This window comes from Dactylosporangium aurantiacum (assembly GCF_000716715.1).
Lineage (GTDB): Bacteria > Actinomycetota > Actinomycetes > Mycobacteriales > Micromonosporaceae > Dactylosporangium > Dactylosporangium aurantiacum.
The window spans coordinates 1-57671 of the sequence record NZ_JNYJ01000044.1; the positions used below are offsets into that span (position 1 = coordinate 1).

47 protein-coding genes are annotated in these 57671 nt (G+C 69.7%); 28 read left to right on the plus strand and 19 right to left on the minus strand.

Features of this window, described 5'->3' with window-relative positions; genetic code table 11:
* Window positions 1-130: 130 nt before the first annotated feature.
* Window positions 131-1093 carry a LysR family transcriptional regulator gene (locus tag OP18_RS38795; RefSeq protein ID WP_033364182.1) on the minus strand — a complete coding sequence of 321 codons (963 nt, stop codon included), beginning with the start codon at window positions 1091-1093 and terminating at the stop codon, window positions 131-133.
* 136 nt (window positions 1094-1229) lie between these two features.
* On the opposite strand from OP18_RS38795, the gene OP18_RS38800 reads away from it, so the two are divergent.
* The 4 genes from OP18_RS38800 to OP18_RS38810 are packed head-to-tail and all read left to right on the plus strand — an operon-like array spanning window position 1230 to window position 3355.
* On the plus strand, window positions 1230-1694 hold the full coding sequence (locus OP18_RS38800; RefSeq protein WP_033364183.1) for a DUF4396 domain-containing protein: 465 nt from the start codon (window positions 1230-1232) through the stop codon (window positions 1692-1694).
* A 16-nt stretch (window positions 1695-1710) separates the two neighbouring features.
* Window positions 1711-2367, plus strand: a complete 657-nt coding sequence (locus OP18_RS38805) for a DUF998 domain-containing protein (protein WP_052387977.1) — start codon at window positions 1711-1713, stop codon at window positions 2365-2367.
* Complete coding sequence (locus tag OP18_RS58005) at window positions 2364-2534, plus strand: hypothetical protein (RefSeq protein WP_156090093.1); 171 nt, start codon at window positions 2364-2366, stop codon at window positions 2532-2534. The genes OP18_RS38805 and OP18_RS58005 overlap by 4 nt, the downstream gene beginning before the upstream one ends.
* Window positions 2531-3355 carry an SDR family NAD(P)-dependent oxidoreductase gene (locus OP18_RS38810; RefSeq protein ID WP_033364184.1) on the plus strand — a complete coding sequence of 275 codons (825 nt, stop codon included), beginning with the start codon at window positions 2531-2533 and terminating at the stop codon, window positions 3353-3355. Before OP18_RS58005 ends, OP18_RS38810 begins: the two co-directional genes overlap by 4 nt.
* On the opposite strand, the gene OP18_RS38815 is transcribed toward OP18_RS38810, so the two are convergent.
* Window positions 3345-3833, minus strand: coding sequence for a winged helix-turn-helix transcriptional regulator (locus tag OP18_RS38815; RefSeq protein WP_033364185.1), 489 nt, complete (start codon window positions 3831-3833; stop codon window positions 3345-3347). The genes OP18_RS38810 and OP18_RS38815 overlap by 11 nt on opposite strands.
* A gap of 66 nt (window positions 3834-3899) precedes the next feature.
* Between OP18_RS38815 and OP18_RS38820 the strand changes: the two genes are divergently transcribed.
* The 7 genes from OP18_RS38820 (at window position 3900) to OP18_RS38850 (ending at window position 15604) form a co-directional block, all read left to right on the plus strand.
* Window positions 3900-4412 (plus strand): PaaI family thioesterase, encoded by a 513-nt coding sequence (locus tag OP18_RS38820; protein ID WP_033364186.1) that lies wholly within the window; start codon window positions 3900-3902, stop codon window positions 4410-4412.
* Window positions 4413-4531: 119 nt separating this feature from the next.
* Window positions 4532-6313: a S8 family serine peptidase gene (locus OP18_RS38825; RefSeq protein ID WP_033364187.1), complete on the plus strand. Its 1782-nt coding sequence runs from the start codon at window positions 4532-4534 to the stop codon at window positions 6311-6313.
* A 31-nt stretch (window positions 6314-6344) separates the two neighbouring features.
* The gene (locus tag OP18_RS38830) at window positions 6345-8834 is read left to right on the plus strand and encodes a putative bifunctional diguanylate cyclase/phosphodiesterase (RefSeq protein ID WP_081971481.1); all 2490 of its coding nucleotides are present in this window, start codon (window positions 6345-6347) and stop codon (window positions 8832-8834) included.
* Window positions 8835-8845: 11 nt separating this feature from the next.
* Window positions 8846-9556 carry an NRDE family protein gene (locus tag OP18_RS62095; RefSeq protein WP_033364188.1) on the plus strand — a complete coding sequence of 237 codons (711 nt, stop codon included), beginning with the start codon at window positions 8846-8848 and terminating at the stop codon, window positions 9554-9556.
* 1500 nt (window positions 9557-11056) lie between these two features.
* Window positions 11057-13210: an ArnT family glycosyltransferase gene (locus tag OP18_RS38840; protein WP_033364189.1), complete on the plus strand. Its 2154-nt coding sequence runs from the start codon at window positions 11057-11059 to the stop codon at window positions 13208-13210.
* A 109-nt stretch (window positions 13211-13319) separates the two neighbouring features.
* Window positions 13320-14525: a bifunctional glycosyltransferase family 2/GtrA family protein gene (locus OP18_RS38845; protein WP_033364190.1), complete on the plus strand. Its 1206-nt coding sequence runs from the start codon at window positions 13320-13322 to the stop codon at window positions 14523-14525.
* Window positions 14526-14539: 14 nt separating this feature from the next.
* Window positions 14540-15604: a DUF3533 domain-containing protein gene (locus tag OP18_RS38850; protein WP_211273811.1), complete on the plus strand. Its 1065-nt coding sequence runs from the start codon at window positions 14540-14542 to the stop codon at window positions 15602-15604.
* Between the two features lie 835 nt (window positions 15605-16439).
* On the opposite strand, the gene OP18_RS38855 is transcribed toward OP18_RS38850, so the two are convergent.
* Window positions 16440-17165 carry an enoyl-CoA hydratase/isomerase family protein gene (locus tag OP18_RS38855; protein ID WP_033364221.1) on the minus strand — a complete coding sequence of 242 codons (726 nt, stop codon included), beginning with the start codon at window positions 17163-17165 and terminating at the stop codon, window positions 16440-16442.
* Complete coding sequence (locus OP18_RS38860) at window positions 17162-18631, minus strand: glutamate-cysteine ligase family protein (RefSeq protein WP_033364191.1); 1470 nt, start codon at window positions 18629-18631, stop codon at window positions 17162-17164. The genes OP18_RS38855 and OP18_RS38860 overlap by 4 nt, the downstream gene beginning before the upstream one ends.
* A gap of 518 nt (window positions 18632-19149) precedes the next feature.
* Here OP18_RS38860 and OP18_RS38865 point away from each other — a divergent pair.
* Genes OP18_RS38865 through OP18_RS53670 form a run of 3 tightly spaced genes read left to right on the plus strand, consistent with a single transcriptional unit; the run spans window position 19150 to window position 22440 of the window.
* Window positions 19150-20361, plus strand: coding sequence for a DUF4407 domain-containing protein (locus OP18_RS38865; RefSeq protein ID WP_033364222.1), 1212 nt, complete (start codon window positions 19150-19152; stop codon window positions 20359-20361).
* 43 nt (window positions 20362-20404) lie between these two features.
* The gene (locus tag OP18_RS38870; protein WP_052387979.1) at window positions 20405-21994 is read left to right on the plus strand and encodes a glycoside hydrolase family 10-like protein; all 1590 of its coding nucleotides are present in this window, start codon (window positions 20405-20407) and stop codon (window positions 21992-21994) included.
* 35 nt (window positions 21995-22029) lie between these two features.
* The gene (locus OP18_RS53670; RefSeq protein ID WP_052387980.1) at window positions 22030-22440 is read left to right on the plus strand and encodes an SPW repeat domain-containing protein; all 411 of its coding nucleotides are present in this window, start codon (window positions 22030-22032) and stop codon (window positions 22438-22440) included.
* 63 nt (window positions 22441-22503) lie between these two features.
* Here the strand turns inward: OP18_RS53670 and OP18_RS38880 are convergent, their stop codons facing one another.
* From OP18_RS38880 to OP18_RS38890, 3 genes are all read right to left on the minus strand, one after another.
* On the minus strand, window positions 22504-22719 hold the full coding sequence (locus OP18_RS38880) for a CsbD family protein (RefSeq protein WP_033364192.1): 216 nt from the start codon (window positions 22717-22719) through the stop codon (window positions 22504-22506).
* Window positions 22716-23300 (minus strand): DedA family protein, encoded by a 585-nt coding sequence (locus OP18_RS53675; protein ID WP_052387981.1) that lies wholly within the window; start codon window positions 23298-23300, stop codon window positions 22716-22718. Before OP18_RS53675 ends, OP18_RS38880 begins: the two co-directional genes overlap by 4 nt.
* A gap of 82 nt (window positions 23301-23382) precedes the next feature.
* Entirely contained in the window at window positions 23383-24252 is an 870-nt protein-coding gene (locus tag OP18_RS38890) for an RNA polymerase subunit sigma-70 (RefSeq protein ID WP_245635674.1), read from the minus strand.
* A gap of 17 nt (window positions 24253-24269) precedes the next feature.
* Between OP18_RS38890 and OP18_RS38895 the strand changes: the two genes are divergently transcribed.
* On the plus strand, window positions 24270-24998 hold the full coding sequence (locus OP18_RS38895) for an RluA family pseudouridine synthase (protein ID WP_033364194.1): 729 nt from the start codon (window positions 24270-24272) through the stop codon (window positions 24996-24998).
* Here the strand turns inward: OP18_RS38895 and OP18_RS38900 are convergent.
* Window positions 24982-25341, minus strand: coding sequence for a YciI family protein (locus OP18_RS38900; protein ID WP_033364226.1), 360 nt, complete (start codon window positions 25339-25341; stop codon window positions 24982-24984). The two genes, OP18_RS38895 and OP18_RS38900, sit on opposite strands and share 17 nt — an antisense overlap.
* Window positions 25342-25492: 151 nt before the next feature.
* Between OP18_RS38900 and OP18_RS38905 the strand changes: the two genes are divergently transcribed.
* On the plus strand, window positions 25493-26092 hold the full coding sequence (locus OP18_RS38905; RefSeq protein ID WP_033364195.1) for a CPBP family glutamic-type intramembrane protease: 600 nt from the start codon (window positions 25493-25495) through the stop codon (window positions 26090-26092).
* A 406-nt stretch (window positions 26093-26498) separates the two neighbouring features.
* On the opposite strand, the gene OP18_RS58010 is transcribed toward OP18_RS38905, so the two are convergent.
* Entirely contained in the window at window positions 26499-27323 is an 825-nt protein-coding gene (locus tag OP18_RS58010) for a hypothetical protein (RefSeq protein WP_156090094.1), read from the minus strand.
* 295 nt (window positions 27324-27618) lie between these two features.
* Here OP18_RS58010 and OP18_RS38915 point away from each other — a divergent pair, with 295 nt between their 5' ends.
* The 5 genes from OP18_RS38915 to OP18_RS55985 all read left to right on the plus strand — a co-directional run bounded on the left by OP18_RS38915 (window position 27619) and on the right by OP18_RS55985 (window position 33149).
* Window positions 27619-28704 (plus strand): hypothetical protein, encoded by a 1086-nt coding sequence (locus OP18_RS38915; protein ID WP_033364227.1) that lies wholly within the window; start codon window positions 27619-27621, stop codon window positions 28702-28704.
* A 171-nt stretch (window positions 28705-28875) separates the two neighbouring features.
* On the plus strand, window positions 28876-29535 hold the full coding sequence (locus tag OP18_RS38920) for a DUF6308 family protein (RefSeq protein ID WP_033364197.1): 660 nt from the start codon (window positions 28876-28878) through the stop codon (window positions 29533-29535).
* Window positions 29536-29569: 34 nt separating this feature from the next.
* Window positions 29570-29692 (plus strand): hypothetical protein, encoded by a 123-nt coding sequence (locus tag OP18_RS62100; RefSeq protein ID WP_260709934.1) that lies wholly within the window; start codon window positions 29570-29572, stop codon window positions 29690-29692.
* A gap of 564 nt (window positions 29693-30256) precedes the next feature.
* Window positions 30257-30904, plus strand: a complete 648-nt coding sequence (locus tag OP18_RS38925; protein WP_245635675.1) for a hypothetical protein — start codon at window positions 30257-30259, stop codon at window positions 30902-30904.
* Between the two features lie 16 nt (window positions 30905-30920).
* Entirely contained in the window at window positions 30921-33149 is a 2229-nt protein-coding gene (locus OP18_RS55985) for a type I restriction-modification system subunit M/S (protein ID WP_081971482.1), read from the plus strand.
* Window positions 33150-33266: 117 nt separating this feature from the next.
* Here OP18_RS55985 and OP18_RS38930 read toward each other — a convergent pair whose 3' ends face one another.
* Genes OP18_RS38930 through pglW form a run of 6 tightly spaced genes read right to left on the minus strand, consistent with a single transcriptional unit; the run spans window position 33267 to window position 50694 of the window.
* Window positions 33267-35384: a DEAD/DEAH box helicase gene (locus OP18_RS38930; RefSeq protein ID WP_033364198.1), complete on the minus strand. Its 2118-nt coding sequence runs from the start codon at window positions 35382-35384 to the stop codon at window positions 33267-33269.
* On the minus strand, window positions 35381-36682 hold the full coding sequence (brxD, locus tag OP18_RS38935; RefSeq protein ID WP_033364199.1) for a BREX system ATP-binding protein BrxD: 1302 nt from the start codon (window positions 36680-36682) through the stop codon (window positions 35381-35383). The genes OP18_RS38930 and brxD overlap by 4 nt, the downstream gene beginning before the upstream one ends.
* The gene (gene pglZ, locus OP18_RS38940) at window positions 36679-39378 is read right to left on the minus strand and encodes a BREX-2 system phosphatase PglZ (RefSeq protein ID WP_245635676.1); all 2700 of its coding nucleotides are present in this window, start codon (window positions 39376-39378) and stop codon (window positions 36679-36681) included. Before pglZ ends, brxD begins: the two co-directional genes overlap by 4 nt.
* Window positions 39375-43046: a BREX-2 system ATPase PglY family protein gene (locus tag OP18_RS38945; protein WP_052387983.1), complete on the minus strand. Its 3672-nt coding sequence runs from the start codon at window positions 43044-43046 to the stop codon at window positions 39375-39377. The genes pglZ and OP18_RS38945 overlap by 4 nt, the downstream gene beginning before the upstream one ends.
* A complete protein-coding gene (gene pglX / locus OP18_RS38950; protein WP_033364201.1) occupies window positions 43043-46558 on the minus strand; it encodes a BREX-2 system adenine-specific DNA-methyltransferase PglX in 3516 nt (1171 codons plus the stop codon). Before pglX ends, OP18_RS38945 begins: the two co-directional genes overlap by 4 nt.
* Window positions 46555-50694 (minus strand): BREX system serine/threonine kinase PglW, encoded by a 4140-nt coding sequence (gene pglW / locus OP18_RS38955; protein WP_033364202.1) that lies wholly within the window; start codon window positions 50692-50694, stop codon window positions 46555-46557. Before pglW ends, pglX begins: the two co-directional genes overlap by 4 nt.
* Window positions 50695-51010: 316 nt before the next feature.
* Between pglW and OP18_RS53680 the strand changes: the two genes are divergently transcribed.
* Both OP18_RS53680 and OP18_RS58015 read left to right on the plus strand, forming a co-directional pair.
* Window positions 51011-51238, plus strand: coding sequence for a type II toxin-antitoxin system HicB family antitoxin (locus OP18_RS53680; RefSeq protein ID WP_052387984.1), 228 nt, complete (start codon window positions 51011-51013; stop codon window positions 51236-51238).
* A 48-nt stretch (window positions 51239-51286) separates the two neighbouring features.
* The gene (locus OP18_RS58015) at window positions 51287-51439 is read left to right on the plus strand and encodes a hypothetical protein (RefSeq protein ID WP_156090095.1); all 153 of its coding nucleotides are present in this window, start codon (window positions 51287-51289) and stop codon (window positions 51437-51439) included.
* A gap of 24 nt (window positions 51440-51463) precedes the next feature.
* Here the strand turns inward: OP18_RS58015 and OP18_RS38965 are convergent, their stop codons facing one another.
* Complete coding sequence (locus OP18_RS38965; protein ID WP_245635677.1) at window positions 51464-52546, minus strand: site-specific integrase; 1083 nt, start codon at window positions 52544-52546, stop codon at window positions 51464-51466.
* Window positions 52547-52612: 66 nt separating this feature from the next.
* Between OP18_RS38965 and OP18_RS61220 the strand changes: the two genes are divergently transcribed.
* Window positions 52613-52933 (plus strand): hypothetical protein, encoded by a 321-nt coding sequence (locus tag OP18_RS61220; RefSeq protein ID WP_245635678.1) that lies wholly within the window; start codon window positions 52613-52615, stop codon window positions 52931-52933.
* Between the two features lie 96 nt (window positions 52934-53029).
* Here OP18_RS61220 and OP18_RS38970 read toward each other — a convergent pair whose 3' ends face one another.
* Genes OP18_RS38970 through OP18_RS38980 form a run of 3 tightly spaced genes read right to left on the minus strand, consistent with a single transcriptional unit; the run spans window position 53030 to window position 54745 of the window.
* Window positions 53030-53242, minus strand: coding sequence for a helix-turn-helix domain-containing protein (locus OP18_RS38970; protein WP_033364204.1), 213 nt, complete (start codon window positions 53240-53242; stop codon window positions 53030-53032).
* Window positions 53229-53924: a replication-relaxation family protein gene (locus tag OP18_RS38975; protein ID WP_033364205.1), complete on the minus strand. Its 696-nt coding sequence runs from the start codon at window positions 53922-53924 to the stop codon at window positions 53229-53231. Before OP18_RS38975 ends, OP18_RS38970 begins: the two co-directional genes overlap by 14 nt.
* Entirely contained in the window at window positions 53921-54745 is an 825-nt protein-coding gene (locus OP18_RS38980) for a replication-relaxation family protein (protein ID WP_033364230.1), read from the minus strand. The genes OP18_RS38975 and OP18_RS38980 overlap by 4 nt, the downstream gene beginning before the upstream one ends.
* A gap of 1108 nt (window positions 54746-55853) precedes the next feature.
* Here OP18_RS38980 and OP18_RS58020 point away from each other — a divergent pair.
* The 4 genes from OP18_RS58020 to OP18_RS38995 all read left to right on the plus strand — a co-directional run bounded on the left by OP18_RS58020 (window position 55854) and on the right by OP18_RS38995 (window position 57529).
* A complete protein-coding gene (locus OP18_RS58020) occupies window positions 55854-56150 on the plus strand; it encodes a helix-turn-helix domain-containing protein (RefSeq protein ID WP_245635679.1) in 297 nt (98 codons plus the stop codon).
* Window positions 56147-56482 (plus strand): hypothetical protein, encoded by a 336-nt coding sequence (locus tag OP18_RS38985; RefSeq protein ID WP_156090096.1) that lies wholly within the window; start codon window positions 56147-56149, stop codon window positions 56480-56482. The genes OP18_RS58020 and OP18_RS38985 overlap by 4 nt, the downstream gene beginning before the upstream one ends.
* Before the next feature lie 205 nt (window positions 56483-56687).
* Entirely contained in the window at window positions 56688-57104 is a 417-nt protein-coding gene (locus OP18_RS38990; RefSeq protein WP_033364207.1) for a prevent-host-death protein, read from the plus strand.
* Window positions 57101-57529 carry a hypothetical protein gene (locus OP18_RS38995; RefSeq protein ID WP_033364231.1) on the plus strand — a complete coding sequence of 143 codons (429 nt, stop codon included), beginning with the start codon at window positions 57101-57103 and terminating at the stop codon, window positions 57527-57529. Before OP18_RS38990 ends, OP18_RS38995 begins: the two co-directional genes overlap by 4 nt.
* The last annotated feature ends 142 nt before the right edge of the window (window positions 57530-57671 follow it).

Here is a 57671-nt window from a genome sequence, read left to right on the forward strand (position 1 = left end):
GACCGGCCCTGCCCCGGCGGTGGCGTGGTGTCCAACTGCAGCGGCATCGCCCAGAACAACTGGCAGTTCACGCAGATCACGGCCACCTTCACCGGATAGGCGCGACCGCTCACCACGACGGGGGCTGGCCCTACAGGGCCAGCCCTCTTCTGTCCGGGTGGCGGCCCAGCCAGGCCGTGTAGCGGTCGTTCTTGCGCACCGCGTCGGCGTACGCCTCGATCGCGTACGCCCACACCTGCCCGGCGACGTCGGCGGCCGGCCCGTCGGGCAGCCAGCCGAGCATCTGCCGCCAGTGCAGCGGCGCGCCGGCGATCGGCACCGCGGCCAGGCCCGCCATCGGCCGCAGGGTCGCCTGGCACAGCCCGACCGCGTCACCGGACTCGATCAGGTCGATGGCGCCGCGGACCTCGGTCTCGAAGAGCACCCTGGGGGTGAAGCCGGCCCGCGCGCAGGCGGCCGCGTGGCAGGCGGAGAAGCAGCCGTCGCCGGGCGCGGCGACCCACTGGGCGTCGGCGAGCTCGGCCAGGTCGACCTCGTCGCGGTCGGCGAGGGGGTGCCCCTCCGGCAGCAGCAGGAACACCGGGTCGGCGGCCACGACCCGCCAGGCCAGGCCGTTGTCGGTGGCGGGCGGCGCGTCACCGCAGGCGCCGACGAGGACGAAGTCCAGCTTGCCGGCGAGCACCTGGTCGCCGAGCTCGGCCGAGGACCACGACGCGTGCGTGCTCACCTGGGCGCCGGGATGGTTGCTGCTGATGCGGTGGACCAGGCCGCCGAGGATCGGGCCGTTGACGGCGCCGATGCGGTACCGCCCGGCGGGGTCCTTCGTGCTGGCCAACCGGGTCGCCTCGTCCTGCAGGCCTTTCACCGCCGGCAGCAGCACCCTCGCCCGGGCGAGCACCAGCTCACCCAACGGCGTCGCCCGGGCCCCCCGCCGGTCCCGCTCGAACAGCAGCCCGCCGAGTGCGCGCTCGATGCGCTGCAGCTGGGCGGTCAACGCCGGCTGGGCGAGGCCCAGCACCGAGGCGGCCTTGGTGACACTGCCGGCATCCGCGATCGCACATACGACCCGCAGGTGCCGCAGCTCCAGATCCATATGCAGACGGTAGGACGTCTGCCGGATGGGGAGAAGACCCCCGAGCCATCGAGACTCACCGTTTTCGCAGATCGACACATCATCGAAACACGTCGGTCGATTGCGCATATACCCCCCAGGGGTATATGGTCGCGCTATGGAAACACCGTCCCTGACGCGGCAGGCGATCACCGCGACGCTGCACTGCCTCACCGGCTGCGCGATCGGCGAGGTGCTCGGCATGGTCCTGGGCACCGCGTTCGGCTGGGGCAACCTGGCCACGATCGTGCTGTCGGTCGCGCTGGCGTTCCTGTTCGGCTACGCGCTGACCCTGCGCTCGGTGCTCGCCGCCGGCCTCGCGCTCGGCGCCGCGATCCCGGTCACGCTCGCCGCCGACACCGCCTCGATCGCCACGATGGAGGTGGTCGACAACGCCGTGATCCTCGCCGTCCCCGGTGCCATGGAGGCCGGTCTGACCAGCGCCGTGTTCTGGCTCACGCTGCTGTTCTCCCTCGCGGTGGCGTTCGTGGTCACGGTGCCGGTCAACCGGTTCCTGATCGCCCGCGGCCGGGGTCACGCCGTCGTCCACGAGCACCACACCCACCACCCGGCCCACCACTGAGCCGTAGGCTGGACGGGTGCCTTCCCCCCGCCGCTGGTGCGCCGGTGCCGCCACCGCGACCGCGGCGACCGGTGCGATCGGGCTGGCCGCCGCGGTGGCCGGCTCGGCGCCGTGGCGCTACGTGAGCGAGTCCGGCGTCGCCGGCGCGCCGCACGCGACGCTGTACCGCATCAGCATGCTGCTGCTGGCGGCGTCCCTGGCGCTGCTGGCGGTGCCGGCCCGGCACACCGCCCGGCACGCCCTGGCCGCGCTGCCGTTCGTGCCGGGCCGGCTCGCCGCCGCGGTGCCGGCCGGGCTGGCCGCCGCGGCGCTCGCGCTGGCCGCTCCCCTGGCCGCCGTGGCCGGGGCCGTCACCTGCTCGCCCGGGTGCCCGCTGCCGCCGTACGAGACACCGCAACCGCGCGACCTGGTGCACGCCGCCGCGGCGATCGGCGCCCTGCTGCTGTGCGCCCTGGCGATCCTGGTGTACGCCACCCAGCCCGACGCGACCACGCTGCGCCGCGCCGGGCGCCTCGGGGTGCTGCTGGCGTTCCCGCCGCTGATCCTGTCGGCGATCGGCATCCTGCTCCTCGGCCGGGGGCTGTTCACCGGCCTGATGGAGCGCGCCGCCCTCGCCGCCGTGTCTGCCTGGCTCGTGCACACCGCCGCCGTCCACGTCCGCGCCAAACCGTGACCCGCACCCCCGCCGCCCGCCCGACGCCGCGCCGCCGCGACCGCAGCCGCCGTCCGTCCGGCCGCCGCACCGTGATCACCACCGCCGCCCGCCCCGGCACGACACCCGCGATCCCCATCGCCGCCGCGACCGCCGTCGCCGCCGTCCGTCCGGGCGCCGCACCGTGACCCGCACCGTCGTCGTCACCGGCGGCAGCGCCGGGATCGGGCTCGCCGCGGCCCGGCGCTTCGCCGCGGCCGGCGACCGGGTGGTCCTGCTCGGCCGCCACGAAGGCCGCCTCGACGCGGCCCTGGCGTCGGTCCGCGCCGCCGGCGCCACGGACCCCCTCGCCGTCCGCGCCGACTTCGCCGACCGGGCCCAGGTGCGCGCGGCCGCCGCCCGGGTCGCCGCCGCCTGCGACCGCGTCGACGTGCTGGTCAACAACGCCGGCGGGCTGACCCGCGGCGCGGCCTGCCTGCGGGTCAACCACCTGGCCGGGTTCGAGCTGGCGCACCTGCTGCTGGAGCGCCTCACGGCCGCGGCCCGTCCCGGCGCGCCGGCCCGCATCGTCACCACCGCGTCGCTCGCCGAGGCGTGGGGCGTGCTGGACGTGGACCGGCCGCTGCGCGAGTCGCTGTGGCACCGCAGCCGGTGGCTCGCGTACGGCTCGTCGAAGCAGGCGAACCTGCTCTTCACGGTGGAGGCGGCGCGCCGCTGGAGCCCGCTGGGCGTCCTGCCGACGGCGTTCTTCCCCGGGCTGGTGCGCAGCCGGTTCGCGAGCACGAGCCCGCTGTTCATGCTCGGCAAGCTCATCCCGGTCCTGTACGCCGCACCGCACCGCGCGGCCGACACGCTGCTGTGGCTCGCCGACGCCCCGGCGGCCGGGCTGACCCCCGGCGGCTACTACTTCCTGCGGCAGCCGTTCGCCGCCACGCCGCGCTCGACGTCCCTCGACCGCGCCGGCCGCCTCTGGCGGGCATCCCTCACGGCCACCGGCGTCAGCTCCTGACCGCCGGCTCGCGGCGGCGGGCGCCGCGGCCCGGGCGCGGCACCACATCCCGCGGGGCGATCGTGTCGTGCCCCGCCTCGCACACCAGCACCGCGTGCACGGGTGCGCCGCAGTCGCGGTGGATCGTGTCCAGCGGCGGGCCCTCCGGGCCGGACAGGTACCGGTCGCCCCACTCCCGCACGGCGACCAGCAGCGGGTACAGGTCGAAGCCCTTCTCGGTGAGCCGGTACTCGTCGCGGGCCCGCGCGCCCGGCTCCCGGTAGGGCACCCGGCGCAGCACGCCGTTGTCGACGAGCATGGCGAGCCGGTTGGTGAGCACCTGCCGCGGGATGCCGGTGCGCTCCCGCATGTCGTCGAAGCGGTGAATGCCGTTGAAGACCTCACGCAGCACGACGACGGTCCACTTCTCGCCGAGGATCGCCATGGCCGCGCCGATGGTGCAGTTGTCGACCGACCACTCCAGTGCCGCAGGTCTCATGCCGACAGGCTAGCCCGCACCTGAGTCTTGTTGACAGATTCAGCTCTGGTCGACCAGGCTGCATCCATGACGCAGACGCAGGACGGGGTCCGCAGCCGCACGTTCACCTGGTCCGACCCGATGCTCAACGCGGCGGAGCTGGGCCGCCGCAGCGGCCTGGAGCTGCTGCGGGCGATGGCCCGCGGTGAGCTGCCCGCGCCGCCGATCACGCACCTCATGGGCGCCGGGCGGATCGAGGCGGAGCTGGGCCGGGTCGTCGTGACGCTGGAGCCGCAGGAGTTCCACTACAACCCCCTGGGCAGCGTGCACGGCGGGGTGCTCGCCACGCTGCTGGACACGGCCGCGGCCTGCGCGGTGCACTCGACGCTGCCGGCCGGCGTCGGGTACACCTCGCTGGACCTCACCACCAAGTTCCTGCGCCCGGCGTCGATCGCCTCCGGCACGCTGACCTGCGAGGGCACGGTGCTGTCCAAGGGGCGGCGCACGGCGCTGGCGCAGGCCGTGATCACCGACGCGCGCGGCGGGATGGTCGCCCACGCCACCTCCAGCTGCATGCTGTTCGACCTGAGCGGAACGTGACCTGCACCACGCAGCGTATGCACTGAACTGCTAAGAGTGTCCGATCTGGTGACAACGCTCCGCAACCGGCTGCTGAACCATGGATCACGGCGAGTCGTCGACCCATGGAAGGGGACCGAATGCCGAGCAGACACCGGAGCGCACGGGGCGCCGCCGCGGCCGCGATCATGTCGATCGCCGGCGTGGCCGTCACCGGCGCGACGAGCTCTGCGGCGCCACCGACGGCGCCGGACACCGGCCGGCTGACCCGCGTCATCGTCGCCTATGACGACGCCGACGCGGCCGCGCGCGCGGTTGACCGCGCCGGCGGCAAGGTCGGCCGGCCGCTTTCGATCGTGGAGAGTTTCGCCGCGGAGGTGCCCGATACCCAACTGTCCGCCCTGAGCAGCGCCGCCGGCGTGCGCTCCGTGACCCCCGACGGCGCGGTCGCGCTGCAGGCCGAGCGGTGGCGCGCCGACGGCGACGCCAACTCGATGTTCAGCGTCGTACGCGCGACCGGCGCGCTGGACGTGTGGAAGAAGACCGACTCCAGCGGCCGGCCGATCGGCGGCACCGGCGTCGGCATCGCCCTGATCGACTCCGGCGTCTCACAGGTCACGGGCCTCAACGACCCGAGCCGGATCATCAACGGCCCGGACCTGTCCTTCGAGTCGCAGGCGGCGAACCTGCGCTACCACGACACCTTCGGCCACGGCACCCACATGGCCGGCCTGATCGCCGGCCGTGACCCCGGCACGAACCTGTCCACGGTCAGCTCGCCGACCAACTTCACCGGCATGGCACCCACCTCGACGCTGATCAGCGTCAAGGTCGCCACCGCCGACGGGGCCACGGACGTGTCGCAGGTCATCGCCGGCATCGACTGGGTCGTCACGCACCGCAACGACCCGGGCCTCAACATCAGGGTGCTGAACCTGTCGTTCGGCACCGACTCCACCCAGGACGAGAAGCTCGACCCGCTGTCCCACGCGGTGGAGGCGGCCTGGAAGAAGGGCATCACGGTCGTCGTCTCGGCCGGCAACGACGGCAGGAACCGCACCGCGCTGTCGATGCCGGCGGCCAACCCGTACGTCATCGCCGTCGGCGCCGCCGACTCCAGGAGCACCGACTCGCGCGCCGACGACGTCCTGGCCGACTTCAGTACCCGCGGCAACACCACCCGCTCCGCGGACCTGACCGCCCCGGGACGGTCGATCGTCGGGCTCCGCGACCCGGGCTCCTACGTCGACGTGAACTACCCGACGGGGCTCGTGCCCGGCGACACGACGGGCCGGTACTTCCGGGGCAGCGGCAGCTCCCAGGCGGCCGCGATCACCTCCGGCGCCGCGGCGCTGCTGCTGCAGCAGCGCCCGAACCTGACCCCGGACCAGGTGAAGAAGCTGCTGGTCAGCACCACCGACGCGATGACCGCCGGCGACGTGCTGGGCCGCGGCTCCGGCCAGCTCAACGTCAAGAAGGCGATCGAGGCGCCGACCCCCGCGGTCACCCAGACCTGGGCGGCGTCGACGGGCACCGGATCCCTGGAGGCGTCGCGTGGCTCCGCGCACGTCGCGGACCCGGTCGCCGGCACCGAGCTGACCGGCGAGAAGGACATCATGGGCCACGCCTGGACCGGCGCCACGTGGGCGAAGGCGGCCTCCGCCGGCACCGCGTGGACCGGCGGGACCTGGAACGGCGCCGGCTGGACCGGCACCACGCTCGGCGGCACCAGCACCACCGGCCGCAGCTGGGTCGCGGTCGGCTGGAGCGGCACCAACTGGGCCGGGCGCACCTGGAGCGGGCGCACCTGGAGCAGCGCCGTGTGGGACGGCCGCACATGGAGTGGCCGAACTTGGTCAGGTAGCACCTGGAGCGGCCGAACTTGGAGTGGAAGCTACTGGTCCGCCTCCATCTGGCAGTGACCGCACAAGAAAGGGCGATTCCGGGACGGCCATGAAGAAAGCACGTACGTGGAGTCGCCCGGACACCCGGGTGGCGGCGCTCAGCCTGTGGCTGGGCGTCGCCACCGTCCTGACGCACGCGCTCCGCGTCCACGACGGCGGAGCGCCCACCTTCGGCGAGCCGCTGCCGCTGATCCTGCTCGCCGCCGCGTTCGCCGTCACCGAGGGCTTCGCCGTGCACGTGCGGGTCCGCCGCGGCGGCCACGCGATGAGCCTCAGCGAGATCCCCATGGTGCTGGGGCTGCTGTCGGTCGACCCGACGCTGCTGCTCGTGGTGCGGGTCCTCGGCGGCGGCCTCGGCCTGGTCGTGCTGCGCGGCCAGCGCGGCGTCAAGCTCGGGTTCAACCTCGCCCTGCTCGGCGTGCAGACCACCGCCTCGTCGGTGATGCTGCGGGCGCTGGGCGAGACCGACCCCGACGACGTCGGCCCGATGCAGTGGCTCTACGTCCTGCTCGTCATGCTCGTCTCCGACGTCATCGCCGCGGTCCTGGTCACCGCGGTCATCGCGCTGCACGACGACCCCAGCGAATGGAAACGCCTGCCCAGCGCGCTGCAGGGGCTGCCCCTGGTGGCGATCACCACCAGCATCGGCCTGATCAGCACCCTCGCCATCGACCGGGACCCGCGGGCCATCGCCCTGCTCGCGATCGTCTCCGGGGTCACGTACCGGGCGTACCGCTCCTACGTCGGCCAGAGCCAGGGCCACGAGCAGGTCGAGGAACTCTACGCCTTCACCCGCGCCCTCGACGGCCTCCTGGACACCGGCGGCGTCGCCCGCATCGTGCTGGAGCAGGCCCGCGACCAGCTGCGCGCCGAACGCGCCGAGTTGATCATACCGGCCACGGACGGCACCTCCGTCCGGATGCGGATGCACGGCCGGCACCAGCTCGACACGACCGTCCTGGACACGCTGCCGGAGACCGCCTGGTGGCAGCCCGCCCGCGCCGGCACCCCGGTCCTCGTCGCGAAGGGCAGCCGCGTCGTCGGCTCCATCGTCGACGGCATCGCCGTGCCCGTCCCGCTCAGCGACGGCGCCACCGGCGTGCTGTTCGTCGCCGACAGCCTGCCGGACATCCCGACGTTCGGCGAGCAGCACGTACGGCTGTTCCAGGCGCTCGCCAACCACGCCAGCCTCTCCCTCACCAAGGCCAGGCTCCTGGACGAGCTGCGCCGGGAGGTCGCGGAGAAGGAGCACCTGGCCCTGTACGACCCGCTGACCGGCCTGCCCAACCGGCAGCGCTTCCAGGCCACCATCGACACCCTGCGGGCCGCCGGCACCCCGGTCGCGATGCTGCTCATGGACCTCGACCGGTTCAAGGACGTCAACGACGCGCTCGGCCACGACATCGGCGACACGCTGCTGCGCCAGGTCGGCGACCGGCTCCAGGGCCGCCTCGGCGACCGCGGCACCGTCGCCCGCTTCGGCGGCGACGAGTTCGCCGTGCTGCTGCCCGGCATCCGCACCCGGGAGGTCGCCGTGGCCGTCGGCGACGACCTGGCCGCCGCCATGGAGCAGCCGATCGCCATCGGCCACCTGCGCCTCAACGCCCGGGTCAGCATCGGCATCGCCCTCGCCCCGGAACACGGCAACGACGCGAAGACGCTGATCCAGCGCGCCGACGTCGCCATGTACGTGGCGAAGACGACCCGCACCGGCGTGCGCGTCTACCAACCCGACGACGACCGCAACAGCCCACGCCGGCTGGCCATGGTCGCCGACCTGCGCGAGGCGATCCAACGCCACGACCTCGTCGTGGTCTTCCAGCCCAAACTGGAGACCGCCACCGGCGTCGTCCGCGGCGCCGAGGCCCTCGCCCGCTGGCACCACCCGGCGCACGGCTTCGTCCCGCCCGACGAGTTCATCCCACTCGCGGAGACGTCCGGGCTGATCCGGCCGCTGACCCTGCACGTGCTCGAGGTCGCCCTGCGCCGGTGCGCGTCGTGGCGGCGGATGGGGCACGACATGCACGTCGCGGTGAACCTGTCGCCCAACAGCCTGCAGGAGGCGGACCTGCCCGACATCGTCGCCCGGCTGCTCGGCCAGGCCGGCGTACCGGCGAGCGCGCTGACCCTGGAGATCACCGAGAGCAGCATCATGGACGACCCGGCCGGCAGCCTCGTCACGCTCGACCGCCTCCATGCGCTCGGGGTCAAGCTCGCCATCGACGACTTCGGCACCGGCTACTCCTCCCTCGGCCGCCTCCGCGAGCTGCCCATCCACGAAATGAAGATCGACAAGTCGTTCGTGCAGCGCATCGCCGTCGACCACCGGGACCGGGCGGTCGTGCGCTCCGCCGTACAGCTCGGGCACGCCCTGGACCTGGAGGTCGTCGCCGAAGGCGTCGAGGACGAGCCGACCCTCAACCACCTGCGCCTGGAAGGCTGCAACCTGGTCCAGGGATACTTCATCTCCAAGCCGCTGCCCGCCGACGAGTTCGCCGACTGGCTGGCCGCACGGGTGCCGCAACTCGGACAGGCATAACCTTTCCTCGCATGTGCACCGTGCTCCTGCGCTTCGACCCCGCCGCCACCTGGCCCCTGCTGCTGGCCGCGGTCCGCGACGAGTACCTGGCCCGCCCCTGGGAGCCGCCCGCCGAGCACTGGCCGGGCCGCTGGGGAGGCCGCGACAGCACCGGCGGCGGCACCTGGCTCGCCGTCGACCCGGCCGCCGGCACCGTGACCGCCCTGCTCAACGGCTTCCCGCCGCTGCCACCCCTGGGCGACCGCCCGACCCGGGGCACCCTCCCCCTGACCCCGCTGCCGTCGGACCTCACCGGTTTCGATGCCTTTCATCTGGTACGCGCAACGCCCGCCGACGTCACCGTCGTGTCCTGGAACGGCACCGACGTGACCCGCCAGACCCTCCCACCCGGCGACCACGTCATCGTCAACCAGGGCGTCGACGTCAACGCCTTCGCCCCGCTGCACGCCGCCGCCACCCCCGACCCCCGCCCGGGCCTGCCCACCGCCGACGCCTGGGGCGACTGGGTCCCCATGCTCGCCGGCGGCACCTTCACCGGCGCCGCCCCGCGCACCCTGCTCGTCCACCACTCGGTCGACGGCCTCGAGTACGGCTCGGGCTCCGCCAGCCTGGTCGCCCTGCGCCCCGGCACCGCCCGCTACGACTTCGCCACCACCCCCGGCCCCACCGCCACCTGGCAGGAGATAGCTGTGCTGCCGCCTGTGCTGCCGCCCCACCGCTGACGCGGTGGGTCCCGGCGGGGGTTCCCACCCGCACCCCCATGCTCGCTGCGCTCGCACCGCCTGCGCTGCCGCGCGGCGGCTTCTCGCGCGTGCGCGCCGCAACCGCTGGTCGACCTCCCCGGGTCGGCCGGCAGGGCTCCTGACCGCGATCGGGAAGGGCACATTCGGGACACCCGTCGACCAGCCACCGGCCACGACCCGCCCCTTGACCGAGACGCAGCCGCCTCCCGACACCAGGACACCGGACGCCAGCACCAGACACGGGAACGGGCACCGGCACTGGCACCGGGCGGCGAACCGCATGCGAGCGCCCACACCCCGGCAGCACGGCGCTCTACCGGGGCCATGGTTCGAGGGTCTGTCCCTGGTAGGGGGCGGTCGGGGCACGGCCTTGCCGACACGGGCGCTGTGGTGTCGTGCACACCGGGTCTTATCGGGCTGATGCCGCCCTCCCTTGCGGCGGGCGCGAGGTCCTGTGCACACCGGTCGCCGGGTGGTGTTGGAGGAAGCGGTGGATGCCGGCGCGACGGTTGATTCCTGGACGTCACCACTGTGGGCGGCTGCGGCGGCCGTGGGCGTCTGTGGTGGGGCAGCAGGTATCGATGGTGGGTCGCCGAGCGAGGGATGCGCAGCCGGGTCGGCAGGCGCTGTCCCGCACGCGGCGCGGTCGGTCGCGGCGCGGCCGGTCGCGGTCGCCGGCCGGGCTGTCAGCGGCGCGGTTGCCGGACCAGTCGATGACCCCGCTGGCCTCGTCGCTGGTGACAAAGACGTCGGACGGGCTGTCAGCGGCGGGGTTGCCGGGCGGGCCGTCGCGGTTGGAGGGCACCCGGTTGCCGAACGGTCGATTGCCTGATGGGCAGCGGCCGTCGTCACCCCGGAAGTTGCCGGTGCCGGAGCGGTAGGCGCCGCCGCTCGGCCGGAGGTCGCGCGCACGCCAGCTGCAGGGCGCACGCCACCTGCAGAGCGCACGCCAGCTGCAGGGCGCATGCGGACCGCGACGGGCGCGGCAGTTGCAGAATGTGCGCCAGCTGAAGGGTGCTCGGGCGGGGTTGCCAGCAGGCGGGCGGTGCGCAGGCGGGCCAGCTTCGTGGCGTGGCGGGCCGCCAGCCCGTGCCTGCGGGCCTCTGCGAACTCGGCCTTCGTCGTCGCCAGCCATTCGCGGCGGCGGGTGTGGGTAGCCGCGGCGGCGGCCAGGCGGGCGGCCGATGCACGGACGTCGTCCGCCAGAGAGCCGACGGCCGATGTCGGCGTGCCGGCGTGAACCTGCCTGCGGTCGGCCCGTGTGATGGGCCGGCCCGCGTCTGGTGCGTCCAGCGAAAAATATGGTCGTGGCACGTGCCGCCTCCCCCCGGTAGGCGCCACCACCATTCTCCCGGACCCACCAGACCCCGTCCAGCGCCGCTACCCGCAGCGACCGGACCCGTACACAAAGCGTGATTCACAGGTGGGGCACAGGTAGGACCCACGGTGCTGGCAGGGGCGGGCCGCAGTCTCGGCAGCATGACGACGACGCTGAGCCGCACCGATGCCATCGCCCAACTGCCGGCGGAGCCGCCGCCCCGGGATCCGTGGTGGGTACGGCCGGCGGTGGCGGTGCTGCTGGTGGGGACGCTGGTGGCGTACCTGTGGGACCTCGGCGCGTCCGGGTGGGGCAACGCCTTCTACGCGGCGGCGGCGCAGGCGGGCTCCGAGAGCTGGAAGGCGTGGTTCTTCGGCTCGTCCGACGCGTCGAACTTCATCACCGTGGACAAGACGCCGGGGGCGTTGTGGGTGACCGGGCTGGCGGTGCGGATCTTCGGGCTCAGCTCGTGGAGCGTCCTCGCGCCGCAGGCGCTGATCGGGGTGGCGACCGTCTGGCTGCTGTACCTGACGGTCCGCCGCTGGCACGGGCCGGCGGCCGGGCTGCTGGCCGGGGCGGTGCTCGCGACGACCCCGGTCGCGGCGCTGATGTTCCGGTTCAACAATCCTGATGCGCTGCTCATGTTGCTGCTCGTCGTCGGCGTGTACGGCATGATGCGCGCCCTGGAGCGGGGCAGCACGTGGTGGCTGGTGCTCGCGGGCGGCAGTGTCGGGCTCGGGTTCCTGACGAAGATGCTGCAGGCGCTGCTGGTCGTGCCGGCGTTCGCGCTGGCGTACCTGCTGTTCGCGCCGACCGGGTGGGGGCGCCGGCTGGTGCAGCTGCTGGTCGCCGGGGCGGCGCTGGTCGCGTCGGCCGGCTGGTGGGTCGCGGTCGTCGAGCTGACCCCGGCGTCGTGGCGGCCGTACGTCGGCGGCTCGCAGACCAATTCGATCCTCGAGCTCACCCTCGGCTACAACGGCCTCGGGCGCATCACCGGCGACGAGACCGGCAGCGTCGGCGGCGGAGGAGGCGGCGGAGGCGGCGGCCGCTGGGGCGAGACCGGCTGGTCGCGGCTCTTCGACGGGCAGACCGGCGGGCAGGCGTCGTGGCTGCTGCCGGCCGCGCTGATCTTCCTGGTCGCCGGGCTGGTGTGGTCGACGCGGAAGGCCGCCTACGTCCTGTGGGGCGGCTGGCTGGTCGTCACTGCCGCCGTCTTCAGCCTGATGCAGGGCATCTTCCACGACTACTACACGGTGGCCCTCGCGCCCGCGGTCGGCGCGCTGGTCGCGATGGGCTCGGCGACCCTGTGGCGCCGGCGCGGGAACCTCCTGGCGCTGCTCACGCTCGCGGCGACGGTCGCGGTCAGCGCGATCTGGTCGTACGTGCTGCTGGCCCGCGCCGCCGACTTCCACCCGTGGCTGCGCGTCGCGGTGCTGCTTGCCGGCGCGGCGGGCGCGGCGGGGCTGCTGGTCAGCCAGCGGCTCGGCCCCGCGCTCAGGCGGCGGGTCGGCCCGGTGGCGGCCGCGGCGGCGCTGTTCGCGCTGCTGGGCGGGCCGGTCGCGTACTCGCTGAACACCGTCGCGACCCCGCACAGCGGCTCGATCGTCACGGCCGGGCCGGCGGTCGCGGGCGGCGGCTTCGGCGGCGGGCGCGGCATGGGCGGCGGTCCCGGCGGCATGGGCGGCTTCGGCGGCACGGGCGGCGGCCCCGGTGTCCCCGGCGGCGCCCCCGGCCCCGGCGGCGCCGGCGGCTTCCGCAACGGCGGCGCGGCTCCCGGCGCGGGCACGGCTCCCGGCGCGGGCACGGCTCCCGGCGGCGCGGGCACGACCGGCGGCGGCACGGGCGCGTTCCCCGGCGGCGCGGGTACGACCGGCGGCGCGGGTACGACCGGTGGCGGCGCGGGCGCGGCTCCCGGTGGGCAGCGCGGCGGCTTCGGTGGCGCGGGCGGCGGCATAGGTGGCCTGCTCAACGCGACCACCCCGAGCGCGGAGCTCGTCGCGCTGCTGAGCCAGGACGCGTCGCGGTACACCTGGGTCGGCGCGGCCGTCGGGTCCAACAGCGCGTCCGGGTACCAGCTGGCGACACAGCTGCCGGTGATGGCGATCGGCGGCTTCAACGGCAGCGACCCCGCGCCGAGCCTGGAGCGGTTCCAGCAGTACGTCGCGGCCGGCGAGATCCACTACTTCATCGGCGGTGCCGGGGTCGGTGGCCGCAGCAACGGCGGCAGCAGCGTCAGCGCGCAGATCGCGGCGTGGGTCGCGGCCAACTACACCGCGCGGACGGTCGGCGGCGTCACCGTGTACGACCTGTCGTAGCCACCCCGTCCCACGAAGGGGCCGTCCCGTTCCCGGGGCGGCCCCTTTTCACAGGCTGGGCACAGGATCGCCACACGGTGCCGGAAGCTGCGGCGCCGACCTTGGTGACATGACGACGACGCTCGCACGTACCGCAGCAGCCAACGCCACCACCGGGACCGCCACGGTCCTCGACGTGGTGGTCCCCGTTTACAACGAGGAACGTGACCTCGGCCCGTGCGTGCGCCGGCTGCACGCGCACCTCACCGCGACGTTCCCGTACCCCTTCCGGATCACCGTCGCGGACAACGCCAGCACCGACGGGACCCTCGCGGTCGCCGCCGGCCTGGCCGGGGAGCTGCCCGGGGTCGAGGTCCTGCACCTGACCGCGAAGGGGCGCGGGCGGGCGCTGCGGGCGGCGTGGGACGCGTCGGACGCGCCGGTCCTCGCGTACATGGACGTCGATCTCAGCACCGACCTGAACGCGCTGCTGCCCCTCGTGGCGCCCCTGCTGTCCGGCCACTCCGACGTGTCGATCGGCACCCGTCTGGCCCGCAGCTCCCGGGTCGTGCGCGGGGCGAAGCGGCAGTTCATCTCGCGGTCGTACAACCTGCTGCTGCGCGGCACGCTGCAGGCCGGCTTCTCCGACGCGCAGTGCGGTTTCAAGGCGATCCGCAAGGACGTGGCCGCGCGGCTGCTGCCGCTGGTGGAGGACACCGGCTGGTTCTTCGACACGGAGCTGCTGGTGCTGGCGCAGCGGGCCGGGCTGCGCATCCACGAGGTGCCTGTCGACTGGATCGACGACCCGGACAGCCGGGTCGACATCGTCTCCACCGCCGTGGCCGACCTGCGCGGCATCGCCCGGCTCGCCCGTGGCCTGCTCAACGGGAGCCTGCCGGTGCAGTCCCTGCGCCGCGAGTTCGGTCGCGAGCCGCTCGTCGCGGCGGGTGTACCGGCGGCGATGCCGTCGCAGCTGCTGCGCTTCGCCGCGGTCGGGGTGCTGTCGACGGTCGCGTACCTGCTGCTGTTCGCGCTGCTGCGGCCGGCCGCCGGGGCGCAGGCGGCGAACTTCACGGCGCTGCTGGTGACCGCGGTCGGCAACACGGCGCTGAACCGGCGGTTGACGTTCGCCGTGCGGGGCGCCGCCCGCGCCGGCCGGCACCAGGCGCAGGGACTGCTGCTCTTCGCGCTCGGCCTGGCCCTGACGTCCGGCTCCCTCGCACTGCTGGGCGCGGTCGCGTACCCGCTCGAGGTGGCGGTGCTCGTGGCGGCCAACCTGACCGCGACCGTGCTGCGGTTCCTGCTGATGCGGGCGTGGGTGTTCCGGGCACCCTGATATCGTCAAATACGGTGAAATCGGGTTTTCTTCATGAACTGCGCGACGGGGTCACCCCTCGTGCGGGTGCCCTGGTCCTCGCGGTCCTCGCCGTGCAACTGGCGTTCATCGCCAGCTACATCGGCGCGTTCCACGAGCCGACCCCGCACCGGATCCCGATCGCCGTCGCCGCCCCGCCGCAGCAGGTCGGCGCGCTGGTCCGGCAGCTCGACGCGCTGCCAGGGACGCCGCTGGACGCCGTGGCCGTGCCCGACGAGGCCTCGGCCCGCCGGATGATCGACCGCCGCGAGGTGTACGGCGCGTTCGTGGTCTCCTCCGCCTCCACCGACGCCGCCTCAGCTGACCGCCTGATCATCGCCAGCGGTGCGGGGGCGAGCGTCGGCCAGGTCCTCGAGCAGATCATCACCTCGGTCGAGGACGGCCAGGACCGCGCGTTCACCGTCGAGGACGTCAAGCCTGCGCTGGTCGGCGACGCCCGCGGCCTGTCAGGCTTCTATCTCGCGCTCGGCTGGGTCGTCGGCGGGTACCTCGTCGCGATCGCCCTGAGCACCAGCAAGGGCTCCCGCCCCGCCAACCCGCACCGCGCCGTGATCCGCCTGCTGTCCCTGCTCGCCTACGCCCTGCTGTCCGGCCTCGGCGGCGCTCTGGTCACCGGCGCCGTCTACGGCGCGATCGACGGCCACCTCGCGCAGCTGACCTGGTTCGGCGCGCTGCTGGTCTTCGCCTCGGGCGCCTTCACGATGGCGCTGCAGGCCGCGTTCGGCTTCATCGGCACGGGGCTGACCGTCCTGCTGTTCGTGGTCCTGGGCAACCCGAGCGCCGGCGGCGCCTACCCGGCCCCGCTGCTCCCCCCGTTCTGGCGCGCCGTCGGCCCGTGGCTCCCCCCGGGCCTGGGCACCGAGGCGATCCGCGGCATCGTGTACTTCCACGGCGTCGGCGTGGGCCGCTCGGCGCTGATCCTGTGCGGGTACTGCCTCCTCGGGGTGCTCGGGACACTGGCGGCGGTGGCGGCCGGCCAGCCGCGGAAGGTCACCTTGCCGCCGACGGCCCCGACCGACGGGCCGAGCAAGCCGGATTGACCCAGGCCATTCGCGACCCGGCCAGCGGGACACGACCGGCGAGAACGCGACCGGCGAGGACCCGACCGGCGAGGGCGCGACCGGCGGGGACGCGACCGACGGATGGTCGACCGGCCACCGAGCGCGGCACGCGAAGCGGGCCGGGCGCGAAGCAGGCGGACGCGGACGGGCAGGCACGCGGACGGGCAGGCGGACGCGGACGGGCAGGCACGCCGACGGGCAGGCACGCCGACGGGCAGGCACGCCGACGGGCAGGCACGCCGACGGGCAGGCACGCGGACGCCTGGGCGAGTGCGCATGCCGCAACGGACCACGCCACCCACGGACCACGCCACCCACCGACCACGCCACCCACCGACCACGCCACCACGAACCACGCACCCACCAGCCGCGTCACCACAACCACGGACCGCGCCACCACGGACGCGCCGCCACGGGTTGCTGCTTTCGGGCCGAGACGGTGCGGCTTGATACCAGACGTGGCCGCCGTCCGAGGCCGTCGCGCGCAGCGGAAACGGGTACGCCACCCGTACGAGATTCCAGCCGTGGCAAGGAGGCCGCCCGCTCACGCAAGCGCCTGCCACCACGACCGGCACCACCGTCCGCGGAGCCGGCCTGGAGCCAGCCGATCCGACCCACCTCGACGCGGATCTCCGACCCACCTCGAACGCGGATCAACGAAGCCGCGTCCGAGGCAGCAACCCCACGCGGCCCACGGGTCGACGACGCACACCCGCTACGAATTCGCAGCCCGGAAGCACGTGCCCGGTGACTGCCTGATGGCATCTTACACCGGCACAGGAAATTGATCTCCGACGTCGTCGCTGTCCGTAGTCTAATCCATCCAACGCGGCGCCCGGCGTTCGCGGAACGCGGCGATGCCCTCCGCCACCTCCGCCGGGTCGTGCGGGGCGGCCCCGTCCGACCCGTCGATGATCGCCTTGGCGGAGCGGACGCTGTGCTGGGAGCGGGCCGCGATGGTGGTGGCGGTGGCCTGTACCAACGCTGCCAGGTCGGCGGCGGGGGCGACGGTGTCGACGAGGCCGATCCGTTCGGCGGTGGCGGCGTCGATCAGGTCGCCGGTGAAGAGCAGCAGCTTCGCGCGGGCCGGGCCGACGAGGGCGGCGAGGCGGCGGGTGGTGGAGGGCGGGTAGACGATGCCGAGCTTCGCCGGGGTGACGCCGAAGCGGCTGTCCGATGCGGCGAAGCGCAGGTCGCAGGCGACGGCGAGCTGGCAGCCGCCGCCGACGCAGAAGCCGTCGATGCGGGCGATGACCGGTTTCGGGAACGCGGCGAGGGCCCGTTCGGCGTGCACGGCGACGCTGTCCTCGCCGGCGGCGGCGATGGTGGCGGCGTCGTCGAGGTCGGCGCCGGCGCTGAAGGTGCCGCCCGCGCCGGCGACGACGAGGACCTTGACGGCCGGGTCGGCGGCGAGCGCTGACAGGTGCTCCGGCACGGCGGTCCACATGGCGGCGGTGAGCGCGTTGCGCTTGCCGGGGTTGTCGATGAGCAGGGTGGCGACCGCGCCGTCGACGTCGACGCGGATCTCGCCGTCGCTCACCACTCGTGTACGGGCACGTTGGAGTGCATCCTGGGAAGGTACTCGGCGAGCAGCCGGCGCATGGTGTCGTCCCGGTCGATCTCGCCGGCGCCGGCGATGTGGTGGACGGTTTCGACCTGCCACGAGGCGCCGTTGCGGGCGCTGAGGCAGCGCTGCTCGATGACGCCGAGGAGCCGGTCGCGGTGGGAGGGGTCGACGCCCCAGCCGTCGAGGCCCTCGTGGGCCAGGGGCAGCAGGCGGCGCAGGACCAGCTCGGTGACGGGGACGGCGCCGAGGCCGGGCCAGAAGACGGAGGCGTCGATGCCGAGCCGGGCGGCGGTGTGGAAGTTCTCCTCGGCGGCGCCGAAGGACATCTGGGTCCAGACGGGGCGGTCCTGTTCGGCGAGGCGGCGCACGAGCCCGAAGTAGAAGGCGGCGTTGGCCATGCTGTCCACGACGGTGGGGCCGGCGGGCAGGACCCGGTTCTCGACGCGGACGTGCGGTTTGCCGTCGACGACGTCGTAGATGGGGCGGTTCCAGCGGTACACGGTGCCGTTGTGCAGCCGCAGCTCGGCGAGCTTCGGCACGCCGCCGCCGTCGAGGACGGCGACCGGGTCCTCGTCCTCGCAGATGGGCAGCAGCGACGGGAAGTAGCGGACGTTCTCCTCGAACAGGTCGAAGATCGAGGTGATCCACCGCTCGCCGAACCAGACGCGGGGGCGCACGCCCTGCGACTTGAGCTCCTCGGCGCGGGTGTCGGTGGCCTGTTCGAAGAGCGGGATGCGGGTCTCGCGCCACAGCTCGCGGCCGAAGAGGAACGGCGCGTTGGCGCCGAGGGCGACCTGGACGCCGGCGATGGCCTGGGCGGCGTTCCAGTACGCGGCGAACTGCTGCGGCGCGACCTGCAGGTGGAACTGGACGCTGGTGCAGGCGGCCTCGGGCGCGATCGAGTCGCAGCGCACGTGCAGCCGTTCGACGCCGTCGATGGCGATCATCAGGTCCTCGCCGCGGGCGGCGAAGATCTGCTCGTTGAGCAGTGCGTACCGTGGATTCGCCGACAGCACGTCGGGGGTGAGCTGGTCGCGGCGCAGGGTGGGCAGGATGCCGATCATGGCCAGGCGCGTGTCGACGCCGGCGGCGTGCTGCTCGGCCGCGTTGAGGCTGGCGCGGACCTGGTCCTCGAAGCCGGCCAGGCCGTCCCCGGCGAGCCGGCGCGGCGGCACGTTGATCTCGATGTTGAACTGGCCGAGCTCCGTGACGAACGCCGGGTCGGCGAGGGCGTCGAGGACCCGCTGGTTGCGCAGGGCGGGGTCGTGCTGCTCGTCGACGAGGTTCAGCTCGATCTCCAGGCCGCTCATGCCGTCGCCGTCCTCGAAGTGCGCGTCGGCGAGCATCCTGGCGAAGGCGTCGAGGCACTGCCGGACCTTGTCGCGGTAGCGCATGCGGTCTTCACGGCTGAACTCGGTCGTTTCGACGTCCTTGCCCATGGATGTCCCACCTCCGCCGGAGCCGTGACTCTGGCATACCACGCGGCGCGGGTTTTTACTCCTGCATCCCAACCCGGCTGGTGCTGCGGTTCCTGTGTGGCCTGCCGGTCGCCGAGGTGGCGGCGGCGCCGGGCGTCGCGGAGGGCACGGTCAAGACGGGCCGGCGGCCCTGTGCCGCCGATCGGCGACGACGCGCTGACGGGGAGGGCGGTATGAGCGGGCTGCTGAAGCCTGGACCGGCGGGACCTGCCGCCGTCCACTGTGGATCTCGGCATGGTGGTGCGGGCCGGCCGGGCCCGGGAGCGCCGGCGGCGGGTGCTGGAGGTCGCGGCGCCGGTGCTGGTCGCGGCGAAGGGGTGGCGTTGGCGGCCGGCCGCCGGCCCGCGCCGCGCCCGGCGACACCGTCGTGGACCTGCGCGGTGCGGACGCGGTCGACGAGTGTTACGGCAACGAGCTCCGGAAGAGCCGGGGGAACGAAAAAGCCACAAACGCGACTAATGCTCGCGTACCTTCAGATCATGGCCGGCCGTACGTTCCTCCTCAGGGTCGCCAACGTGAACCCCGCCAGCGTGCGGACGCACACCGACCGGGCGCTGTACCGCTCGATCGGGGTCTTCATCCTGCTGTACGGCGTGTACGCGGTCGTCGGCGCCGCGACGTTCGTCGACGCGAGCACGAACTACGCGCACCCCTGGTGGCAGTGGCTGGTCGGGCCGCCGGTCGCCGCCGCCGTGATCGCCTACGACCGGGCCGTCGTCGGCCGGGTCGCGGTCAGCTACGACGATCTCGACTCCGCCGATCCGCGGCTGCTGCTGCGCCGGCGCACGTCAGGGCTCTACGCCGGGCGGCTGCTGCTCGCGCTGCTGTTCGCCGTCGTGATCACCGAGCCGCTGATGCTCGCCCGGTACAAGGGGGAGATCGACGCGTACCTCGGCTCGGTGCACAACCGGCAGCTCATCGAGCTGGAGCGGACCGGCGCGATCGCCACGTTCGCCGAGCAGGTCGCCGCGCTGCGGGCGCAGGACGCCGCCGACGACGCCGCGGTCGCCGAGCTGCACCGGCTCGCCGCGGCGAAACGGGCGGAGGCGGCGCAGGTGTACGACCGGGCCCTCGCGGACTCGCGCGCCGACGGCGTCACCCGGCGGGCCGGCTGCCCGGCCGGCGGATTCTGCGACACCCTCGTGCGGCAGTCCCGGGCGCTGACCGCCGAGGCGACCCGGCTCGACGACGAGGCCACCGCGCTGCAGCGCACGCAGCAGCCGACCCGGCTGGACCGGGCGAGACAGGTGGCGGCGCTCAACGGGCAGATCGCCGAGCAGCGCACCGACAACCGGCGCTCGGTCGAGGCCGGCGCCGGGTTCGGCGCCCGCACCACCGCCATGTGGCACCTGGTCAAGGGCGACTTCTGGGGGTTCGGCTTCTTCTACCTGGGCGTCGCCGCGCTGCTGGTCTGCCTCGACTGCGCCGCGGTGTGGCTGAAGCTGGTCTCGCACGGCAACGGGTACGAGCGCACCGAGGCCCGCGCCGCGCGCCGCCGCGAGCTGAGCGCGACGAAACGGCACGAGCAGCAGCTGCGGGTCGCCGGGGCGGCGCAGGAGATCGCCGGTGACGGCCTGGACACCGTCGTGGCGGAGCGGCGCCTGATGGACGCCGCGGTCGAGCGGGCGACCGCCCGGCTCATGGCGGAACTGGAGGACCAGTCCCTCCCCTCTTCGTCCAGAAGTTCCTGAATCACTTGCAATTCGACCTGCGGGCCCGGGCAGACTGGTCGACGTGCGTCACAGCCTGCCCCGCCGCCCCCCGGTGCTGCCGATCGTGATCGGCATCGTCCTGGCGGTGGTCGCCGGGGTCGGCGCCGTCCGCGCCGTCTGGGTCAGCTCGACCGCCTCGACCGCGACCCCGCCGGCGCGCGGCAACGAGCGGGCCGACCGGTCCCAGACCCGCACCGACCTGCGCTGCGACGGCAAGCCGTTGAGCGCGCCGCGGGAGCTGCGCGGCATCTGGATCACCACGGTCGAGAACATCGACTGGCCGAGCCGCCCCGGCCTGCCCGACGAGCAGATCAAGGCCGAGTACCTCGGCTGGCTCGACCTCGCCGGGAAGCGCAACCTGAACGCGGTCTTCGTGCACGTACGCCCGAGCGGTGACGCGCTGTGGCCGTCCGCGTACGCGCCCTGGTCGGAGTGGATCACCGGGGTGCGCGGCAAGGCGCCCGGCTTCGACCTGATGCGCTGGATGATCGACGAGACGCACGCCCGCGGGCTGGAGTTCCACGCCTGGTTCAACCCGTACCGGGGCAGCCAGCCGGCGCCGAGCGGGGCCGGGCCGGACATCAACGCGCTCGCCCCGGACCACCCGCTGCGCAAGCACCCCGAGTGGGCGGTCGTCTACCCGGCGGCCGGCACCGGCGGCAGCCGCCTGCACTTCAACCCCGGCATCCCGGCCGCGCGGGAGTTCGTCGAGGACTCGATGCTCGAGGCGGTCAAGAACTACGACGTCGACGGCGTGCACTTCGACGACTTCTTCTACCAGTACCCGGTGAACAAGCAGGAGTACCCGGACGGTCCCGCGTACGCGCAGTACGGCGGCGGGATGAGCCGCGCGGACTGGCGCCGCGACAACGTCAACAAGCTCGTCCAGGAGATGCACGACAAGATCCGCAAGATCAAGCCGTGGGTGAAGTTCGGCATCAGCCCGTTCGGCATCTGGCGCAACGACCGGACCGACCCGGCCGGTTCACCGACCCGCGGCCTGCAGTCCTACGACGAGATCTACGCCGACACCCGCCTGTGGGTGCAGCGGGAGTGGCTCGACTACATCGTGCCGCAGCTGTACTGGAACATCGGCTTCGACGTCGCCGACTACGCCAAACTGCTGCCCTGGTGGGTCGACGTGGTCAAGGACACCGACGTGCAGCTGTGGATCGGGCAGGCCGACTACCGCGTCGGGCAGTCCGGCGCCTGGTCCGACGCCGGCGAGCTGGACCGGCAGCTCGCCATGAACCGCAAGTATCCGCAGGTCACGGGCAGCGTGCACTTCAGCGCCAAGAGCATGCGCAGCGACGCGCTGGGCTCGGTCACCCGGTACGCCACCAACTTCTACAGCACCCCGGCGCTGCCGCCGGTCATGGCGCAGCTACCCTCCGACATCCCGCCGCCGCCGAAGGTCACCGTGTCCGGCACGAAACTGACCTGGCGGGGCAAGGGCACGAGCTCGGCCGTGTACCAGGTGCGCGGCGACAAGGCCGTGCTGCTGGCGGTGCGCCGCGGCGGCGACGGCGAGGTCACGGTGCCCGACGCCGCCGGCACGTACTGCGTGACGGCGCTGGACCGTTCGTGGAACGAGAGCACTCCGGCGAGGTGAGCACGGCTCATCCCGGGCCGCGCGAGGTTCGGTCGGTGACCAGCTTCATCTCCGACCAGGACTTCACGACCCCCGCACACGCCCGGGTGACCGCCGACGTCGAGGAACGCACCGAACGCCGGGAGTCCTCCCCGGCCCCGTTCCTCGCCGTGGTGTTCCTGGCCTCGGTGTGGCTGGTGGTGTCAGCGGTGCCGATCGGGTACATCGGGGCCGCCCGGTACGACGTGTTCTGGGGCGACACGGTCGTCGGCGTCGCCGTCGCCATCGTCACCATGGTCCGGATGCTGCGCCCGACCCCGGCCCTCGCGTGGGTGACCGCCGGGCTCGGCGGCTGGCTGCTGATCGCGCCGCTGGTCCTGCAGTACGGCTGGAGCGCGCCGACCGCCAACGACCTCGCTGTCGGCCTGGTCATGCTGATCTGCACGGGACTGTCGGCGGCGAGCTGAGCCCCGGACAGACTTCGGGCCCGCCCCGGTGGTGCTGGGGCGGGCCCGATGGTGTCACATGCGTCAGACGCGGTGGTTGGTGTGTCCGCCGGTGATCGCGTCCTTGACGTCAGCGCCGGCGTCCCTGACATGGTCACCGGCCTGCTTCGCCTTGGCGGCGGCACGCTCGGCGGCGCCTTCGGCCTGCAGCCGCTCGTTGTCGGTGGCGTCGCCGTACTTCTCCTTGGCGGCGCCCTTGAGCTCTTCAGCCTTGTGCTCGACCTTGTCCGTGAAGCTCATCGCTGATCCTTCCGTCTCGGTTCCGTCGTGCACTGTCTGGGTGCCCGGAGCCGCCACGCGGCAAACACGGTGGTCACTGCGACGGACACGACGGTGCCCGCGCCGGCCGCGGCGAACGGCTGGCCGAACACGCGGGCGCCGACGTAGCCGAGCGACACCATCCAGCAGCTCCACAGCACGGCGCCGAGCAGCAGCGCGGGCAGGAACCGGCGGCGCGGGAACCGCGCGTAGCCGGTGGCGAGGGCGACCGCGGTGCGCCCCATCGGCACGAACCGGCCACCCGCCACGATGGCGCCGCCCCAGCGGTGCAGTGCCGCGGTGGTGCGCGCCAGGACCTGCCGCGGCCGCCCCGCACGGGTCCAGCGGCCGAAGAGCCGGCGTCCGCCCCGCCGGGCCGCCTCATGGGTGAGGAGGTCCCCGGCGGCGACCGCGGCCACCGTCGCGGCCAGCACCGCCGGCAGCCGCAGCTGCCCGCCGGCCGCGAGGGCCCCACCGGCGATCACGCTGGTCTCCGCCGGCAGGACGGGCAGGAGGCAGTCCAGCACCAGCAGCACGAAGATCACGAGGTACGCCCACTCCACACCTCAACCGTGCCCCTCGGCGCCGTCCGCGACACCAGTGCCAGCCGGCCGATCGCCAGGGGGCTACCCCTACCACCCTCGTTCAGGTCGGCACGTCTTCGAAGCGGGCGACCAGCGCGGGGTCGTGGAAGGCGATCATGTCAGTGATCAGCCCGCCGGCGATCCACAGCACCGACACCGCGAACGGCTGCCACTCGAGCGCGCCCTCCGGGCGGACGTGCGCCACGACCGCCGGCATGCGGTTGGCGCCCGTGCAGCGGACCCTGACCTCGCCCAGGCCCGGGCGGCCCTCCCACAGCGATGCTTCGATGGCGTCCTTCCCCTGGTACCAGATGCGCCACGGCGGCATCGAGGCCCGCGCGTCCTTCGCCAGCAGGCGCACCATCGCCGGGATGTCGGCCCGCTGGAACGCGTCGGCGTACCGGCGGGCGACCTCGTGCTCGGCGGCCGTGGCGGGCCCCGCGGCGGCCGGCACCCGGGTCTTCGCCCGCTGCAGGGCGCTGTTGACCGCCGGGACGGTCATCTCCAGCAGCGTCGCGGTCTCCGCCGCGGACCAGTCGAGCACGTCACGCAGGATCAGCACGGCCCGCTGCCGGGGCGGCAGGTGCTGCAACGCGGCGAGGAACGCGAGCTCGACACCCTCCCGCGCGACCGCGGCCGCCTCGGGCCCGGCCGCGTCCAGGACCGCGTCGGGGATCGGCTCCAGCCAGTGCGCCGGCTCGCCGGGCCCCAGGTCGACCGGCAGCGCCCGGCGCGGGCGGGCCTTCAACGCATCGAGGCAGGCGTTCGTGGCGATCCGGTAGAGCCAGGTGCGCACCGAGGACCGCCCGTCGAACGCGTCGCGGGCCCGCCACGCCTTGAGGTACGTCTCCTGCACCAGGTCCTCGGCCTCGTGCACCGAGCCGAGCATCCGGTAGCAGTGGACCTCCAGCTCGCGGCGGTACTCCTCCACCACCGTATGTTAGGGCGATGTGGGCGGACTACCGGAAGCGCGCGCTGTTCGAGAGTGACACGGTGCTGGCCCTGGACAAGCCGGTCGGGGTGTCCGTCATGGGCGAGCGACACGAGTCCGACCTGGTGCGGATGGCCGCCGACGCCGGCGAGACCCTGTACCCGGTGCACCGCATCGACAAGGTCACCTCCGGCGTGATCCTGTTCGCCAAGGACCTCGCCGCGCACGGCGGGCTGACCCGGCAGTTCAACAAACGGACCGTGGAGAAGGCGTACCTCGCGGTGGTCACCCCCGGCGGCCTGCCCGCCACCGGCCGGGTCGACCTGCCGCTGAGCGTCGGGCGCAAGAACCGGGTCAGGATCGCCGCCGCCCGGGAACGCATCGTCGCCGGCCTCGACCCGGACACGGCCGCCGGCACCTGGTCCGTGCCGGCCGACGCCGTGTTCGACCAGGTGCCGACGTACCCGTCGGTGACCGAGCTGCGGGTACCGTGGCAGGACGAGCGGCACGCCCTGGTGGTCGCCAACCCGCTGACGGGCCGGCGCCACCAGATCCGGGTGCACCTCGCCTGGATCGGTCACCCGATCCTCAACGACCCGCTGTTCGACAAGGCCGCGACGGGCCGCACGCACCTGCACGCGTGGCGGCTGTCGTTCGACCTGGACGGCGAGCGGGTCACCGTGCAGGCACCGCCGGACGAGGAGTTCCTCGCCCCCGTCCCGGACGCGGTCATCCCGCCGGAGTGAAGACCCGGTGGACCTCGGCCTCGCCCTCCCAGCCCGGCCACAGGTCACGGTGCAGCTTCATGAACCGGGTCGTCCACTCCGTCGCCTCGGCCTTCGTCCTGACCTGGTACAACGCGTAACTGATCATCTCCTTGGTCTCCGCGAACGGCCCGTCGACCACGTCCAGGGCGCCGCCGCCGGTCACCGTCACCCGCGCACTGTCGACGCTCGGCGCGAGCCCCGCCGTGTCCAGCAACGCCCCCGCGGCCGTGGCGTCCTCCCCCAGCTGCATGATCGCCGCCATCAGCTCCGGCGGGGGCGGCGTCCCGGGGGCAGTCCCCTTCAGCAGCACGAGGTAGCGCATGTCCATCTCCTGTCAGTAGGTGGCTTCACCGGTACCTCGAACGGCCCGACCCGGATCCGACATCATTTTTTTCTTGGTATGGCCAGCCATACCCCCGACACGGTAGTCAGCGGGCTGGGACCACCGCCCCGGTTTCCATACCGTCACATCCATGACGGTGACGATGACTCGGAGCGCCGGGACCCGCACCGCGCGGCCACCGGTCCAGCGGTTCACCTGGCCCCGGGCGCTCGCCCTGCACCTCCTGCCGATCGCCGCGACCTTCGCCGCCACGGCCCTGCTGCGCCCCCTCGACGTGGCGCCGGCCTTCGCGGTGGTGTTCGTGCTCCTGCCGGTGCAGCTGGGCCTGCTCCTGCACGCCGCCGGCCGCTGGTCCGTGACACCGGTGGTGGAGCTGCGCCGCCGGCTGCCTGTGCGCCGGTACCTGCTGCTGTTGCCGAGCCTGGCCGCCATTGGTCTCGGCCTGGCCATGCTCCTGCGGGTGGAGCACCACTACGCCTGGCTGCTCCTGCTGGCGGGGGTACAGGAGCTGTACTGCCGCGGCTACCTGCTGCCCCGCCTCCCGGTGGACGGCCCCCGGGCGGTGCTGCTGTCAGCCCTGCTGTCGGCGCTGCCGTTCGCCTTCTCCGGACCGTTCGCGTTCGTCCTGGTCATGCACGTACTCGTGGCAACGGTGACGGTCCGCCTGGACAGCGTCAAGGCCGGCATCGCCGCCCACTGCATCCTGGCCCTGGCGCTGTTCGCCGCTTGACGCTTTCCGCTAGTGGCCAGCCCGCCGGTTGCTGCCGCCGGCCAGCACCCCCGGTTCGTGGAGGCCGTCGGCAGATCAACCCCGCATTCTGAGGGAGCCCGTCGGTGCGAATGCTCGATTGACCGATCGATGTCCTGCCCTCAGCCCGAACGCACGGACGCCACGAGAGGCCGGGTTATGCGCACGCAGGCAGGATGGACATCGGCTCCCTGTTCGCTGAAACCTCGAAGCTCAGGGGACAGAGCAACAGTTTCCTAATTCCGCTGGTATTCGTAGTGCAAGCGCGTATCCTGCACGTTCGTGGCGTTGACCTCGGGTTTTGCGTCGCGAATGGTAGCCGTGTGATCAGCGGCTTCGCGGATCGAGGGCCTCGGTTCCGACGAAAACCATCCGCAGTTCGACTTGCTCATCGTTCGAAAATGTCGATTGCTTCGAACTGCGCAAGAAGACTGCTTCGGCTTACCTCTCCGCCGTCTTCGGAAACCTCGACCTCCGTCATCACGCTCTCGTCCCCGAGCACGCTGTTCCACCGCCGTTCGGCATTCGAAGCGTTGCCGCACCGTCCATACGCCACCATGTCGCCGATGCCGGCCTCAACTTGGCTGAGTAACTCTTGGACAAGCTTCGCCTCCGTATTGAGGCCCGCCGCCGCCCGCCACTCGAGGGCCGCAAGATCCGGACCGACCGCCGCGATGAGTCCGGCAACCGTCGACGAGTACGACTGGGGAGGCCCTGGCGGCTCTAGGCGAAACCGCAGCCGCGTGACGATGTCAACAGTCGCACGCCACTTCTCGAAGGGCACCCTTTCGCCGGCAAGGGACTCGATCTGCCAGGTCTCGTCCTTGCCGCTCCGGCGGAGGATTGCCCGAAGTGCGCCGGCGAAGGATTCCGGGCGGATACCCTGCCTGCGCGGCTGGTAGACCAGCACCATGTCGACCATTCGGATCACAAAGGGTGCTGCAACGCCGTTGTCGACTCGCGCCTTCTCGAAGTCTTGAGCCTCATCCTGCCAAAGATCTACGCCGACCTGCTGCCCAAATCCGAGGCGTCCGTGAAGAAACCCCTGCTCCTCGTGGATTTGACTGAGGTGCCAAGTCCTGCCGTATCGAAGCTCAGGCGAACCCGGTTGCAACGCTGCTCGTAGTCGGTCCGCCCCGCCGCCAAGCGTGTTCATCTGCTTCGGCTCCACCAAACGAGCGCGGGCTACCCGTCCAACCGCCCTGGTCGACATGTGTCGACTGTAATCGATGAGTGATGATCGAATTACAGATCGTCATATAGCGACAATTCATTGCATTCACTCACTTGAGATGCCCGCGCCACACCTTCGGCGATCTCCGTTCCGGTGGCCTCTGCGATGGACTGCCGCTGGATCGTGACGGTTGCGGGGGGTGAGAGTGGGGGCGCCCGTTATGCAGCCAGCGGTGCCAGGCTGGGCGGCCAAACGAACCCAACGGATGGCTCACCGGTCCCCGTCCATAGAGAAGCGTGATGTCCAGGAAGTGCTGAGCCGGTATGGTGCGCCGGTGACCTCACTGGCGGCGATTCGCGGCTACCTCCTCGAGGAGGCTCTCGCGTGGCTGGTCCGGACAAGCGGGTACCGGCTGCTGGTCAACGTGCAGGACGATCCTGATGGTGCGCTGACCTCAGCCGGCAACGGACTGCTGGTCAAGGGGCGCGGCGCGAACCACCAGGCAGACACGCTCGGAGAGTTCGCGTTCGTGCCACCGTTCTCACTGCCGATCCGGCTGTTCGTCGAGGCCAAGTTCCGCAACGAGACGACCGGCATCTACGACGTGCGGAACGCCTTCGGTGTGATCAGCGACGTAAACGAGAACTACGTCCAACTCGACCCGGGCCGGCGACCCAGGCGAAGGTACCGATACGTCTACACCTTGTTCTCGACTTCAGGGTTCTCGACACCGGCCCAGGAGTACGCGATCGCTCACCAGATCTCCCTGGTGGACCTGTCCGGAGACACCTTTGCCTGGCTGCGGCGTACCGTCGCTATCGCCGCAGATCGGGTGTACAGCCTGGAGCAGTCACTGAAGAGCCGGTCAGCCAAGGCGTCGATTCCGCGGGCCAAACTCAGGGAGATAGTACGGCGTCAGTTGGAGACCACGGACTCTACGCAAGTGGGGATTAGCACCCCATCGTGGTGGTCCGAGGACATCGATGATGCCTTGGCTCAGGTTGCCTCCGATCTGGGGTACGGCCTGCGAACAGCGGAGGGTCGGGAGCTGCTCCTCGGGTTCCCACCTGCTCCGTTCGTGCTGACGTTGACGGCTCAGTCTCCGTACACCATGGAGCATTTTTTAGCATTCACCCAGCATCGCCCGCGCCATGCTATCGGTCTGCGACGCCGGCGCGCCGACTCTCACGTTACGCAGTGGGAGTTGTTCCCGCGGGAGAGTCCGGATGCGTATCGACTGTCATTCACGTTGCCAGACCGAGTTGAGGAGTGGATTGACGACAGCGAGCGGTACCGCATGCGAGCGCGGATAGTCGAGGAAAGTTTGCTCTCAACCATCGTCTTGTACCGTCTGGATCAGGGCGCGGTGACGGTGTACCAGCTGGACTATGAGCCCGCGGAGCTGCGACCTATGGACTGACTCGGCGCGGCGGTCCAGTCAGAACTACCGCAACCCCAGCGAGACGATGTCCTGCTCGGCGATTGATGAAAGAGAACGGTCGACCAGACGTGATCGAACTCGAAACCTGGGACACGCGAAGGTGCCTTCGGCCGATGGACGTCTTGTCCGCCACCCTGGCAGGCTCACTGTGTGACCTTCCGGCTGCCTGTAGCGCTCCAGGCTCCTGATAACAGCGCCGCCGTCGGCCTCCTGAAGCGATACTTCGGCTCGCCGTATCTGAGCCCGGGATGCGCGGACGGGGCATACTTCGATATCTGGACCGCGTCCGACCCATTCCGGTTCACTGCCGACGACCTACTTGCGATCAAGTTCCTGTCGGTGGAGGCACCGAAGACCGCGGTACGCCAACTCCTCTGGGACCGAGCCGACGAGTTCGCGAAGATGCTGGTCGACCTGGGTCCTGACCGAGACCTCGCGGATGAGGATCAACCGCTGGACGACGGATGGCCTGGTTGGCACTTGATGCGCGAACTGACCGGCATTCTCGGTGTCGGGACGACGACGGCCTCGAAGCTGTTGGCACGCAAACGGCCGCGCCTGCGTCCGATCTGGGACCCAGTGGTCGCGGGTGTCACCAACGCCGAAAGAGTCCAGTGGGAGCCGCTGCGACGGGCGCTCCGGGCTGACCATTGCGCTCTGCAGCACCGGCTCCTCCACCTCCGAGCTCTCGCTGAGCTACCGGATAGTCTCAGCGCCCTCCGCATCTTCGATGTCATCGCATGGCGCGAAGGCAAAGACCGTGGTTTCCAGCAATATCAAGAGGTACCGCCGTCACGTCGCGATGAATGACCTCAACGGCGCCTCTTCAGGAGAGGACGGCTTGATGCGGTTCGTGCTCAACGGCGTCGCGCGGCAACTCGACGCCGAAACGGTGTCCAGCTGGCTCCGTGACGTCACGCCGGAGGCTGTACGCGAGCACGGTGTCCGGGTCGGCGCCTTGGTGTAACGGTCAAGCAGGCGTTCGGGTAGGTCTGCGAAATTCCACGTAACGAGACCGGCGGCCGCATCGCTTTGCGGTACCCGCGCTCACTGGAATTCAAGATCCCCAGTGGAACGTCGCCGCCTCCCATGTCTGTGACGGCAGGTCGGCCTATGAAACGCTGAGCCAGTTGCCTCCGTTCACACACGGCAGCGGCAGGACAGCGTGCAGGCAGGTGTCCGCTGAAGTTCTCGCCCGCCACGGTTGATCGATCATCGCTATGGCCGAGACGGTGTATGTCAACGTCAACCTGCAGGACTTCGCGGCTCGGATGCGCAAAGCGGGATACGGCTCCGGCCGTGTACCACCTCGTACTTACCGAGTTCACAAATCGGAGTACTCCAACGTACTTGACGCCAAAGTCGCCCTGGGATACTTTTATCAATGGAGGCAGTCGGCGGTCCCCGTGATGCGGGCGCGCCAAAGACAATGCCCCAGGCAGCATGCCGAAGCAGAGGCGGACCTGGGGCCTACGGCTCAACCATACCACAGCGTCGCGCTGTCGTGGTGTCGCGATCCCAGGAGGCCAGAGTGACGTTCGCAGAGCACGAGCCGATCGGCGACAATAACGACAAGTGGGTCTACGACGTGCTCTCCGAGGCGAGGCTTGCTCCATACCTCGCTGACTGTGGTGGGGACGTTGCCGCTGCATGGCACCTGCACGCATGGAACATCCGCATCTCCGCAGCGTTCTTTCCTGTGCTGCAGTTCGTCGAAGTTGCGTTGCGTAACAAGCTGAACCGCGAGCTGAGTGCCCGGTTCGGACGTGCGAACTGGTGGTCAGTCGCGCCGCTCAATGAGCACGGGGAGCGGCTGGTCAAGCATGCCTTGGAGAAGGTGTCCGCACCGTTTTCTTCGCAGAGCGCGAACGACGTGGTGGCAAAGTTGACGTTCGGCTTTTGGGTGTCATTAATCAGCCAGACCTACGATCGTACGTTGTGGGTTCCCGCGCTGCACCGAGCGTTCCCGCACTACCGAGGGCGTCGTGACGTCCTGCACGCGGAACTCAGGCAAGTGCTGGGGCTACGCAACCGCGTGATGCACCACGAGCCGATTCACCGGCATGATTTGGCGGCATCTCACGCCACTATCTACCGACTGTTCGGCTACATGTCGTCTGACCTGGCGGCGGCTGTGCGGCCGACCGACGAGGTGCCACGGGTGCTGAGGCTCCGCTGACCGGCGAGGGAATGCCATGAGTGAACGCAGTCCAAGCCTGACCCTCACCGACGTTGCGAATCTGGCGGGGGTAGGCGTCAGTGCGGCCAGCAACTGGCGCAAGAGGCACGCCGACTTCCCCTCACCCACCATGACGGGTGGGCAGGAGCTGTTTGCACCAGACGAGATCGCACGTTGGCTAAGTCAGCGCAAGATTGCCCGCAACGGACTGCGAGCTGGCGAGGCGCCGGGCGCAACATATGGGGACCGATTCATCCGCAATGGCGGTGCATCCCTAGCGAGCGTTCAGGCGGAAATGCCGCGCGTCCCCGAAGAAGAGCGTTCTGGCTGGACGAGCCAACTGTGGCGAATTGTAGATCTACTTCGGAGCAACCTCGATCACGTCGCTGCTCTCGACTTCATCATGGCCATGTTGTACCTCCGAACGACCGATACCGGCCTCTGGCGTGCCGTCACAGAACAGCACTCTTGGGATGTGATAGGGCAGATGCTGCGGAATACGCGGTTCCGGCATTATGACACTCCATTGTTCCCCGCAATGGCCTTGGATCTCTACGGCCAGTCGCAGCTAACAGAGGCGATCGAACTTTTCGATGATATTAATCTCGAAAAAGTTGGATCAGCCGTAATGTTCGACGCGCTGCTAGAGAACATCAACCGCGACCTCGGCCGGCATGGTGGACACTTCACGCCCTCATCAGTGGTGAAATGCATGATCGAGATTCTCAACCCGCAAAACGCATACGCGCTATACGATCCGTCATGCGGGTCTGGCGAGTTGCTGGTGGCAGCGGCACAACGTGGTGTGAAATCGCTCTTCGGTCAAGCGATAAACGGACGCTCGTTTCGGATGTCGCTACTCAACCTGTCGATGCACGGCAGTGAGGCCCAACTACGTGTTGGCGGTCCCGAGATTATGCGGACCGAATTCGCCGCCGAGCAGTTCGATGTCGTTGTTTCGAATCCCCCCTTCAATAATACGCTTCCGGATGACATCCAACAGGACGGCTGGCCCTTTAGGGCGCCAAGCAAAAGTGCTGCCAACTTTGCGTGGCTACAGCTTGCAGTGCACCACCTAAAACCGGGTGGACGCGCCGCGATTCTGATGCCAAACGGGACGCTCTTCGCCGGTGGACTGAGTGCCGAAATTCGACGCAGCATGATTGAGGCAGGAACGGTCGAAGCTATCATTTCGTTCCCCGCCGGACTTTTCGCGGCCACTGGCATCTCGGTTTCGCTCTGGCTCCTCCGTCGACCGAAATCTGGCGACAGCGCACCGCCAGAGATTCTGTTCGTCGACGCCACGAGCATGGGAGCGACAGGCGAGCGCGCTCAACGACTTCTCCGCGATAACGAGGTTGCGGAGATCGTTCAAGTGTATCGCGACTGGCGTACCGGCTCCCAGCCGAGCAACTTCGAAAATTCATTCACGTTTGCTCGGTCAGTCGGACTCGACGAGATTCGGCAGAATGACTACGACCTCCAACCGCGACGGTATGTACACGAAGAAACCGCAGTCCGTGCCTCGATAGCAAAATTAAGATCGACCAACCTGATATCTCTGCAGCGAGAGTTGGACAAACTGTCCGAGCGAGCAAGGCACGCTCGCCACGAAGTGGGTGCCAGGCTCGCGGCACTACACCACTCAAGTGCTGCGGGGTGGCATAACGTTTCTCTCGGAGATATCTGCGACATTCACTCAGGTCCAGGGACAGTCGACCGCAAGCGCGGGTTGACTACACAGGGCTGGACGCCGCTCGTGCTACCACGCAACATCAAACGCGGCTACCTCAGCCATAATGAACTGGACACAATCGGGCCCGACGTCGCCGCAAAACTGGGCAACTACGTGCTTCGGGCTGGCGATATCGTTTGCGTCCGGTCCGGAACGCTCGGACGCCACGGACTTGTGAGAAAAGCTGAACACGGATGGATCCTAGGACCCAGTTGCATGCGACTGCGACCCTTTAGCCACGAGGTGCATTCCAACTATCTTGTGCATTATCTCAACAGCCCAGACGCACGTAATTGGATCGCAGCGAAGTCAGGGCACTCCACTGTAATCCCGCACATTAGCGCCGCTACAATGCGAGAGCTGGTCATACCACTGCCGGCGCTAAAGGTGCAGCAGGAGATCGTTGACCTGATGGACTTGATCGATGTCAACCTGGAGCAGCATGAGCTGGCCGTATCGGCCATTCAATCATTTCGCGACCTAATCTTCCCGTCGCTGATGCAGCCTTAGGTTATGCAGAATTCCTACGCATTGAGTACGGCATCGTAATTGAAACCGACTCTTATTGCTTAGGTGGACTCGTCGCAACCATTTACAAGTCACGCCCACGATCTGTGGATAGAGTACCTACCCGGCTGACACGAATCGGACCGGATCGGCTAGGACCGCGGCGGCTCCTGAGAGGTCGGCGATTCGTGCGGCGAGCGTCGCGGTCGCCAGCCGAGGTGGCAGCGCCTCGCTGAACTTCAAGCCCCGTAGGGCCTTATCGTTGGGCTCCGGTAGGCACAGCCGGGTGGAGGCGTCAGCGGTCAGTTCGCGCCATTTAGACGGCGTCAGGTCTTCGCGGAGCCGGATCCGGTAGTCGTCGAAGCGGTGCATGGGGTCGGTGACCTCGCTGAGGGTGGCCGCGAGGGTTGCGTTGGCCCGGAAGCCGGCCCAGGTCCACCACCGTAGGTCGCCCTTCTCATCGCGGACGATGGTGTTGCCGCCCGGGTGGATCAGGCTGCTCAGTTCGTCGCGTTCCTGGGCGAGCCGGTCGGTCGCGCGCCGGGTCAGTTTCACCGGTGGGTCGGCGCCGAGCAGGACTTCGCGCGTGGCGCGGGTCAGCTCGTAGCTCTGCCCGGCCCAGCCCTGGTTGAGCCAGCGGGCCCGTCCGCCGCCGTCGGCTGGTTCGACGAAGCACCGCCGGCGGCGCCAGTCGACGTATGTAACGCGCCAGCTGCGGCCGGTGAGCAGGAGCCGTCGTTCTCCGGGTACCTCCTCGGTCAGCAGGCTCGGGTCGACCCTGCCCAGCTCGGTGCGGCCGGTCAGCACCGTGAACTCTGGCGGGCCGGTGAAGACAGCGGTCAGGTCCATGAAATGGCGGCGCCCGAATCGTTTCTCCGCTTCGGGGCCGATGAACAGCATGCCGCCGTCGCGGTTGAGGTATCCGTGCTCGACCAGGTGCCGCACGATGACGTCGCCGCCGGCCCGGAAGGGGTCCAGGCCGTTCCACCACTGGGGCCAGGTCTGGTCGCCGATCCGGCCTTCCTGCAGGCACAGGGCGAGGATCTGCTGCGCGACGATGTGTCGGGGTTCCGGCGGTGCGGTGATCGGCTCGACCCAGTGCTGTCCCCAGAGGTGCAGCAGGGCGGCTGCGGACAGCAGCGATTCGCCGCGGGTGGTCAGGAAGAGGCAGTTGCGCATCGTGCCGGCGCGGCGGCCGGTGCGTCCGAGCCGCTGGAGGAAGGACGCGACCGTGGCGGGGCTCTCGATCTGGATGACCCGGTCGAGATCGCCGACGTCGATGCCGAGTTCGAGGGTGCTGGTCGACACGATGACGCAGTCGCGGGCCTCGGCGAACGCCTGCTCGGCGCGGCGCCGTTCGTCGGCCGACAGCGACGCGTGGGAGAGGAACGTCGTCACGCCCTTGCCCCGTAGCAGCGCGCCGAGTTCTTCAACGGTCTGTCGTGATTCGCAGAACACCAGCCGTTTCTCGCCGGCGTGCAGCGAGGCGATGACGGTTGCCGCGTTGGCGACGGAGCCGACGTAGTCCAGTTCGATCTCGCCCGGAGGCGGACCGGGGGCGGGGGTGTGTGTCGAGGTGAGGTCGGGTGCCACGACCGTCGCCCGTCGCTGGCCGGCTGATGGTCCTTGGAGCCAGTGCAGGAGCTGGTCTGGGTTGCCGACGGTGGCGGAGAGGCCGACCCGCTGCAGGGGCCGGCCGACGACGGTGGTGAGCCGCTCCAGTACGGCCAGCAGATGCCAGCCGCGGTCGTCGCCGGCGAAGGCATGTACCTCGTCCACGACGACCGCGCGCAGCCCGGCGAAGAACTGGCGGTGGTCGACGTTGACGCTGACCAGCATGGATTCGAGGGACTCGGGGGTGGTGAGCAGGATGTCCGGCCGCTGCCAGAGCACATTGCGGCGCTGGCTCGCGCCGACGTCGCCGTGCCAGAGCGCGACGCGCCGGCCGAGCCAGGATGCGTAGCGCTCCAGCCGGGGGTGGAGGTTGTTCAGCAGTGCTTTGAGCGGGCACAGGTACAGCACCGATGTACCGGACCAGTCCTCCGCGGCCATGCGGGACAGGATGGGGAACATCGCCGCTTCGGTCTTGCCGCCGGCGGTCGGGGCCAACAGAAGCGCGTCATGCCCGGCGAGGAGCGGCTCGGACGCCGCCCGTTGAAGCGGGCGGAGGTCGCGCCATCCGAGGGTGTTGACGATGTGGTGGACCACGATCGGGTCGAGGCCGGCGTCGGTGCTCACATCGGCAGGTCGATCTCGTCGGCCGAGGCGGCGTTGCGTTCGACGTCGGTGAGCTCGTCGGAGCGCAGCGTCGGCCCGTAGTGCAGCCTGGGGTCGAAGTCGGAGAACTGGTCGACCCGGTCGAAGACGTCGGCGATGAGCTTCTTGAGGTAGATCCGCGGTGCCACACCGACCTGCCCGCCGAGCCGGCCGGTGACGGCACGGGCCAGTTCACCGATGTACGCGTCGTCGACCCGCGCTGAGACCTCGCTGCTGCCGTACAGGTCGCGGACCCTGATGCCCAGTTCGGTCAGCGTGTCGATGGTGAACCCGGGCAGTCGGACCTGGACGGCGCGGGGGTTGTCCCAGCGTGCGTCCGGCCCGAAGTCCGTCGCCAGTCGCTGCGCGAGCGGCGCGAGGCGCTGCACGCCCTGTGGCCCGTCGAAGAAGGCGGGCGTGCCGGTGATGACAAGGTACAGGCCGGGGAAGCGTCCGGCGTATACCTCATCGACGAGTTGGCGCAGGGCGTTGAGTGCCTTGTCCCGGGCGTCGGAACGGACCCGCTGCAGGGTTTCCACCTCGTCGAGGACCAGCAGGAGCCCGGGGTGGCCGCTGTCGCGCAGGACCGTGAGCAGCCCTTGGAGGAAGTTGAGCGCCTGGAAGTGGTCGAGGTCGCCCTTGACCCCGGCGACCCGCCGGACCGCGGCGGCAACGTGCGGCTGCCCACCGATCCAGGCAGCGAGGCCCTCGGCGGTCGCGTGGTCGCCAGCCGCGGCCGTGGTCCGGTAGGCGCGCAGCGCGGCGGCGAAACCGGGTGCGCTGCGGGAGATCTCTGCCAGGCGGCGTTCCATCAGGTCGCCGACGGCCCGGTCGAGGGCCTCGGCGTCGTCTTCGGTGACCTGGCCGGCACCGAGGACGTCCTCTTCAAGGGTGAAGATCCAGCCGTCGAGGATCGGCCGGATCGCGCTGGGCACGAACTGTTCAGTGCCGAGCCGCTCGACGAGCCGCCGGTACACGGTCTCCATACGGTGCAGCGGCGTCTCGGTTTCCGACACCTGGACCCCGGCGGCGGCAAGGCCGCGGCGCTTGGCCCGTTCGGCGAGCCAGCGGGTGAAGAACGTCTTGCCCGCGCCGTACTCGCCCCGGACGGCTTTGAAGACGCTGCCACCGCCGGTGACCCGGTCGAGGTCGTCGTCGGTCGCGGCAGTGAACCGGTCCAGTCCGACCGCGAGAACGTCCAGGCCGTTCATCGGTACGGCACCGCGACGGAGCGCGTCGATGACGTCACGCCGCCGCCGGGCCGAGATGTCCGGCGTCACGACGACTCCAGGTGGAACTGCTCGATCAGCAGCGCCCGGTTCAGCACGACGGTCCGGCCGTCGGCGTCGATCTCCAGGACCGGGTACCCCTCCACCTGCAGGAGCTTCTGCAGCGCGGTGATCGTGGGTCCGGTCCGGTGCTCGGGGATGCCGGCAAGGGCCGCGAGGGTGTCGCGCGCGACCCGGTCGTTGTTCGCGAGCAGTGCTGTGAGCATCGCCCGGACCCGGTCGTCGGGCAGCGGCGCCCGGGTGCCCCGGCGCTGCGCGTACACCTCACTGGCCAGCAGCGCCTCGACGAGCGCCGGAGACTGAGGGGCCAGTGCCGCAGGTGCGGCAGGTGGCTGGGCCGGCAGCTCGACCACCTCGAACAGCGCGCCTTCGAACTGCGGCGCCGGCGACGTACGGCGTGAGCCGTTGCGTTTGGCCGGGCGTGAGGGCTGGGCGGCGGCACCGGACTGTTGCAGCGACTCGCGCCACCATTCGGGACTGGCGACTGGGGCGCCGGACCAGCCGGGCACTGCCTGGTCGTTGCCGGCGCTGAACACCAGCAACGGGATCACCGCCTCGGCGGGTGACGCGCCACCGTGGTAGCCAGCTTTCCGGGGGCCGTACCGAAGCTCCTCCCGCCAGGGCAGGATGACGGTGCCGCCGGCTTTCGCGACCCGGCTGCCCTTGAACAGTCGCTCGCCGTCACCGGCCGGCGTCGTGGCGGGCCGCCACCGGTTTTCGCTGCTCGGACTGGGCATTGACACTGCTTCAGGGCCCCGGTCGACGACGTGGCCGTGGTCGGAGACAACCACGACCACGCGGTCCTGGGCCAGTGCGAGCAGGTCCCGGACGGCGCGGATGGTCTCCTGCCCCCAGATGATCGTCCCCGGGTCGCTGCGGTCAAGGGCGTCGTCGATGGTGTTGACGACAGCGGCGACCAGCTGCCGCTCCGGCGACTGCAGCGCGGCGATGACGTCCGGTGCGAACGCGGCCCCCGCACCGGCGCGGAGGTTGCCTTTATGGAGCAGGACACCGGACGGGTACCGCACCTCGAACGCCTTGCGCTCCTCCGCCTGCTGCCCCACCGCGATCCGGCCGCTGAGCAGGCTGCACCGGCTGACCTCGGTCACGGTCGGCAGTGCGGCGAGCACACCGGTCCGGGCACCACCGCCCGGCGTCAGTTCAAGCCACGAACCGGATCTCGTGATTGACTCGGCGAGTTCGGTCGCTGCCGCGACGCTCATGCCGTCCATCACCAGGAGCAGCACCCGCTGGCCGTGGTCCAGGATCGGCTGCACCACACGGTCAAGCACGTCCTCGACGCGCAGCATGGCGCCCGGGGGCGACTCGGCCGACGTCGCGTGGGCGAGGTGGCCGGCGAACTGGTCGTCGTGCCGGGACCGGCGGACCTGGACGGCCTGATGGAGCAGTTGGTACGCCTCGGCGAGCTGCGGGTCGACGTCTCCGGCGAAGATGTCAAGTCGGGCCCGGTCAACCCAGCCGTCCTCGCGGACCTGCCGGTGCAACGCATCGGCCAGGGTCGCCGGAGCGCCGGGGTCCGGTTCGGCGAGCCACCGCAGGAGTCGTACGGCCATCCGCGCCGTCTCCAGGACCGCGGGATCCGCGGCACGGTGCTCCTCAGACCTAGCCAGCAACTGCTGCGCCTTCACGACCGCGGCCGGGTCTGCCTGTCCGCCGGCCGGTACGGCAAGCCGCAGGGCGTCGGCAAAGGTACGCATCCGCTGCGTGAAGCCGGTCGGCAGGACGGCGCTCTCCGCGAGCAGCGGCATGGCATCGATCTCGGCGGCGATGGCCTCCGCCCGGCGCAGCATCGGCCTCGCGTCCTCATCGAGGTGCCCGGCATCGACCGCGCGGTCCAGCCACGCCTCGGCCGCCGCCCGGAACGCCGCGGCGGAGGCATCGCTCAGCCGATCGCCGCCGAACCAGGGCTCCAATCTCGTCCGGGCCACCGCGATCTGGACCGGAACCTCGGCGCTGAACGCGGGCGCCCATAGCGCGCCGGTCAGCAGGCCCAGGGGGATCGCGTCAACGCCGTGACCGGCACGGACCGCGGCCATGACGGGCGCGGCGGACAGCCCGGCGATCTCGACGAGGAAATTCGTGAGCCCGTCGGCTACCGCCGCGGGGAGATGCGCGACCCGCTGCACCGCCAGGGCGTCCGTGCTCCACTGCAGCAGGCCGGCGCTGTCGATCTGTTTCGGGTCCAGGCCGAGCAGCTCACCGGCCAGGGACCGCAGTGCGTGTTCCCGGGTGAGGACGGTGCCGGACGGTGCCGGCCAACCCTGTGCTGGCCGGTGGTCGGTGAGCGCCTCGGCGGCCCAGCGGCCGTCGCGGACCAGCCGCGCGTCGAGGTTGACGCCGCCGAACATCTGGCGGACTAGGTCCCACGGATCGACGCTGCGCACGGTCTGCAGGCTCAAATGAGCGAGCACGCCGTCGCCTAGTTCGTCGGGAGTCAGCTCGGTGAGCAGCACCAGCCGCTCATCCTCGGCACGGTCCCGCAGTGCCGCGCGGGCGGCCAGCGGGGTCGGACACGCGACGACTCGGACCGCCGTGCCGTCGATCGACAACACTGGGTCCGCGGTCCACAGCGGGGTGGCACGCAGCGCGATGGCGGGGACGCCGTCCGGCTCGGCGAGCCAGGCTTCGACCTTGCGCCGGATCGCCGCCGGCTGTACCGGCGTCACAGCACCTCCCAAGTAATTCGCACCCGGCTGCCACCCTCGACCACCACACGGATCTCCCGTTCGACCTCAGCCAGCTCACCGAGGCTGGCTACAATCCGTGGCGCGACGACCTTCTCGCCCTTCTTGCTCTTGTCGTCATCGTCTTCGTCTTCGCTGTTCTTGTCCTCGATCTTGCCCTTAACGCCAGCGAGCAGCGCGGCTGCTCGGCCCGCCGCTGCCTGCAGGGCAGGAACAAGGTCTTTCGCGAGTTGCTCATGGTTCGCGGCGGTGCGCAAGTCGTCGACGATCTTCTCTGCTTCTGAATTCGTCGCGGCCATCGAACAGATCGCGTCAAGCAGCTGCCACTGCGTGGACCGCAACTCAGCAAGCACCGACCTCGCCTGCTTGAACGCCGCCGATGCGGTTTTGTCGTCGATGTCACCGACATCCGCGCGGGCAACCGACTCAACCAACGCCACGTCGTCCTGCTCGGCGGCCACTCCGGCCAAGAGCCGCGCAACCCGCCGCGCGGTGGCCAGCCGGCCTGCCGTCGCATGCTCGTTCAGGCCGAGCGTGGCTGCGCGGGTGTGCAGTTCGGCCACCAGATCCGCAGCCGTCTTCGTGTGCTGCTGCGCGGCCCGGCGCAGCGTATCGGCCAAATCACCGAGGTTCGCGGGGCTGCGCCACTTCGGCAGCGGCTCGCCGAACAACGCACCACCACGTTCGACCGCCCTGGTCCAGTCATCCTCGTCGGGCATCGGCGGGTGCCGCAGCTCGTACTGGTCGATATTGACCTGCACGCTGTCGACCGTCACCTTGACGTTGCCCTGGTACCAGGCGAGCTGCTGGTCGAGCGCGAACACGGCGATGATGAGGTTCTGCAGCTCCCGGTCGAAGCCCCGGGCGTCCGGCTTGTCGAGCAGGTCACGCAGGACGTGCACCGGAAAGTGTTCCTTGTAGCCCTGCTGGGCGGCACCCTGCAGCAAGTGCTGACTCCACCAGCAGGTGCTCGTGGTCAGCACGTACCGGTGGTCGATCAGCTCACCGAGCCGAAGCTGGTTGCAGACTCGCTGGATCGTCTTGCGGTCCAGCTGCTCGACCACGGCGCCCTTGGTCGGGTCAGCGGATGCCAACTTCGCGTACTTAAGGACCTTGCCCAGCTCGCTGCGCGTGACTGGTTTCTCGTCGTCCGGCAGTGCGGGCCGGCCCGGGTAGGCCCAGGCGAGCAGCTCACCGGTCAGGTTTTCGAACGCGGCCTTGAGCGTGCCACCCCGCGGGTCGCCGATGTGCAGCCCGTCTGCGAGGGTGTGCAGCACACCGATGCTGTCGTCCTCCACGTCGGACGGTTGGGCCTTCGCGACGCCGTACGCCTGCTTCAAGGTGTTCAGCAGGGTTGCACGGAGCTGCTGCTGGCGCTGCTGGAGGTAGATCTTGCCCTGCTGCCGGTCGGCGAGCGACCAGTCCGCGGCGAGGTGCTGCAACCGATCACCGCTGCCGGTGTTGCCGAGCAGGTAGTTGACCTTCGCCAGCTGCCGTACCCGGCCCATGACCTCGTCGGTGAGGAAGCGCGGCATCCAGAACACAGTCCGCGACCCACGCGGCAACGTTTCGATCCGGGCGAAGTCCTCGTTGCGCCGATGCCCCGGGTCGAACGGATAGTCGATCACCAAACGCCACGTCTCACCGGACGCGGTCAGCGCCGACTCCGGCATCGTGTCCTTATCGCGGACGTTGCCGAACCGCACCTGGACGTAGTGCCGCCGCCCGCGCCAATCGCGGGGATGCTGCAACTCGCCGAGCGTCCCGTCGGCGCTGGCCAGGCCGAACTCCTCGCCGATCAGCTCTCGGACCATCTGCTGCAGCACGCCAAAGGCGGTCTCGTTTTCCCGGACCAGGTCGAGCAGCTTGTCGTAGTCGACCGACGACAGCTTGATCGACACAACCGGGTCCGGGCCCTCGGTGAGGTGCAGCTCGCCCGCGTCGTTGTTGAGGCGCCGCAGCCGGTCCAGGACGATTTGATTCTCGTACCCGGGGATCGGCGAGGCGATCGACCCGAAGTTCAGCGCGTGCAGCTTCGCTGCGGTGAGGTTGTGCAGCGCAGGCACCTCCTGCACCAGCGCACCCAGCATGAGCGTCTTGATCAGCCGATCGTCGAGCAGGAACAGCTCATGGGTGGCGGTCTGCTCCTCTTCGATGCCGTGCGCGGCACGCAGCAGCGGGCGCAGTTTGTGCAGATACGTATCGCGGGCCGACTGGAACAACTGCTTGAGCTGCGGCCGGTCGGGCAGCTCGCCGTGCAGGACGAGCGGGTCGAACAGCGCCGACACCCCGATGAGATCATTGACCTGCAACGTGTCCCGGCGGGCGACCAGCAACTCGGTCATCACCTTGAGCGCCGTCCGCTGCCGCTGCAACGCCTGCGACAACGCCACCAGCGTGGCTACCAGCGCCGGCGAGAACGGGTACAGGCTGCGGAACGCGACGGCGTCCGAGCCGATTCCGGCGTCGCCGTACTGCGCGCCGAGCAGCAGCGTGTCCCACACGTCCCGGTTCCCGCGGACCGCGTCGAACGCCTGGTCGATGGCGCGCCGTGCGGCCTCGTCCTTCGGCTTCAGCAGCCGCTTCTCGGTGATCTCCGGCAGGTTGGTATCGGCGAGCACGATGTCGCTGCCGAGCCGGCCCTGCACGCTGCGCATGACGTGCGCGAGGGCCTCCCGCTCGGTGCCGCCGACCTGCGGGCCAAGGAACTCCTCCAGGTTGCGCTGCCGGGCCACGAACGACGCGATCGGCAACGGCCGGGCCGCATCGGAGGACTCCACGAGCTTGTTGAGCTTGGCGCCCTCGGTCTGCACGAACGTGTGATCCGCGATCTTCGTCGACAGCCAAAGGATCATCTCGTCGAGGAAGAAGACCATCCCGTCGTACCCGAGACCCTTGGCATGCCGTGTGATCACCGCCAGCCCGGTGTCGAGATCCAGGTAACGGCCGCTGCGCACTGCACCCGTGAAGAACGTCGCGGTCAACGCGCTGACCAGCTTGTCCCGCTCGGCGGTGCCCGGTGGCTGCGCGGCGGCGGCCTCGTACGTCTGCGCCGTCCAACCCTCCCGCTGAGCGACCTGCGCCGTCAGGCTGCCGCCGCCGGTGGCCGGGGTGAGTCCCGAACCACCCAGCCGGGCGAAGAACCGCTCGTCACCGAGATCCTCACGCAGCCGCGCCGCATCGACCAGCAGCGAGTCGGACAGGTGAACCGCCGGCGCCGGCGCCTCCGGGTGCAGTGCGGTGACCTGCCGCAGGTATCCCTCCAGCACCGCCTGCTCCACCGACTGCGCGTCGAGCATGTGGAACGTCAGGTTGAGGATCTTCTTACCGCGCAGCCATTTGTCGTCCGCTTTGGAAACCGGCTCGGCCAGCCCACGCACTGCCCGCGCCTCCGGGTTGTGCTGCAAGATCTCCCGCAGGACAGCCATGAAGTGCGACTTGCCGGAGCCGAACGAACCGTGCAAGAACTTCGCCTGCGACCGGCCCGACGTGATCGCGTGCCCGACCATCGACAACGCCTCGTCGAAGTTGCGCCGCAGATCGTCCGTCACGACGTACCGGCGAAGGTCCGCCCCTTCAGAAGCACGGACCACGAAGTCCGCGTCCCCGACGGACGTGGGAATGTCGATGAGGTCCCGCAGCAACGTCATGACAACTCCTCAAGGCCACGCAGCTTGGTGAGGGCCGCCCGGTCAGCCCCGAGCGCATTGAGCTCGGTGTCGATCAAACCGGAGAAGAACTCCGCCGGCGTGCCCGGGTAGCCGGGGCGGGGTTCGGTGTACCACTGATGCAGCCACGGCTCGAGTTCGGCAATACCGGCGAGGATGGGCAGCAGCCGATCCTCGGACCAACTGGCCTGAGTCTTGCGGTCGAGGTACAGCGCGGCGAGTGCTTGAGCCTGTTGCAGGTGGTCCCAACCCGCCCAACCGAGCAGTTCTCCAACATCGCCAGAAAGCGCGGTCCGGGGATACGAGATGAAGCGTTCCTTTGGGACGTCGAGCTTCCCACGGTTGGCCCAGTAGGAGAATTTGAGAAAGTCTGCGGTGGCATACTTCGGCGGTACCGGTATGTCCTTGATCGTCTCGCCGGCATCTTCGCGTCTCTGCAGCGCCCACGTGCGTTCCCACTGAATGCGTTTGCGTCGTCCGGCAGGCTTGTAGCGGTCGATAGGCAGGAACGGCACATGCTCGTCGGCGACGAGCTTACCGATGGTTTTGACTAGATCGTGGGCGTCCGAACCCACCCACAGGTCCAGTACGGACCGAAAGTCGTCGTCGTGACGAAGGCGGTCAGCGAGCTGTGCCACCGACTGCGGCTTCGGGGCGCCGGACCATAGGTCAGAGGCTTCTAGCCGGTCGAGCAGCCAGTCGCGCAATGCATCCGTTTGCATCGCGTCCCAGCCCCTGGTCGCCCAGCGGCGCTTGCACTCGGGACGCTCGATTAGGCCGATATTGCGATCAGACTCGATTACGGCAATTCGGCGTTCGACGAGTGCCCGGTACTCCGGCGACCAGTGCGCCGGAAGCTCAGTGATCGGCGTCGAGGCATGCCGCGCGAACCACACGGTCTCCGCCTGCTTAGCGGCCACCTTCCGAGCAAGGACGATCTCGAACGCTCGCTCCCCTAACGCCAGCGGGGGGGCATCGATCATAGACAAGTCCTCGTCGATTACGCCATAGAGGTTGTAAACTTGCCAGTCCAACTCCTCCTGTAGCGCGATCATCTGTGCCCGCAATGAGGACCAATCGGTCCGAGCGACGTCGAGTCGCTGCCGGGTCGGCGCACCCGCGGCAGCTATGGCAGCGGGACTTGCCGCCATTAGTCTTTGTGCCAAACCATCCAATTTCCGGCTCAACGTCAACGGATAGGCGACAGGGAGGGGGAACTCCAGCAGTTTCGTGCCGGTGAATTCGTAGAACCGTTCCCACTCATCATGCATAAATCCACCGGTGCCTGACTGGCTTCCCTTGTCATGACAAACCTGCTTTAGCCAGAAGCAGGCGGTTGAACTGTTCAGTACACCGAGCAGTTCCAGGTGAGCATCCTCACCTAGCCCCTCCGGCAACTTGATTACCGGAGCGGATCGATTAAATACCTTCCCCCCTCGATCCAGTACAAACTGATTATGCGTCGCTACAAAGGCAAAGCTAATCGACAGTGGTGTCCGAAGTTTGCCCGGCGTCAATCGACCGTATTCACTCCATCGCAATCCGGAATCAACTTTAGTTTGCTGGCCGAACATCCGACTGTTCGCGACGGAAGTCCGAGCCCGCCACATGAATCGGAGCACGCAATTCTGCAGCTCGACGTCGATGGGCGTAAAATTCTCGTCGTAAGGGAATACCGCATGGTCCGGAGTCGCTAGGTTCCAGTCGCGCAGCCCATCGCCGAGGGCCATGGGACGAATAAACTCTTTTGGCACCCGCGAGCGGGAAAAAGTGGCCGCCGGCTGTACATAGAGGTCATCTTCGAGCGTGAAGCAGGTAATGCCGATAGAGGTCGCTAGATCGGCAAGCTTTTGATGACCCGCTTGATCAACCGCGTTCTGTAGATTCCCGGCACCGCCGCCGGTGAGACTCCAAGGGTGCTTTGACAGTTGCTCACGGTGGAGCTCGACAACGCTGATCCATTCCGATTCACTGCCCGGATTGTCAATCTGGCGTTCGATGGCTGTCCAGACCAGCCCTTTCGCTGGATCGGCGGGTTGACTAGGCTCGCCGCGGACGCCCAGCACGGTGCGAATACGGCCGCTGTAACGCCGGCTGGCTAGACGGTTCCGGCCTACCAGGATTACCGTCGGAGTGCCGTGTCCGGGGATGAAGGCGCCAGACCCGTCGATGACCTCCGTCAGGTCGACCTTTCCGGCAAAAAGGTCGTTGATTAGGTTTTTACCGAACTCGCGCTTCATGAACGAATTCGAGGTGATCTGCCCGACATAGCCGGCACCGTCCCCGTGGTTGTCGCCACGCTTGGCTAGTTCAAAGAAGCGTTGTGCGAACGGGACGGTTAACGCGTACTTGCCGGAGCATGTCGAGTACATGCTGCGATAACGCTCGTTAAGCGCCTTATCCTTGACCGTGATGTAGGGCGGGTTACCTACCACCACCGTATACTGCCCAGGAACCAGATACTCAGCCAGCAGGTCGGCGTCTTCGCTGAAGTACGCGAACGTGTCATTCTTTGCTTGACCAACCTGAAACTCACCCTGATGAGTTGACCAGTTGCCCCACATCAACAGCGAGTCGCCGGCCGCGACCCGGACCGGATACGCAGTGGCAAGGTTGCGCCGGCCGGTCGCCTGCAACGCGGCCACGACGAGCCTGAACCGGGCGATGGCGACGGCGAACGGGTTGAGGTCCACGCCGGTCACCTGCGCCAGCACCCGCTCCACCAGGGTCTCCACCGGTGTTGCCGGCTCGCGTTCCTGCCATTTGCGCAGCAGCCGCGCGAAGGCGCCGAGGAGGAAGTGGCCGGAGCCGCAGGTCGGGTCGATCACCTTCGTCTCGGCCAGACCGAACTCCTTGACTGCGGGCTCGAATGTGCGGTCGAGGATGAACTCCTCCACGAACAGCGGCGTCTGCAGCAGCGCGTACGTCGCCTTCGCGTGCGCTGACAGGTCCTGGTAGAGGTCGCCGAGAAACCGGGTGTCCAGCTCGTCGCTGCGAAGCGACACAAGACCCGGACCGCGGCGGAAGAACTCGGACAGGTTCTCCGCGGCCTGACCGGAGATGTCGAAGCGCCATACCGGGTTGTGCTCGTCGAAGATCTGGACGGTAGCGCGCAGTGCCCTCAGGTGCTTGAACGCCTCGCGCAACCAGTGCCGGTCGTTATGTGTCGGGTGCTGGATGAGGTACGCCTGCCGCTGCTCGACCGCTTGCCCAGCAGCGGCATGCGGCTCCGAGCCGCCGAGCCAGAGGCCGTCTACAAGCTTGTTGTCCTCGCAGAAGCGGACAAAGACGCAGCCGAGCACCCAGGCGACGGCGGCCTGGTCGAGGACGTCCTCCAGCCAGGTTTCGAAGGTGCCGCCGGTCCGCTTCGCGCCCTTCGCCTCGCTGTGCTCCTTGCTCAGCCGCGAGTGCAGGTCGCTGTCCGACGCCACCTGGCCGCGCAGGTCGTCCACCAGGAGTTTGACCTGGGCCTGCAGCGGCTTCAGTTCGATCATCGGTTCGTGGTCCTCTCGGCGGTGGGGGTGATCCAAGATTCCGGCAGCCAGAGGGACTGGCTGGCCGGTGAGGTCAGCGGCAGTTGCGCGGTGTCGAGCATGGCGGGTTCGAGTCGGCGGGCGGGCACCAGCAGCAGCCGGGCGGCCGGCCGAGGGCGGCTCAGGTCAGCCAGTTCCTGCAGCACCCGGAGCTGACCGTAGCGGGCGAGCGGTGCCGCCTCCGTGATCAGCAGCGGCTGGTCGGCGGTGAGGGCCTTCTCGATTTCCGGTACGACGTGGTGCTTGACCAGGTCGACCAGGGTGCGGAAATCGACGTCGGCGGGGTCGCCGGTGTCTGCCGCAACGACGGCCTCCCAGCCGAAGTTCAGCCGACGCAGTTCGTCGAGCAGTACAGCAGTGACGTCCAACTCGGTGAGGTGCAGCCGGGTCAGCAAGGCACGCCGAGCGGGAGTTAGCCGCTTCAACGGGGCCAGCAGGGCGAGGAAGCCGTGGCCTTTCAGGGCCGCTGCGAGTCTGGTGTCGACCTCGGCGTCGTCGCGGGGGCCGGTCAGCGGTGCCGCGAGGAACGTACCGGCTCGGGTGGCGCTGAAGGTGCCGCCAGCGCTGCGCGGTGCGTACACCTGTCGCACCGGATCCCAGGTCAACGGGACCCCGCAGGCATTGAGGGTGTCCTCGTCCAGCCGGCGTGGCAGCGGACGGGCCCGCGGGAACCTGGCACGGACCCGGTCCTGCAGCCGCTCGTGGCCCAGGGTCTGGCCCACGAGGCTCGGCGCGGCGAGCCTCAGGGCGCGCTCGGCCGGCATGTCCACCGGGTAGAGTTGCCCGACCGTGTTGACGTCCGCGGCACCGTTGCTGGCAGCGGCGGCGAGTTGCAGCAACCGGGCCTCGGGAATCGCCGCGGTACCGTCCGGCACCGGAATGGTGCGCAGTTCCTCCAGTGCACGCTGGCGCGTCGGCAGCGGGTCCAGTGCGGCGAGTTCGGCGGCGCGTCGACCCAGCCGTACCGCATAGGCCAGCAGCTCGGATGCGGTGGTGGTCGCGCTCGGGTCGTCCGGCTCGCGGCCGACGAGGACCGAGTCGCTGCCCCGGAAGCGCTGGATGGCGAGGCGGGCATCGCCGCCGCGGGTCAGTTCGGCCTCGACGGCGGCGCGAGCCAGCCCGATCGCCTGCGGCATACGTTTCGGCTCGGCGGTGTACGAGCCGCGGGCTGCCATCAGCGCGTCGGCGAGTTCCTCGGCGGACATGACGCCGCCGCGGGCGTCGAGCAAGGTCACGATTTCGTCGCGTACCTGCTCCAAGGCCCGGTTGTCGAGCCACAGCTTCGCATGTTTGCGGAGCAGAACGGAGATCTGCGGCTGGGACTGCCCGGTCGCCCGGGCCGCTTCGGCCTGGGCTGGCCAGCGCAGGAATGTACCGTCCTCGGTCGGCGCCTGCCCTAGCAGTACCTCCAGAATGTGCCGTTCTTTCGCGTTGCGGGTGGTGGCCTTCGGCAGCAAGGTGGCGCTGACGGCCTCGACGCCGTGGGCGATCGGCTTGTCGTCGGCGGGCGCGGCAACCGGCACCGTGACCTGTCCCTGCAGTGCGCGGACCTGCGCGAGGATCTCTTTGCGGGTCGCGTCCGGGACGCCCTGTGCACGGGTGAGCGCCGAGGGCTCGTAGGCGAGCAACTCCCCGATCGTGTGGACACCCAATCGCTCCAGCGCTGACCGGGCACGGGCGGTCAGGCCGGTCACGTCGAGCAGCGACTCTGGCGTGAGTGCCGTTGCGCTAGGGCCGATGGGCACCGGTCCCGGTATCGACTTCGGGATCTCCTTGAAGATGATCCGCCAGGCGTCCGACATGTCCTCGGCGGTGTCGAACCTGCGGGCGGCATCGCGGGCGAGCGCCTTGGCGAAGAAACCGGAGAGCCGATCGGCGACCGCCGGGTCAAACGATGCCGGGTCGAGGCTGACCTCGTCGGTGATCGCGGCGGGGTTGGCGTTGTCGCCCCAGCGTGGCAGTTGGCCGGTCGCCATCTCGTACAGCGTGACGGCGGCTGAGAACCGTTCCGCCGCTGCGTCGTACCGCATCCGGCGGGGCGGGCCGAGGAACGGATCGAGGTAGGGCGGGGTGCCGGCGCGGATCTGGTCGGCGGCGGCGTTGGCGAGGGAGAAGTCGAAGATGCACAGGTGCGGCTGCTTGTCCTTCGGCCGCGGCCGCGCAGCCAGGTTGGCCGGCTTGATGTCGCGGTGCCAGATGCCTTGGCCTTCGAGGAAGACGACGATGTCGAGCAAGTCCCGGCCGTACCGTTCCAGCAGGTCCAGTGCCAGGCGACGGTTGCCTTCGAGCTCCTGCGCCAAGGTACGGGCGCCGGCGCTCTCCATCAGCAGCGCGGTACGACCGCCGACGTTGACTGGTCCCTTCACCAGCGACACGACCTGCCAGTGCTTCAGCTTCTCCAGTGTCTCAGCCTCGGTCGCGAGGCGCTCGGCGTGCTGCTCGTCGCGGGCGACCTTGAGCACCAGTTCCCGCTGTCCTTCAGGGGTGCGCTCGGTGACCAGCAGCGCCAGCGCGGTCGCGCCGGTGCCGAGCCGCCGGACCACCGTCAAATCGCCGTCAAGGACGTCACCTTTGTGCGCCCCGAGTGGGTCGACGACGGGTTCAGGCTCGGGTGCGGTCATCGCCTCCCACACCCGCTCCAACCCCGCGCGGAATGCGGTGACATCTGGCAGCCGCTGGGCCGGGTCACCGCGGGTCGCGTCGTAGACGAGCTGCACCAGACTCTCGGGCATGCCGTCGGCGGCTGCGGACAGGTCGAGTCCACTGTCGTGGACCGCCGCGACGAGATCCTCGGCGGTGGCTGCCGGCTCGACGTCGGCGAAGATCCGGTACGCGATCGTGCCCAGCGAGAAGACGTCCAGTTGGCTGCCTGGGATGGCTGAGCTGATGGCTGCCTCGGGTGCCTGGTAGCGGCGTACCTCGTCGTCGAAGAACAGCTCAAGCCCGGCGCCGTCGGTGGACGAGCTGAGCCGGGTGAGCTGGGTTGCGCCGGCCAGCCTGCCGCCGGTCTGCCAGTCGGTCACAACGAGTGAACGGCTGGGGCCCTCCGGGTTGGAGACGAACACGGCCCGTGGGTGTAGCGCCCGGTGCGCCAGGCGGCGGGAGTGCGCGTAGTCGATGATCTCCGCAAGGTCCTGGACAAGCCGGAGCCGCTGGGCGAGCCGGAGCCGTCCGTTGTGTTCGGTCAGCCACTGGTCGAACCGGATGGAGCTCTTGTCGTGGTCGAAAACGACCGCCGGACCGAACGGGTGGTCCACGAGGTCGGTGGCCCGGGCGATGCCCGGGTGGTGGATGCCCTGCAAGAGACGGAACTCCCGCTCGGCACCCCGCCGGATGACCGGGATCTCGTCGTCGGCGGCCCTGCTGGTCAGGTAGAAGCGGACCCGGCGTACCAGTTGCGTGTCGAGCGCGTGCCCCGCGAGGAAGTCCTGCCAGCCGATGCCTTCGGCGAACGGCTTCGGGTGCAGCAGCAGCTGACCCACCTTGCGGTCGGCGACCGACGGGCGGATCTTCGCGCCCCTGACCAGCTCGACGATCTGCCGCCCCCGGTCGGGGTCGACAAGGTGGTCGGGGTTGCGAGGGCGGGCGAGCAGAAGGTCCTTGAGGCTGTCGAGGCCGGACGGATGCTGGTCGAGGCCGTACACGTGCTGCCGGCCGATCTCGTCAAGACTCGCCTGCAGCGCGACCGCGTGCAGGAAGACCGCCGCCCCGACGTATGGAGTCTGGTCAGCTTTGCCCTGCTGCCGCGCGTAGTGGCGGATCAGGCCGGCGAGGCGCTTGGCCTTGCGGTTCGCCAGGATGTACGGGTTGTCCTCCGGCATGAGCCGGCCATTCGGCATTCGGCGGACCCACTGCGTGCCGCTGCCGGACAGTTCGCCCTGCCAGTGCTTGAGTTCTAGGACGTACAGGCCGCTCGGGACCAGCACCAGCGCGTCGACCTCGTTGATCGATCCGTCAGTGCCGACGAACTCGACGTTCGCCCAGACGTGGTACGGGTCGGCGTCCGGTAGATAGGAACCGAGGATCCGCAGGCCGTCCTGCTCGTGCGTGTACGCGCTGGGGTTGATCTGCTCCCAACGCGGTGAATTCTCACGCACGGTCGGCCTCCTGCCTGGTTACAGTCACGACGGGCCCCCATTCTGCACCTGCAGATCAGCGTCTCGGTGTGCTCCCTCCCTTATCGGCCAGGGTTCGCCTCCATCGTGGCGATCACTCGACCTGGCACGTAAGAGCCGATTGTCTGGTTCTGGCAGGCAGACGTCGATCGCTCAATGCGATGACAGGGGGAGGTATCCGCTTTACGGCCCGGGTGCTTGCCCTCCTGGTAGGCCCAGGTCACAGCGACAACAATGAGTTCACCGCCGGTGGGATCATGCGTGATCTCAGCAGCGAGCTGGGAGAGGACTGGTGGCGATGAACAACTACACCGCGGTCTGCCGGCGTTCCGGCGACTGGTGGGCAGTCACCGTGCCAGAGGTCAAGGGCATCCACAGTCAGGTGCGGCGGCTCGCCGAGGCCGAGACGATGGCCCGAGAGGCCATCGCGCTGTTCCTGGACGTCGCGTCGGACTCGTTCGCGGTGACCGTGCGACCTGAGGTCCCTGATGCCGAGGACGTCCTCGATGCGCTCCGCGCGCGGTAGGAAGCGCAGCAGGCCGATCGGCGCGCTGCTGAGGCAACGAAGCAGGCGTTGGATCGCTCGATCGCCGACGGCATGACCTTCCGCGATGTCGGCCGCGTGTTCGACCTATCGCCGCAGCGGGTGCCGGAGATTACCGGCAAGGGCAGAAAGGCGCTTGTCCGCCGCATGCGCAGCCACAATGCCCAGCAGCAATCGGCCTGAAGATCCGACCGTCGCGTCTCCGGATTAACCGCGTACGTGAGCCCTGCTCGCGATTTTGGCGGCAACGGCGTCGGCTGCGTCTTGGTGCATCTGTTTGGTGACGCTTTGGTACGTGTCCCGGGTCAGTGTGGTGGTCGAGTGGCCGAGTTGCTCGGATACGACCTTGATATCGATCCCGGCGTCCAGTGCAATGGTGGCCGCTGAGTGCCGTAGGTCGTGCAGCCGTACCGGCGGCATCCCTGCCTTCCGTGCCAGCAGCCGGAACCGGGCGCTGAACGCGTTCGGATGCCACGGCTGTCCGTCAGGGCGGACGAAGAACAACCCGGTGTCCGGCCACGCCTCCCCGGCCACGAGTCGCCATGTCGCGCGAAGCGCCCTGTACGCCGTGAGCGCCCGGACGGTGTCGGCGTCGAGGGCGATGTCCCGGTTTCCGGCTCGGCTCTTCGGCGGTTTCTGGATGGTCCGGTGGCCCATGATGGCGATCTGGTTGTTGATGGTCAGTTCGCGCTTGGCGAGCCGTACTTCGGTGTCGCGCAGCCCGACAGTTTCGCCTCGGCGGAGTCCGCGGTACGCCATCAGGTGCAGCATCGGGTGGATCACCTGGTCGTGGTCGGCGACGTAGTCGAGGAATGTGGCGACCTGCTCAGCGGTCCAGACCATGACCGGCCCGGGGACTTCGCCGGTGGCCCGCCACCGTTCGACGCGTTCGTCCTCCCACACGATCGGCAGGGCACGGTCGGCGGGTGTCTTGACGAGCATGGCGGGGTTGGAGCCGACGATGAGTTCGTCGGCGAGGGCGTCGTTGATCGCCTTCCGCAGTACGGCCCGGATGTGGTGCCGGGTGACCGGCCCGGTGGGGCGGACTCGTGCGACGGTCCTGCGCACGGCCGGGTCCGGGCTCGCCTTGAGCGAGCGGATCTCGGCGTTGCGGTGTTCCATGGCCACGAACATCGCCCGCAGGTGGCTGGTGCGCAGTTTGTCGAGGGGTACGTCGCCGAGGTGCGGGATGAGATGGTTCCGGACGATCGACTCGTACCCGTGGATGGTGTTGATGTCGGCGGTGAGGTGTTCGAGCCAGGTGGTGAGGTACTCGCCGACGGTGGGCATGTCGCCGAGCGGGCCGTCGCCGCGTAGGCGTTGGCGGACGCGGTCGACGTCGGGGAACGGGAGGCGGTGGCGTACCGCGTTCTGGACGACGTCGCCGATCTCGATCTGGCGGCGGCGGTCGCGGCCGGCGAGCGCGAGCAGGGCGCGGGCGTGGTCGCGTTCGGCGACGGCCTGCTGGCGGGTGTCGATGCCGGAGCGGCGCAGCAGCCGCCGTTGCCCGTCAAGCGTGGGTGGGAGTTCGAGTTGGTACGCCCAGTGCCCGTGCTGCGGGTTCCAGGAGCGGTTCGGGCGGCGGAGTTGAGGGCAGTGGGTGCCGTACGGCTTGTCGGTGTGTGGGTCGCGGCAGCCGCAGCGTTTGAAGATGCTTCCTTCTGCCATGGTCGGTGATGTGCTCCGATCAGGGTGGGCAACGGTTTGTCGTGGACCATCGACGCTCGCCTCGCCACCGTGTTCAAGTCGTGGCGGGCGAGCGCCGGCGGTTGCTTACGCGTCGTGGTGGATGGCGGCGAGCAGCGGCGCGGTCGGTACGCGATAAACGGCGCCGACCTTGAGCAGCGGCACCGGGAACGCGCCACGGCGGGCGAGCTTGTACGCGGCGGACCGCGAGATGCCGAGGATCTCCGCTGCGGTGGCGAGGTCGGTGGTCGGCCCGAGCGCACGGAGCCGCTCGGGAGTCCAGGCGCTACGCGTGGACATAGGAGTACACGCCGTCGGCGACGGCCTCGTCGTACGGCCGCTGCGGGTCGTAGATCGGGTGCACCGATGGGTCGAGCTGCTCGGCCTCGGGGAGTTCGTGCAGGGCTAGGCGTTCACCGCGAACATGCCAGGCGAGTTCGCCGGGGCGGCTGGCCGCGATGGTCAGCCCTTCCGGCTGGTGCTCGAAGCGGTCGTCGGTGGCGACCAGCAGCAACCTGACGCCGGTGTTGTCGGCGAGTGAGCGGTACCTGCGCAGCCAGCGCGACGACGGTCCACCAGGGTCGCGCTGGTCCCAGAACCCGATGCGCTTGCCGTGGTGCAGGTACTCGCCGTACGGAGCGGGTACGGACCGCCAGGCGCGAAGGTCGGTGCCCGCCTGTGTACGGGCATGGGTGGCGAGGTCGACGAAGAACTGGTTGACGGTCAGATCTGGCTCGCCAGGAACGGGCCGGCGCAGCTGGACGCCGGACGGGCCGAGACGCCAGCCCGAGTCGACGCGAACGAGCCAGCCGCGGCGGGCCAGCGTCCGCAGCCGTCGACCAGCGCCGGCCGACGTGGAGTCGTAGCCGACCGCGGTGAACTGGTCGGTGGTTAGGGCCCGGTGCTCGGCGAGCATGTCGATGGCCCAGCGGTCGCGCGGCATGAGGCCGCACAGGTCGGTGAGGGAGAAGGTGGTCTTCACGGTTGTGTGCCTCCGGTGGGCAGGTCAGCGAGGGCGTGCGGGCCGGGGTGGCCGTGCAGCCACCAGGGCCCGGTGGCGGGGTGGGTGCCGGGGACGCGGGCGGCGGTGGCGACCGGCGTCCCGAGCGGGCCGAGGTCGGCGAGCCGCTGGTGCAGGTGGTGTTCGCGGTCCGGGGAGTGCAGCCACAGCAGGACCGGCCACGCCGGGCCGCCGAGCGCGACGAACCGGGCGTACCCGGCGAGCTTGCGCAGCAGTTCGGTGAGTGGTTCGCCGCCGGTGTCGTACTCGAGGAAGAACGGCACCCCGGACCAGACGCCGTGCCCGTCAGGGCGGATGAGGGTCTGCGTGATGAGCTCCACCCGGTCGCCCGGTCCGGCGAACGCACCGGGTGCGCTGCATTCCGACTCGGGCCACCACCGTTCCAATGCCTGCGGGGAGTGGCCGGCGAGTTGGGTGAAGAAGCCGTTGACCCCGAGGCGGTGCTGCAGGATGCGGGAGGCGGTCCAGCGGCGGCGGATCGCCTTCGCGTACCCGGGTCTGGGTATCGGCTCGTCGCGTTGCGCCGCGACAACCTCGGCGCCGAGCTGGTCGATGACGTAGTGGAACGGGTACGAGCCGCCCTCGGCCCGGAACGGCCGGAACCGGTCCACCACCTTCAGCGCGGTGAGCCGGTGCAGGCGGTGCTGCGCGAAGTCCAGCGACGGGAACAGCGCCTCAGCGATCTGCCCGGTCGTCAGGACCCCGTGGTCGTAGAGCCAGTCGAGGAGTTGATGGTCGCGGGCAGTCAACACCGACTGCACCCGCAAGACCTGGTCAGGCACGGTGATCCCTTTCATCTGGTACGGGGAGAGAGAACGCAACGTGTCTCTGAGCCGCCGCCCGAACGGCGGAACGGGCCACGTGCTGCAGGGACAGCGGCCGACGCCGTCCGTTGCGGGGTCCGGATCAAGACGGACACCATGACGGCGGTCAACAAGGACGCCAGCACCGACGGCAAAGCGCCTACCGACCTCACGGGGTCCGTAGCGAACGGCGACGGCACCTGCTCCATCGGCCGTCGGGCCCTGCATCTCCCTATCCGCCTTTGTGAGCGCTGGCGAACACCCCCTCCGCTCACAGCCGCTCACAGCCGCTCACAGGCGTTCCGCGCCGGGCTCGTGAGTGCTCCGTGAGTCGCTGTGAGCGCAGGACCGGGCTTCCTGTGAGCGTCACGTGGTACGGGCAGGATTTGCGCTGTGAGTGCGTGTGAGCTGCTGTGAGAGCCGGGCGGCGAGCCGCTCACAGCGGAACTGATCGCTGTGAGCGGTTGTGAGCGCCGACGGCTCGGCCAACGCGCGGTGTCGATACATCCGCCGTGTCACGCGGACTGCTGACAACCGGCGGCAGAGCGTGGACAGGTAGATGTCAACTACGATCATCAATGACGTCGCTCGCGTGTCATCGCCGTGTCAACGACGCGAGCCGATGTCAGGAACCGCCTGTCACAGCGCGCCACCGGATGTCACTCGCGTGTCGATCCAATCGCGCGCAACGCGCGGTGGGCCAATGTGGCATGCCACCCCGACGCGACGGCATGTCAAACACCAGGTGAGGCATCATTTGACCTTGACGGAGGACTGCACCGCGACGGTGATGTCAGCCGTGACATCGCGGAATGTCAGCGAAGATCATCGATTGACATCGCCGTGGCCCGGATGTGACACGCCCTGCTGTCACAGTCGCCGCACCCAATGTCACTCACCGATGACACGATCGTCGCCAGCGCCGCGTCGATGTCAGCGTTGTCCACGCCGCATGTCATAACCGTCGCGTGCCGTGCCGGTCCCCTGTCGGCGGTGGTGTCACGACAACGACGACTTGACTCCGCGGCAAAGGCGAGCGTTCATCGACGTCCAGCCATCCCGGAAATCCACCGGCAGGGGAGGACTCGTGTCAGACGTACCGCCACGCCACGGCCCACCGACCGCGGGCAGCTTCGGCCAGCTGATCACCCGCCGCAGGCACCAACTCGGCCTCACTCAAGGCGACCTGGCAGACCACCTGTGCGCCAAGTCCGGACGCCCGACCTTCACCCGCCACGAAATCTCGCGGTACGAGCGCGGCCTGCGCATCCCGACGGCACCGCTGCTGACCGCCATCGCCGACTCACTCGATCTCCCCATGGCCGTCCTACGCCGGACCGCAGCCGCCGACCGGAAACGCCGGCACGCGGGGAGCCGACATTGAGCGCCACCCACCGGGTCGTCCGCCCGTCCTGGACCTGCGCCGTCGACGGACTGCCATGGCCATGCACCGAGGCGCAGCGAAGCCTGCGGGACAACGACCCCGCCATGCTGCGCCAGACCATGGCCAACCTCATGGCCATCGCCCAACGAGAGCTGGCCAACACCGACCCCGCAACGCTGTACCGGCGCTTCCTCGCGTGGACCCTCGAACCCGACCAGCGATGCGCCATCTGCGGCAGCCGCCGCCACGCCATGATCCCCGGCATCCCGCCGCGCCTCACACCGTGCGACGGCCTACGAGCTGCCCTCGCCGCCGACGACCTGCCCAGGTAATCGCCGAACGCGGCGACGGGTGGCAGCCGCTCATTCACGGCCAAGAAGCAGAGAACTCCTGAACGTACGTCGTCACGCCTGGTGGTAGTGGATGTACGGGCTCAGGATCTGTCGCTGCCACAAGTCGAACAGCTGCCACGTACGTCACGTACTTGACGTACGTGGGCGTAGGTTGCATGCTAAGGAGGAACGTCTAGGGGGGATCATGTCCATTGCTGCGCATTTCGACAGCTATTCCACCGCTCGGGCGCACTTCAAAGACCTACTCGACGCTGCGCGCCGTGGCCGGGTGGCGACCGTGCAACGGGAGACCGGCCGGGCTGCGGTCGTGGACGCCGAGCGGCTGCGCGCCAGCCTCGTCGGTGTCCTGCCGTTGCCGCAGGTGGTGGCCGAGGACGGTGGATGGTCGGTGTTCCTGCCCGGAGTGCCGGTCGCCGCTGACGCGGCGACGTTCGACGAGGCGATCGAGGAGATGATCGTGGCGTTGCGGGAGTATGCCGACGACTGGCAGGAGCGGCTGCTGGACGCGCCGAATCACCGGAGCAACTGGGCGCTGGTCCAAGTGATCGAGCTCAGCGACGACCTCCAACTGCGCGAATGGCTGGCGGGTCCGGCCCGATGAGCTGGCCGACGCCGACGCGCCAGGATCACCAGAAGTTCTGCGAACTCGAGGGATGGGAGCCCGTCCGGACCGCCCGTGGCCGGACCGGCTCCCATCATGTGACGTACGAGCTGGTGCTGCCGGACGGCCGGATTCTGCGAACTCGGATCTCCCACCCGCCCGACCGCAGCACCTACGGCCCAGGTATCTGGAGTCACATCCTGCGCGACCAGCTCGACGTCACCGAGGACGTCTTCTGGAATTGCGTGCGCTCTGGCGTCACGCCGGCCCGGGGCAAGCCGGAAGCGCCGACAGCCGAACCGATCCCGACCGAGGTGGTGCACCTGCTCATCACCCGGGTCGGCCTCACCGAACCGGACGTGGCGCGCATGACCAAGGACGAGGCCATCGCGCGGCTGAACCAGCACTGGGCCGAGGGCGTCTGAAGCCCTCAAAGGCAAGAGCGCAGCCTCAACCAGATCGGAAGGACCCATCGACGACCTCAGAACTGCCCGCGGTCAGCACCTCCGCGCCGATCGACGGCTACGAGGCCGCGGTGCGGTGGGCGCAGAAGGCCACCTTTGACCC

Excerpts from the sequence above, each read along its gene's own strand:
- OP18_RS38965 (WP_245635677.1), bottom strand. The coding sequence starts at position 52,546 with ATGCCCACCGTCGGCGAGTACCTCACCACCTGGCTCGAACACCTCACC.
- OP18_RS38845 (WP_033364190.1), top strand. The coding sequence starts at position 13,320 with ATGACGACGACGCTCGCACGTACCGCAGCAGCCAACGCCACCACCGGG.
- OP18_RS38815 (WP_033364185.1), bottom strand. The coding sequence starts at position 3,833 with ATGAGACCTGCGGCACTGGAGTGGTCGGTCGACAACTGCACCATCGGC.
- OP18_RS38970 (WP_033364204.1), bottom strand. The coding sequence starts at position 53,242 with ATGTCCACGCGTAGCGCCTGGACTCCCGAGCGGCTCCGTGCGCTCGGG.
- OP18_RS38880 (WP_033364192.1), bottom strand. The coding sequence starts at position 22,719 with ATGAGCTTCACGGACAAGGTCGAGCACAAGGCTGAAGAGCTCAAGGGC.
- OP18_RS38795 (WP_033364182.1), bottom strand. The coding sequence starts at position 1,093 with ATGGATCTGGAGCTGCGGCACCTGCGGGTCGTATGTGCGATCGCGGAT.
- OP18_RS38990 (WP_033364207.1), top strand. The coding sequence starts at position 56,688 with ATGTCCATTGCTGCGCATTTCGACAGCTATTCCACCGCTCGGGCGCAC.
- OP18_RS38830 (WP_081971481.1), top strand. The coding sequence starts at position 6,345 with ATGAAGAAAGCACGTACGTGGAGTCGCCCGGACACCCGGGTGGCGGCG.
- OP18_RS55985 (WP_081971482.1), top strand. The coding sequence starts at position 30,921 with ATGAGTGAACGCAGTCCAAGCCTGACCCTCACCGACGTTGCGAATCTG.
- OP18_RS38840 (WP_033364189.1), top strand. The coding sequence starts at position 11,057 with ATGACGACGACGCTGAGCCGCACCGATGCCATCGCCCAACTGCCGGCG.
- OP18_RS62095 (WP_033364188.1), top strand. The coding sequence starts at position 8,846 with ATGTGCACCGTGCTCCTGCGCTTCGACCCCGCCGCCACCTGGCCCCTG.
- OP18_RS62100 (WP_260709934.1), top strand. The coding sequence starts at position 29,570 with ATGCGGTTCGTGCTCAACGGCGTCGCGCGGCAACTCGACGCCGAAACG.
- OP18_RS38825 (WP_033364187.1), top strand. The coding sequence starts at position 4,532 with ATGCCGAGCAGACACCGGAGCGCACGGGGCGCCGCCGCGGCCGCGATC.
- OP18_RS38995 (WP_033364231.1), top strand. The coding sequence starts at position 57,101 with ATGAGCTGGCCGACGCCGACGCGCCAGGATCACCAGAAGTTCTGCGAA.
- OP18_RS38945 (WP_052387983.1), bottom strand. The coding sequence starts at position 43,046 with ATGACGTTGCTGCGGGACCTCATCGACATTCCCACGTCCGTCGGGGAC.
- OP18_RS38800 (WP_033364183.1), top strand. The coding sequence starts at position 1,230 with ATGGAAACACCGTCCCTGACGCGGCAGGCGATCACCGCGACGCTGCAC.
- OP18_RS38860 (WP_033364191.1), bottom strand. The coding sequence starts at position 18,631 with ATGGGCAAGGACGTCGAAACGACCGAGTTCAGCCGTGAAGACCGCATG.
- OP18_RS38900 (WP_033364226.1), bottom strand. The coding sequence starts at position 25,341 with ATGCGCTACCTCGTGCTGCTGAAGGGGACTGCCCCCGGGACGCCGCCC.
- OP18_RS38895 (WP_033364194.1), top strand. The coding sequence starts at position 24,270 with ATGTGGGCGGACTACCGGAAGCGCGCGCTGTTCGAGAGTGACACGGTG.
- OP18_RS58010 (WP_156090094.1), bottom strand. The coding sequence starts at position 27,323 with ATGTCGACCAGGGCGGTTGGACGGGTAGCCCGCGCTCGTTTGGTGGAG.
- OP18_RS38865 (WP_033364222.1), top strand. The coding sequence starts at position 19,150 with ATGGCCGGCCGTACGTTCCTCCTCAGGGTCGCCAACGTGAACCCCGCC.
- OP18_RS53680 (WP_052387984.1), top strand. The coding sequence starts at position 51,011 with ATGAACAACTACACCGCGGTCTGCCGGCGTTCCGGCGACTGGTGGGCA.
- pglX (WP_033364201.1), bottom strand. The coding sequence starts at position 46,558 with ATGATCGAACTGAAGCCGCTGCAGGCCCAGGTCAAACTCCTGGTGGAC.
- OP18_RS38905 (WP_033364195.1), top strand. The coding sequence starts at position 25,493 with ATGACGGTGACGATGACTCGGAGCGCCGGGACCCGCACCGCGCGGCCA.
- OP18_RS38820 (WP_033364186.1), top strand. The coding sequence starts at position 3,900 with ATGACGCAGACGCAGGACGGGGTCCGCAGCCGCACGTTCACCTGGTCC.